Genomic DNA, 57457 nt, shown 5'->3' on the forward strand with positions numbered 1-57457 from the left:
GCGTCTGCACGGCCATTGACCTGAACACGACGGACCCGCGAGATTGTACGGACAAACCAGCCGTACGCGGCCTGCGGCTCCTCGGTGGCGCCCCGGCCGTGGCCCGAGGAGGTCATGTCCGCCATGCCCGCGAATCCCGTGCGCCCCACCCGCCCGCTGGTCCTCAGCATCGCCGCCGTCCTCGCCGCAGGCACTCTCAGCGCCTGCGGCGGGGGCGCCGGCAGCGACCCGAACACGATCAAGATCGCGTTCCCCAAGGACACCGACAACAAGGTCACCGTCAGGGACAACTACGTCAAAGACATGGCCAAGGAGTTCGAGAAGAAGAACAAGGGCAAGAAGGTCAAGATCATCCCGATCCAGGCCTCCGCGCAGGACTACGTCACCAAGCTCCAGCAGATGATGCGCTCCCCGAAGACCGCACCGGACCTGGTCTACGAGGACACCTTCCTCATCAACTCCGACATCAAGAGCGGCTATCTGCGCCCGCTGGACGACTACATCGGCAAGTGGGGCGACTGGAAGCAGTTCGACGCCACGGCCAAGACGGCCGCCAAGGCCCAGGACGGAAAGATCTACGGCGTCCCCGACGGAACGGACACCCGGGCGCTGTGGTTCAACAAGAAGATCTTCAAGAAGGCCGGGCTGCCCGAGGACTGGAAGCCCAAGACCTGGGACGACGTGCTCGAAGCCGCCCGTACGGTCAAGAAGAAGGTTCCGGACAAGATCCCGCTCAACGTCTTCACGGGCAAGGCGGTCGGCGAGGCCGCAGCCATGCAGGGCTTCGAGATGCTGCTGTACGGCACCGGCAAGGACCCGCTCTACGACCCCGGTTCGAAGAAGTGGGTCAAGGGCAGCCAGGGCTTCAAGGACAGCCTTGACTTCGTCAAGACCGTCTACGGCGAGAAGCTGGGCCCCGAGGTCGACCAGGCGCTGAGTCCCACCATGCAGACGAAGGTGGTCACCGATCTGCTGCCCAAGGAGAAGCTCGCCATCGCGCTCGACGGCTCCTGGCTCGGACAGCAGTGGATAAAGACGGGCGGCAGCCCCTGGCCCGAGTGGGACGAGACCATGGGCATGGCCCCGATGCCGACCCAGAACGGGGAGGCGCCCGGCGAGGTGAGCATGTCCGGCGGCTGGACCTGGTCGATCCCCCAGAAGTCCAAGAACCCGGAACTGGCCTGGAAGATGATCCAGCACATGCAGAGCCAGAAGAACGCGGTCGAATGGTGCGTACGCGGAGCGCAGATCGCCGTGCGCCAGGACGTCGCCGCCGACCCGAAGTACCTGAACTCGATGCCGGGCATCAAGTTCTTCACCAAGCGGGTCGAGCACACCCAGTACCGCCCCACGCTGCCCGTCTACCCCCAGGTCTCCACCGCCATCACCGAGGCCATGGAGGGTGTCACGACCGGGGACTCGTCGGTCGGCGAGGCCGCCAAGTCCTATGACGCCCAACTCGAGTCGATCACGGACGGAGCGGTCGTCAAGAAGTGAGCGCCACCGACCTCGCCGCCGTCGGCAAGGAGGTCCCGGGGCGGGGCGGATCGCCCCGGGACCAGCGGCCCGTACGGCGGCAGAACCCGTGGCGCTGGCTGCCCCTCGCGCCCGCGACCGTCCTGCTGCTGCTCTTCCTCGCCGGGCCCATCGCCTACTGCACGTACATCGCCTTCACCGACATGCAGTTGACGGGGCAGGCCTCGGCCTCCTTCGTGGGCTTCGACAACTTCAAGAAGGCCTTCGCGGACGAGAACTTCCGCAACTCCGTACTGCTCACCCTGGTCTTCACGCTCATCTCGTCCATCCTCGGGCAGAACACCCTCGGGCTGACGCTGGCCTCCCTGATGGCGCGCTCGACCAAGGCCATCCGGTCGATCACCGGCGCCGTCGTGATCAGCGCGTGGGTGCTGCCGGAGATCGTGGCGGGCTTTCTGCTCTACACCTTCTTCAGCAAGGAAGGCACGCTCAACGAGATCCTCGCCTGGCTCCATCTGCCCGTCCAGAACTGGCTGTTCACGCTGCCGATCATCGCGGTCTCCTTCGCCAACGTCTGGCGCGGCACGGCGTTCTCGATGCTGGTCTACTCGGCGGCCCTCTCGGAGATCCCCAAGGAGGTCACCGAGTCGGCCGAAGTCGACGGTGCCGGCTCCTGGCAGCGGCTGTGGCACATCACCCTGCCCATGATCCGCCGCTCGATCGGCACCAACCTGATGCTCAACACCCTTCAGACGCTCTCGGTGTTCGGGCTGATCTGGGCCATGACGCGAGGGGGCCCCGGCAACCGCAGCCAGACGCTGCCGATCTTCATGTACGACCAGGCGTTCAACAAGTCCCTCATCGGCTACGGCACCGCGGTGGCACTGCTTCTGCTGGTGGTCGGCGCGCTGTTCTCGGTCGTCTATCTGCGCCTCATGCGCGAGGAGGTCTGAGACCCGCATGGCAGCCATCTCAGGAACCCCCGGCACCACCACCGCAGCCACGAAGGCATCCGGCGGCGGGGTGCCCCGGCGGCGGCCCCTGCGCCCCGGATCGTCCCTCAGCCGCGCCACGCGGCAGCGGCTCGCCGCCGACCTCGGACTTCTCGCCGTGGTGGCGGCGTTCGTGCTCCCGCTGGTGTGGCTGATCTTCGCCTCTGTCGACCCCGACGCGTCGATGAAGGTCGCCCCGCCCAGCTCCTTCACGCTGGGCAACTTCTCGCGCGTACTCACCGACGAGATCACCTTCACGCCGATGATCAACAGCCTTGTGCTGTGCGGCAGCGCCACGTTGATGACGGTGACCGCCGCCGCGTTGGCCGCGTATCCGCTCAGCCGCTACAAGGCCCGCTTCTCACGCCCGTACCTGCTCACCATCCTCTTCAGCACGTGCCTGCCGATCACGGCCGTCATGGTGCCGGTCTACGGACTCTTCGTGCAGGTCAACCTCATCGACACCATGCACGGCACCTCCTTCTTCCTCGCCACGTCCCAACTGCCCTTCGCCGTGTGGCTGATGAAGAACTTCATGGACGGCGTGCCGGTGGCCCTGGAAGAGGCGGCCTGGACGGACGGCGCCAGCTGGTTCCAGGCCCTGACCAAGGTGATCCTGCCGCTGATGGGACCGGGTTTCGCGGTCGTGACGGTCTACAGCTTCATCCAGATGTGGGGGAACTTCTTCGTCCCGTTCATGCTGCTGATCAGCCCCGAGCAACTCCCGGCGTCGGTCAGCATCTTCACGTTCTTCGGCAACCTCGGCTCGATCGCCTTCGGTGAGCTCGCGGCGTTCTCGATCCTCTACTCCACGCCCGTCCTGCTGCTCTACATCCTCATCGCGAAGCGGCTGGGCGGCGGCTTCACGCTGGGCGGCGCGGTCAAGGGCTGACGGCGCCGCCCACGGGCGCGAGGGCGACGGCTGGCGACGGCGGGGCTCAGTAGACCGATTCCGCCTCGTCCATGCGGTCCTGCGGCACGCGCTTCAGCTCGCTCACCGCGTTCGCCAGCGGAGCCATGACGATCTCGGTGCCGCGCAGCGCCGTCATCTGGCCGAAGTCCCCGCGGTGCGCGGCCTCCACGGCGTGCCAGCCGAACCGTGTGGCGAGCACGCGGTCGTACGCGGTGGGCGTGCCGCCGCGCTGTACATGGCCGAGGATGACCGGCTTGGCCTCCTTGCCCAGGCGGTACTCCAGCTCGCTCGCGAGCCGGTTGCCGATGCCGACGAAGCGCTCGTGGCCGTACTGGTCGATGACGCCCTTCTCGTACGGCATCGAGCCCTCGGCGGGGTGCGCGCCCTCGGCGACGCAGATCAGCGCGAACTTCTTCTCGCGCGCGAAGCGTTCCTCGACCATCTTCACGAGGTCGTCGACCTCGAAGGGCCGCTCCGGGATGCAGATGCCGTGCGCGCCGGCGGCCATGCCGGCCTCCAGCGCGATCCACCCCGCGTGCCGTCCCATGACCTCGACGACCATCACGCGCTGGTGCGACTCGGCGGTGGTCTTCAGCCGGTCCATGGCCTCGGTCGCGACGCCCACGGCCGTGTCGAAGCCGAAGGTGCGGTCCGTTGCGGAGATGTCGTTGTCGATGGTCTTGGGCACCCCCACGACCGGGAGTCCCGCGTCCGCGAGCATCCGCGAGGCGGTCAGCGTGCCCTCGCCGCCGATGGGGATCAGGGCGTCCAGGCCGAGGCGGTCGATCAGCTCCTCGGAGTTGTCACAGGCCTCGCGCAGTCGGTCCCGCTCCAGCCGGGCGGACCCCAGGATGGTGCCTCCGCGGGCGAGGATGCCGGCGACGTCGTTGGTGTCGAGCGCGCGGTAGCGCCCGTCGAGGAGCCCCGTGAACCCGTCCTCGAAGCCGATCACTTCGTCGTTGCGGTCGTGCACGGCCCGATGGACGACGGACCGGATCACGGCGTTCAGACCGGGGCAGTCGCCGCCTGCCGTGAGGACTCCGATGCGCATGGGGGTTCGCTCTCCTGGTCGTCGGTCGGCCCGCTTCGGGCGGGCGCTCGTTGCTGCTCGGTCAATGGTGCTCGGTCAACATTGCTCGGTCCTTGCGAGGAGCCGTATTGGTCTTGTACTGAAGCCGTACTGAGCCATGCCGAGTGTTTCATGTGTTGAACGCACGGCGCACCGGCCGTCCGCCCACCGGACCGCTTCCCCCCGCTCTCCTGCCCGCTCGCCCGGGCCCACTCACCCCGGCTCCGCGGGTACGGTCAGGGTCGTGGGACGTCCCCGCACGCGGATGTCAGGCGGATTCCGCCCGCACACCGGCCGTTCGACGGCCGCGAGCGCGGCCCGGACCGCCCGTCCGCCGGCCCGCCCGACGAGGAGAGGAAGAACACTCTTGACCCGCAGCGTGTACGTGACCGGAACCGGCCGCGGCGACGGCCGCCAGGTCGTCGAGCTGGGAGTCATGGAGCTCCTGACCCGCCGGGTCGACCGGGTCGGGGTGTTCCGTCCGCTGGTCCACGACGGCCCGGACCGGCTGTACGAGCTGCTGCGCAGCCGCTACCGCCTCACGCAGCCCACGCAGGACGCGTTCGGCATGAGCTACGAGGAGGCGGCGGCGCTTCAGGCGGACCACGGCGAGGACGAACTGGTCTCCCGGCTCGTGGAACGCTTCCACGCCGCCACGGACGGCTATGACGCCGTGCTCGTCCTCGGCACGGACTACTCGGCCACCCAGCTCCCCGCCGAGCTCACGCTCAACGCCCGCCTGGCCAACGAGTTCGGGGCCTCGGTGCTGCCCGTCGTTTCCGGCAAGGGGCAGGGCGCCGACTCCGTCGCGTCCGAGGTGCGCAACGCCCACCACGCGTACGCCTCGCTCGGCTGCGACGTCGTCGCGATGATCGCGAACCGCGTGCGGCTCCCGGAGCGCGACGAGGCCGCACGCCTGCTGGACCGGGCCGGACTCCCCGAGGCGGTGTACGTACTGCCCGAGGAGCCCGCGCTCTCCGCGCCGACCGTGGCCCAGATCCGGGACAAGCTCGGTGCCGAGCTGCTGCTCGGCGAGCCCGCCGCCCTCGCCCGCGACGTACGGGACTTCGTCTTCGGCGGCGCCCACCTCCCCGTCTTCCTGCCCGCCCTGACCGAGGGCTGCATGGTGGTCACGCCCGGGGACCGCGCGGACCTGGTCGTGGGGGCCCTGGCCTCGCACGCCGCGGGCTCCCCTGCCATCGCGGGCGTCGTCCTCACGCTCGGCGAGCGGCCCGGCCCGGAGACGATGGCGCTCGCGGCGCGGCTCGCGCCCGGCACGCCCGTACTGGGCGTCTCCGGCGCCTCGTTCCCCACGGCGGCGGAGCTGCTGGCGCTGGAGGGCAGGCTCACGGCCGCCACTCCGCGCAAGGCGGAGGTCGCGCTCGGCCTCTTCGAACACCACGTGGACACAGGGCAGTTGACGGAGCGGTTCGCGGTCGAACGGGGCGAACGCACCACGCCGATGATGTTCGAGCACCAGCTCGTCGAGCGCTCCCGCGGCCGCCGCCGGCACATCGTGCTGCCGGAGGGCACCGAGGAGCGGGTGCTGCGCGCCGCGGAGGTGCTGCTGCGCCGCAACATCTGCGATCTGACGCTGCTCGGCGAGCACACGGCCGTACGCAAGCGGACGGCGGAGCTCGGCATCGACCTCACGCTTCTCGCCGAGGACGAACTGCCCGCCACCGCACAGGCGTCCGCGCGGACCGTGGACCCGCAGGCATCGCCGCTGCGCGAGCGGTTCGCCGAGACGTACGCGAAGCTGCGGTCCCACAAGGGCGTCACCTTCGAACTCGCCCACGACATCGTCGCGGACGTCTCCTACTTCGGGACGCTGATGGTGAGCGAGGGCATCGCCGACGGCATGGTCTCCGGCGCCGCGCACTCCACGGCGGCGACCGTGCGCCCCGCCTTCGAGGTCATCAGGACGAGCCCGGACGCCTCGATCGTCTCGTCCGTCTTCTTCATGTGCCTGGCCGACCGCGTCCTCGTCTACGGCGACTGCGCGGTCAACCCCGACCCGGACGCGGCTCAACTCGCCGACATCGCCGTCCAGTCGGCGGCGACGGCCGCGCGCTTCGGCGTCGAGCCGCGCATCGCGATGCTGTCGTACTCGACGGGGGCCTCGGGCTCGGGCGCGGACGTCGACAAGGTGCGCGAGGCCACGGCGCTCGTACGCGAGCGCAGGCCGGACCTGCTGGTCGAGGGCCCGATCCAGTACGACGCCGCCGTGGAGCCCTCGGTCGCGGCGACGAAGCTCCCGGAGTCACAGGTCGCGGGCCGGGCGACCGTGCTGATCTTCCCGGACCTCAACACCGGCAACAACACCTACAAGGCGGTGCAGCGCTCGGCGGGGGCCGTCGCCGTGGGACCCGTGCTCCAGGGCCTGCGCAAGCCGGTGAACGACCTGTCACGGGGCGCGCTCGTCTCCGACATCATCAACACGGTCGCGATCACGGCCATCCAGGCCCAGGGCGAGGGCACGGAGAACTCCGCTCCGGAGTGAACCGGCCGTCGGGTGCGGCGAGTCGGGCCCGCACGCGGCGAACCGGCACCGGCCCGGCGGGAGTCGGCCACGGGCACCGACCGCGTGGCGGGCGCGAGCGCGCTGCCGGCTCCGTGCGAAGTCCACCGAGTCCGGCGGATATTCACGCACAAGTGAACGGAGCTCAGGCAGCAGTTCACGGTGCCTGCCCATCCGCTTCTCGGCTTCTATGCGGAGCTCGGAGGCACGAATCCGGACCTCCGTCAGATAGATGATCTGTGCCGTGAGGACCGGCCCTACGGACAAGTCACACGCATCCACTTCGCGCCCGACCAGATGATGCACGGAGAGGGCGAGGGGTGGACGATGCACTTCGTCCCCTTCCACGGTGGCGGCGTCCTGCCGGACTGGCTGGCGGAGCCGAAGGAGCGTCCGCGGGTGTGCGTGACGCTCGGTACGACCGTGCCGCACGTGGCCGGCGTCGACAGCCTCGGGAGCGTGCTCGCCGCGGCGGCCGACGTGGACGCCGAGTTCGTGCTGGCGCTGGGCGACGACCCCGACCTCGACTCGCTCGGCACGCTTCCCGGCAATGTGCGGACCGTCGGCTGGACCCCTCTGGGGACCATGCTCACCACCTGCGACGGCATCGTCCACCACGGCGGCGCGGGCACCACCCTCGCCTCCGCGCATGCCGCGGTGCCCCAACTGGCCATGCCGCACGGTGCCGACAACTGGATCAACGCCGCCATGGTCGAACGCTGCGGCATCGGCATGAGCAAGGAGCCCGAGGAGGTCGACAAGGGGACCCTGGAGGCCCTCGTGCACGACGCGGAGCTGCGCGCTTCGACCTCACGGTTCGCCGAGTTCCTTCAGCGGCAGCCCGGCCCCGACGAGTTCGTCCGGCGGCTGGCGGACCTCGCCGGGCTACGTGTTTGAGCCATTCGGGCCCGGTTGCCCGCTTCCGCTTGACCTCAAGCGCAGTTCAAGTTCGAGGCTTCACAACGAGTGAAGACCTGTAAACACCACCAAGGAGCTCGTCTTGTCCGACAACGGCACCATTCTCGTCATCGGCGGCACCGGCAACCAAGGCGGCGCCGTCGCAAGGGAGTTGCTCTCCCGTGGGCACACCGTGCACGCACTGGTACGCGACCCCGCGAAGGACGAGGCGAAGGCGCTGCGTGAACGCGGAGCCGTACTCGTGAAGGGCGACATGGACGACGCGGACTCGCTGCGCAAGGCGATGGTGGGCGTCCACGGCGTATTCAGCGTGCAGGCACTGGCCTACGAGCCGGAGACCCTCGCTGCCGAGGTGCGGCAGGGCAAGGCGGTCGCCGACGCCGCGAAGCAGAGCGGCGTGGCACACCTGGTCTACAGCTCCGTGGGCGGCGCCGAGCGGGGAACCGGCATCGACCACTTCGAGAGCAAGGCCGAGATCGAGCGCCACATTCAGCAGCTCGGCATCCCTGCCACGATCCTGCGTCCGGTGTTCTTCATGAACAACCTGCTGCACTACGCCGACGCGGAGGGCGAGCGGCTCATGTCTCTCCCGGTGAAGCCCGAGAAGCCGATGCAGCTCATCGCCAGTGACGACATCGGCGTGTTCGCCGCCGACGCCTTCGAGTCGCCCGACGAGTACATCGGCAAGCAGATCGAACTCGCCGGCGACGAGATCACCTTCCCCAAGGTCGCCGAGATCTACGAGGAGGTGACGGGGACACCCACCCGCTTCGAGGCGCTGCCCATCGAGGAGCGCATGTTCGAGTGGTTCGCCGAGGAGGGCTACGAGGCGGACATCCCGGCCCTCCGCGCACAGCACCCGGGGCTGCTGACCTTCGAGGCCTTCCTCCGGCAGCGCCTGACCGCCGCCCGTTCCTGACGCACCACGAGGAGGAGAGGTCATGCGCGCAGCAGCACTGGAAGAGTTCGGCCCGCCGGAGGTCCTGCACCTGACCGAACTGGCCACTCCGGTACCGGAGCCAGGGCAGGTGCGGATCCGGGTGAAGGCTGCCGGGGTCCAGCCGTTCGACTGCAAGGTCCGAGGCGGCTGGACACCGTTCGGCACTCCGGAGTTCCCCGTCGTCCCCGGCAACGAGTTCGCCGGCACGATCGACGAACTCGGAGACGGGGTCGGCGAGTTCGCGGTGGGTGACGAGGTCCTCGGATTCACCGTGCTGGGCAGCTACGCCGAGTACCTCGTGGTCCCGGCCGACCAGATCGTCACCAAGCCCGCGGACATGCCGTGGGAGATCGCGGCAGGGTTCCCCGGGAACGGGCAGGGCGCCCACATGGCGCTCGGCGAACTCGGCGTCGGGCCCGGCGACACCGTGCTCATCAACGCCGCGGCGGGCGGGCTCGGCACCCTCTCCGTGCAGCTCGCCAAGGCCTGGGGCGCCGAGACGGTCATCGGCACCGCGAGCGAGGCCAACCACGAGTACCTGCGTTCGCTCGGCGCCGTTCCGGTCGCGTACGGCGACGGTCTCGTGGAACGCCTCCGCGCCGCCGCGCCGCAAGGTGTGGACGCCGCTCTCGACGCGGCGGGCCCGGACGGGCTGCGCGCGGCGGTCGAGGTCACCAAGAACCGGGACCGCGTCATCACGATGATCGCGTTCGAGGCCGCGAAGGAGCTGGGCCTGCGCGACTGGGCGGGCACGCGCTCGGCAGCGAGGCTGGCCGAACTCGTGCGCCTCCACTCGGAGGGCCTCTTGAACGTCCACATCCGTGCGACGTATCCGCTGGAACGCGCCGCGGACGCCCACCGCGACGTCGGCAGCGGGCACGGCCGCGGGAAGGTCGTGATCACGGTCGGCTGAGGCCGCTCGATACCCGGTCATACGTACGGAGTCAGCCGCGGCGCCGGTGTTCACCGTGAACCCTCTTCGACGAGGGCAGCGGTACACCGGCGCCGCGGCGCGCTCGGGAGCCCCGCGCCCCGGCACAAGGCCGCCCCGTCACCGGGCGGCATACGGCGGCGCTATCGTCGTGCGCGAGCCGCCGCCCGACCGCTGAAGAAAGCAGAGCCGCCCGTGACCGCCACCCGCGTCCTCGTCCTCAACTCCGGTTCGTCCTCGGTCAAGTACCAGCTGCTGGAGATGGCGGACGGATCGCGGCTGGCGGCCGGGATCGTGGAGCGCATCGGCGAGAAGCAGTCGCGCCTCACGTACTCACCGCCGGCTTCAGAGGGTGAACGCCGGGAGCGCGTCGAGGAGTTCGCGGACCACGACGCCGCGCTGCGCGCCGTCTCGCAGGAGCTGGAGGCGGACGGCCTCGGCCTCGACTCCCCGAAGCTGGCGGCGATCGGGCACCGCGTGGTGCACGGCGGCCAGACCTTCACGCGGCCCACCCTCGTCGACGACGACGTGCTCGAGGAGATCGAGCGGCTGATCCCGCTGGCACCGCTGCACAACCCGGCCAATCTGACGGGCATCACCACCGCGCGGGCCCTCAATCCGCAACTGCCGCAGGTCGCCGTCTTCGACACGACCTTCCACACGACCATCCCGGAGCACGCCGCCCGGTACGCCATCGACACCGCCACGGCCGACGAACACCGCGTACGCCGCTATGGATTCCACGGCACCTCGCACGCGTACGTCTCCCGCAAGACCGCCGAGCTGCTCGGCAGGGACCCGTCCGAGGTCAACGTCATCGTGCTGCACCTGGGCAACGGGGCCTCCGCCTCCGCCGTGCGAGGGGGCCGCTGCGTGGACACCTCGATGGGCATGACCCCGCTTGAGGGCCTGGTCATGGGTACCCGTTCCGGCGACGTGGACCCCGCCGTGGTCTTCCATCTGCTGCGGGTCGGGGGCATGTCGGCGGACGGCATCGACGAGCTGCTGAACAAGCGGAGCGGTCTGATCGGCCTGTGCGGCGACAACGACATGCGGGAGATCAGCCGCCGCGTGGAGGAAGGGGATGAGGCAGCCGGTCTCGCCTTCGACATCTACGTCCACCGCCTCAAGAAGTACATCGGCGCCTACTGCGCTGTGCTCGGCCGCGTCGACGCCGTGGCCTTCACCGCCGGAGTCGGCGAGAATTCCGCACCGGTACGCCGCGCGGCGCTGGCCGGCCTGGAGGGGCTGGGCCTGTCCGTCGACGACGCCAGGAACGAGGCGGAGCCGGAAGGACCGGCCGCGAAGCAGGCCAGGTTCGTCTCGCCAGAGGGGGCACGCGTCGCGGTGGCCGTCGTACCGACCGATGAGGAGCTGGAGATCGCACAGCAGACCTATGCGCTGGTCAGCCAGGCGGGTTCCACGGCTCGTCACTGACTCCGTGATCCATTTCACCCCCGATACGTTCCGCGTTTGAACAAACCGTTAGGATCGCCCTCATGCGCCGTTCCAAAATCGTCTGCACCCTGGGCCCAGCCGTCGACTCCTACGACCAGCTGAAGACGCTGATCGAGGCCGGCATGAACGTGGCCCGCTTCAACATGAGTCACGGCAGCCAGCCCGAACACCAGGAGCGGTACGAGCGCGTCCGCAAGGCCGCCGAGGAGACCGGCCGGGCCGTGGGCGTGCTCGCCGACCTCCAGGGCCCCAAGATCCGCCTGGAGACCTTCGCCGAAGGGCCCGTGGAGCTGGTGCGCGGCGAGGAGTTCACCATCACCACCGAGGACGTCGCGGGCGACAAGACGATCTGCGGCACGACGTACAAGGGTCTGCCCGGCGACGTCACCAAGGGCGACTCGGTCCTGATCAACGACGGGAACGTCGCCCTCCAGGTCACCGAGGTCGACGGGCCCCGGGTGCGCACCATCGTGATCGAGGGCGGCGTCATCTCCGACCACAAGGGCATCAATCTGCCCGGCGCGGCGGTCAACGTCCCGGCACTGTCCGAGAAGGACGTCGAGGACCTGCGCTTCGCGCTGCGCATGGGCTGCGACATGGTCGCGCTGTCCTTCGTACGGGACGCCTCCGACGTACGCGACGTGCACCGCGTCATGGACGAGGCCGGGCGGCGCGTACCGCTGATCGCCAAGGTCGAGAAGCCGCAGGCCGTGGCGAACATGGAAGACGTCGTCATGGCCTTCGACGGCGTGATGGTGGCCCGCGGCGACCTCGCGGTCGAATACCCGCTGGAGCGGGTGCCGATGGTGCAGAAGCGGCTCATCGAGATGTGCCGGCGCAACGCCAAGCCGGTGATCGTCGCGACGCAGATGATGGAGTCGATGATCACCAACTCCCGTCCTACGCGCGCCGAGGCGTCCGACGTGGCCAACGCGATCCTCGACGGCGCGGACGCGGTGATGCTCTCGGCGGAGTCCTCCGTCGGGCAGTACCCGGTCGAGACGGTCAAGACGATGTCGAAGATCGTGGAGGCGGCCGAGGAGGAGCTGCTCAGCCGCGGCCTTCAGCCGCTGGTGCCGGGCAAGAAGCCCCGTACACAAGGCGGTTCGGTGGCGCGCGCTGCGGCCGAGATGGCGGACTTCCTGGACGGCAAGGCGCTCGTGGCCTTCACCAAGTCCGGCGACACGGCCCGCCGGCTCTCCCGCTACCGCGCCTGCCAGCCGATCCTCGCCTTCACCACCGAGCCCGAGACGCGCAACCAACTCACCCTGAGCTGGGGCGTGGAGACCTATGTGGTGCCGCACGTGCAGCACACCGACGAGATGGTCGAGCTGGTCGACGCGGAGCTGCTGAAGCTCCAGCGCTACGACGAGGGCGACACGATGCTCATCACGGCGGGCTCGCCACCCGGCGTTCCGGGCACCACGAACATGGTGCGGGTGCACCACCTGGGCGGCACCCGGATCTGACCGGCGCCTCTCCCCCGCGCAGGCGGCAAATCACCAAGTAACAGGGCCCGCGACCTACTTGAGGTCGCGGGCCCTGCTCTGTGCGCGGCTCCCGGCTGAAGTCCGTGGTGGCTCACTCGATGGTGTTGTGCAGCCCCGGAACGGTCAGATTCCCTCCGAACTGACCGGCCTGGGTTACTTCCACGTTCGTGAAGTACGCCTCGGGGATGTTCAGCGGCGGTGGGTGCTCGGGGTCGAACACGATCGGGATCAGCCCGAACAGGTTGCCCTTGAGCTTCTCCGTGTACATGGTGACCTGGCCGCCCTTGACCGTGGACGTGGAGCCCTTGGCGGCCCGTACGTGGTACTGGGTGCCGTCGGGACCGTCCACGATCTGGTGCAGGTCGCCGATGTCGACGCTGCTGGCGGTGAACTTGAGGGCCTGCTTCGTCCTGCCGTCCTGGGTACGGACGTTGACGACGCCCTTGTAGTCCAGGCCGTGCAGGCCGAGCGAACTGGCCTTCAGCGTCCACGGGTCGTTGGGCAGGGTGTTCGGAGTCTGCTCGTCCTTGCCGGCGGACTTCTTCTCCTCGACGCAGGGGAAGCCCTTGCCGTCCTTGCCGACGGTGGCCTTGTCGCCCTCTTCCTCGGGCACCAGGTCCTTCGCGCCCTTGCCGAGCCGGTCGGCACGGCTGCCGAGCTTGTCGGTGGTGTCCTTGAGGCCGTCGCCGACCTTGCCGAGGGCGTCGCCGGCCGGCTTGTCCGCGTCGGAGGAAGACTTCGACGAGGTGGAGCCGGAGTCCGAAGAGGCCTTCTCCTCTTCCTCCTTCTGCTCCTCGGCTGCCTTCTCCTCCTTCTCCTTGGGGCTGAGGATGTCGCCGATCGCGTCACCCACACCGCCCAGGAGGCCGCCGTCGTCCTCGTCCTCGTCGTCACCCGGGTCGGACGGCGACGGGCTGGGCTCCGGGTCCTGTGAACCGCCGCCGCTGCCACCGGTGTCGCCGCCGCTGCCGCCGCCGTCACCCGACGGAGACGGCTCAGGCTCGGGCTTGGAGGAACCGGAACCGGGCTTGGAGGCGTCGGAGTCGTCCTTGCCGGCCTCCTCGCGCTGCTTCTCCTTCTCGGCCTTCTCCTTCTCGGCCTGCTCCTTGGCCTTCTCCTCCGCGCTCTCGTCCTTGTCGGGCTGAGACACGCAGGAGCCGCCCTTGAAGGGGTTCTTGGGCAACGGCTTGGCGCTGGCCAGCTGGGGCGTCAGCCCCATCCCCATCAGGACCGCGGACGGCATGGCCGCGATGGCTATCGCTTTGCCCGCGGGGACATGCAGGCGGTTCAGCAGCGGTTTCCTCGGAGCCGCGTGGCGCGGTCCGATTCTTCCGCGGCCGGTGTCGGGCGCATCATCGTGCGCCGACGGCACCGCCTCCTCATGAACCTCGTCACCCGGCACGGTGCCTCCCGTTCCCGTGGTTCGCATCGGCTCCGGTCGACGAAGCCGTTCCAAAGACTGAAAGGTCGTCCTGCGCCGTGCCCCTCAGACGGCCGGTGTCCGAGTCGTCGTTCGCGCCGGCAGCGGGCGATGAGGAGTACGTGGGGCTCGAAAGCGACGTGCGTGCGGACGCGTCGGGCGCGTCCTCGGGCTCGTCATCATCGGCCTCTCGCTTGGCGAGAGGCTTTCCCGGCCCCCAGGAGACGCCGAGCGCCCCGCCGAGCAGACCGAGCAGAAACCCGATCATGAAGGCGCCGACGTTCGAGACGACCAGGGAAACAAGGGACAGCAGAATCGCCGCGATACCGGCGAAGACCCGAGACTGTGGCTGGAACCACATCGTCAGCCCGAGCACCACGAGCAGGACGCCGATGATCAGCGAGCCCGCGCCCGCGGTCGTCGACATCCGGATCGTCAGCGAACCCAACGTCAGGTTCTGATACGGGATGTACATGATCGGGATGCCGGCGAGCAGCGTCAGCATTCCGCCCCAGAACGGGCGCTGTCCACGCCAGTCCCGGAACGAACTGCGCTTCTGGCCGAATCCGGTCGTCAGCCTTTGTCGCGTCTCGGCGCTCATGTCGTACAGCTCCTCGGGACTGGCACAAAGCTTGCGTTGGTGGAGCAGACCGGACGGGCGCGGGGCGGCACAGAGCAGCCGCGCCACACCCGTCCGATCAGTGAGTGCCTGTCAGTAGCACTCGTTCTTGCCTTTCTTCACGGCCATCTTCAGGCCGCTGAGCTTGAAAGTACCGGCGGTGGTCGCCCAGGCACGCTGCTTGACATCCGTGAATGTCGCGCTGTCGGCCTGCTGAGCGAACGAACCCGGTGAGTACTTGTCGCCCTTGTTCGGGCCGGGGCCCTTCGAGGTGCTGTCCGCGGCGACGCCGATGTCGATGTTGTTGAACGTCGCGTTCGCGCCGATGTCATCAGCATCGATGTAGAGCTTCTTCGCCTCGACCGGGGCCGATGCGTCGGCACCCGCGCCCAGCTTCATCGTCACGTCGCCGAACGCCGGCACCGGCACGACGACGGACTGGCAAAGGTTCCGGATCTTCGCCTCGTTGAAGCCGACCACCGCGACGGGCTTCTTGCCGGCCTTGGTCGAGTCGACGGCTCCGTACTGGACGAAGCCCTTGCCGTCCAGACGGTCGGCGCTGACCTTGAACTGCTGGCCGGAGACGCTGAACGACGCCGCCAGCGCACCCTGCGAAAGTGCCACACCGATCGCTGCGGTGGCAGCGACGCTCGGCACCATGACGACGGCGAACCGCTTCCATCTGGTCCCGCCACGAGCCAGGGACTCCATGACTTTCCTCCTTCTCGGACGTACATCTCCGGCCTGGTCGAACCGCTCCTGAACGGCCCGCTCCCTGACCTGGGATGGGAGAAGTGCTACGTCCTCGGGAAGGAGAGCGCCGTCATCGACAGACGTACGTAGACGTCACGTCCGAGCTGTCGGCGATCACCCCCGAGCGACAACCACTGGCCACGCTCACGCGCAACCTGCTTTGTTCGGACAGGCCCTGCCAGTTCGGCAGAGACCCCCCTGTCCGTAAGACCGGCGATGTTGCTGGGTGGGGCTGAAGTTCGCGTGCCGGTCCTGCTCGGTGGGGATCCAATACCCGCGTGGCGCCGAATGGTTGCCGGGCTGCGGGCAATGGACCGAGCTTGGCCGATCGTGGTGCATCCGAAGCCTGCGCACAAGGGGGTGCGTTACCAGTGAGTAACGGCCAGATAACTGGACGGCGGCCGATCAGCATAGGGCAGATACACAGGGTCGCCACCCCTGGGGCGGCGAGCCTGGAACCAACCGGACATCCAAGAAGAAAGCGCGCGAGGCCATTTACTACGAGTAACAGCGGCTGCGATTACCAAGTTTTGGTAAAAGGCAGCCGCTGATGTCGCTAAAACCACCTGTCGTGACCGAGCGTGCGCGACAGCGAGCGTCGGTCAGAACAGCACGCGAGCCAGGGCGCTACGCGCCGTGACTACCCGTGGATCCTCCGCGCCAATCACCTCGAAGAGTTCCAGAAGCCGGAGACGCGCAGTCTCCCGATCCTCTCCCGCGGTCCTTCTCACCGTCTCCACAAGACGGCCGAAGGCGTCCTCGACATGGCCGCCCGCCATGTCCAGGTCCGCCGCCGGGAGTTGGGAATCCACGTCGCCCGGATTGTCGGCGGCGTCCTTGCGGACCTGCTGCGCGTCCAGATCCTGCACACGGCCGAGCAGTTCGGCCATCGCGAGGCCGACGCGGGCCTCGGTGTTGCCGGGGTCGTCCGACAGGACGTTCTTGTACGCCTGCACCGCACCGTTCAAGTCGCCCGTGTCCAGGGCCTGCTGGGCCGCCGCGAGGGCCGGGTCCTCCGGCGGTTCGGGCTGCCGCTGTGCCTCGTCGGCGCCCTCCTCGGCGACGGCGCCCTGGAGGCCCGTGATGCCGAACCGCTCCTCGGAGACCTGGATCAACTGGTCCAGCGTCTGGCGGATCTGCGCCTCGGGCGCGGCTCCTTGGAAGAGCGGCAGCGCCTGCCCGGCCACGACGGCGAAGACCGCCGGGATCCCCTGGACGCCGAACTGCTGCATCAGCATCTGGTTCTTGTCGGCGTCGATCTTCGCGAGGAGTACGCGCCCCCCGTACTCCCGCGTCAGTCGTTCGAGCACGGGCGAAAGCTGCTTGCAGGGTTCGCACCACTCGGCCCAGAAGTCGATGACGACGGGAACCTCGGCGGAGCGCTGGAGGACCTCCGCCTCGAAGCTCGCCTCGTCGACGTCGATCACCAGGCTCACGGGGGCGCCGGCCCCGCCCTCCTCGGCGGAGCGCGCCCGGGCCTGCTCTGCTTTCTGCTTGGCCTCACCGGCCGCCTTCACCGCGGAGAGGTCGACCACTCCGCTCATGGACATGTTGCGTGGCTGCATGAGTCCAGTCTCCCCCCTTTCCCGCCGTGGTGTGTGCCGCGCCGGTCCCCGCCCGGCTGTGGTCCCGGACGCCGTGGTCGGCGGCGGCCGGAATCATGGCTCGTGGTGTGATCGTGGTCGCGATCACGGTCGTGGTCGTCGCACCGGGAGAGTGCCCCGTTTCCGATACGGATCGTAGCGTAACTTGTACGGGCCCCCTTCGCGCAAGCCCCCACAGTAGGCCGGATCCGTTTGTCCGCTTCGGCAGACCGCCCGGTATGGTCTGGCGCCATGCCCTCATCCGACCCCTCGCCCCGCCGCGCCGGAAGGCCGCGCAGCGCCGAGGCCGACGCCGCGATCATGGACGCGACCCGTGAGGCGCTGGTCGAGGTGGGCTGGAGCAAGCTCACCGTGGGGCACGTCGCCGCGCGTGCGGGCGTCGCCAAGACCACCCTCTACCGGCGCTGGTCCAACAAGGGCGAACTCGTCGTCCACGCGGTCGCCGCCCTCTTCGACGAGCTCGAACTCCCGGACTGCGGAAGCCTTCAGGCGGACGTCGAGTGCGTGGTCCTGGCCTTCGCCGACCTCCTCCAGCAGCCCGGCACGAACGCGTCCCTGATGGCCGTCGTCGCGGAGTCCACCCACGATCCCGCGCTGCGCGAGCACATCCGTGAGGCGATCGTGGAACGCCAGAAGCGGCTGGTCCTCCAGGGCCGCGAACGCGCCCAGGCACGCGGCGAGTTGCCGCCGGACGCGGCGGACCCGCACGAGGACGCGCAGCTCGTCGACCTCATCTTCGACGTCATCGCCGGTGCGGTGGTGCATCGCACGCTGGTCAGCGCGGAACCGGTGGACGCGGAGTGGGCGCACCGGTTCACGACTCTGATGCTCCACGGCCTGTCGGCCGCGTCCACCGGCTAACGGCCGCCGCGCCGCGCGCCCCCGTCACACCCGTTTGCAACCACCAGATTCAGGCCACTTCGGCACCGCCGAACTCGTACGTCGTACGGACCCGCCGCCGCGGCGGAAGAGCGGGCGCGCGGCGGACCGGGCACGGCCCGCAGCCCGCAACCCCCCGCACGCCCACCCGGCGGCACCGGAACCACACACGCGCGGACCCGCGCGCCAGCGCGGAACCCGGCACCCGCACGACGGCGAAGTACCACCGAGGCGAAGCGCCCCCGGCGAGACGCACCGACGCGCAACAACCGCCACCTGCGGGCCACTTCGGCACCGCCGGAGCTCCTACGTCGTGCTCACCCGCCGCCGCGGCGGACAAGGGTGCTGGGCCAGACAACAAGCGCCCCGCAGCCCGCAAAGCCGCGGCCCCCACGCCAAACGACCGGCAGCGGCGGACAACACAAGCGCCAACCCCGCGCGGCAGCGCGAAACCGCCCCTCACGCCGCCCTCACGCCGATCCCCTGACCCCGCGGCGCAGGAGGAACGTCGCGGCGCCCGCCGCCAAGGCCAGGGCGCCGGAGAGGACCGAGGTGGCGGGGAGGGCGAAGGCCATGGCCAGGCAGCCCGCGAGGCCCGCGGCCGGGAGGAGGCGGCGACGGCGGCGGCCCTCCGAAGTAAGCGTCCACGCCGAGGCGTTGGCGATCGCGTAGTAGACGAGCACGCCGAAGGAGGAGAAGCCGATCGCGCCCCGTACGTCCGCCGTCGCGGCGACGACGGCCACCACCGCGCCGACCGCGAGAGCGGCGCGGTGCGGCACCCTGAAGCGCGGGTGCACCGCCGCCAGGGCGTGCGGGAGATGGCGGTCGCGGGCCATGGCCAGGACCGTCCGGGAGACGCCGAGGATCAGCGTCAGGAGCGCGCCGAGCGCGGCCACGACGGCTCCCACCCGTACGACCTGCTCCAGCCCCGGCGTCCCTGCCGACTGCACGGCCCGGGTCAACGGAGCGGCCGCGTCGGCCAGTTCCCCGCTGCCCAGCACGGACAGCGCCGCCACCGCGACCGCCGCGTAGACGAAGAGCGCGATGCCGAGGGCGAGCGGTACGGCGCGCGGGATGACACGCTCGGGGTCGCGGACCTCCTCGCCGAGCGTGGCGATGCGCGCGTACCCCGCGAAGGCGAAGAACATCAGGCCCGCCGCCTGCAACACCCCGGAGAAGCCGAGGTCGCCGCCCGGCGTGAGCCGCCCCGCGTGCGTCTCGCCGGAGACGAACACGGCGATCACCACCGCCGCCAGCACCGCCAGTACGAGCGCGACGACCGCGCGCGTGACCCAAGCGGACTTGCGCACCCCGGCGTTGTTCACGGAGGTCATCGCCACCACCGAGGCGACGGCCACCGCGTGCGACTGCTCGGGCCATGCGTAGGAGCCCACCGTCAGGGCCATCGCCGCACACGACGCGGTCTTGCCCGTCACGAAGGCCCACCCGGCGAGGTGACCCCAGAAGTCGCCGAGCCGCTCACGCCCGTATACGTACGTGCCGCCGGAGGCGGGATAGCGGGCGGCCAGCCGCGCGGAGGCCGTCGCGTTGCAGTACGCGACGGCCGCCGCGAGCGCGAGCCCGGGAAGCAGCCCCGAGCCCGCCGCGCGCGCCGCCGGTGCGAGCGCGGCGAAGATCCCGGCGCCCAGCATCGAGCCGAGGCCGACGACGACGGCGTCGAAGACTCCGAGCTGCCGGCGCAGCCGCGCCTCGGGTGGCGGCCCGGCCGCGTCCGGTGGTGTGTCCACGTCCGGCTCCTTCCACGGCAGGGCCGCAAATCCTACGGAGACCGGTCGGCGGCACACTTCCGCGCGCCCGCCGCTCCGGGCGGACACCAGGCAGGCACCCAAGAGACAGCCGGGACAGAAGACCGAGGCAGAAGACCGAGGCAGAAGACCGGGTCAGAAGACCGGCGGCTCCGTGTAGACGCCCCACTCGTCCCGCAACGCGTCGCAGATCTCGCCCAGCGTGGCCTCCGCGCGCACCGCCTCCAGCATCGGCTCGATCATGTTCGCGTCGCCGCGGGCGGCCTCCATCATCGCGGCGAGGGCCGCGGACACGGCCGCCTCGTCCCGCTCCTTGCGGCGCGCGCCCAGCGCCCGTACCTGCTCGTGCTCGACCTCGTGGCTGACCCGCAGGATCTCCAGGTCGCCGGTGACGGACGGGGTGTGGCAGTTGACGCCGACGACCTTCTTCTCGTCCTTCTCCAGCGCCCGCTGGTAGGCGAAGGCGGCCTCGGCGATCTCGCCGGTGAACCAGCCGTCCTCGATGCCGCGCAGGATGCCCGAAGTCATCGGCCCGATGGGGTGGTTCCCGCCGGGGACGGCCCGGCGGCCGCGCTCCCTGATCTGCTCGAAGATCTTCTCCGCGTCGGCCTCGATGCGGTCGGTGAGCGCCTCGATGTACCACGAACCGCCCAGCGGATCCGCGACGTTGGTGACGCCGGTCTCCTCCATGAGCACCTGCTGCGTGCGCAGCGCGATCTCCGCGGCCTGCTCGCTGGGCAGGGCGAGGGTCTCGTCGAGGGCGTTGGTGTGCAGGGAGTTGGTGCCGCCGAGCACGGCCGCGAGCGCTTCGACCGCCGTACGTACGACGTTGTTGTACGGCTGCTGCGCGGTGAGCGAGACGCCCGCCGTCTGCGTGTGGAACCGCAGCCACTGCGCCTTCTCGCTCGTCGCCCCATACTCGTCGCGCATCCAGCGGGCCCAGATCCTGCGCGCGGCACGGAACTTGGCGATCTCCTCGAAGAAGTCGACGTGCGCGTCGAAGAAGAAGGACAGGCCCGGCGCGAAGGTGTCGACGTCCAGCCCCCGGCTCAGGCCGAGTTCGACGTAGCCGAAGCCGTCGGCGAGCGTGAACGCCAGCTCCTGCGCGGCCGTCGAGCCCGCCTCCCTGATGTGGTAGCCGGAGACCGAAAGCGGCTTGTACGCGGGGATGTTGCGGGAGCAGTGCTCCATCAGGTCGCCGATGAGCCGCAGATGGGGCTCGGGCTGGAAGAGCCACTCCTTCTGGGCGATGTACTCCTTGAAGATGTCTGTCTGGAGCGTGCCGTTGAGGACGCCGGTGTCCACGCCCTGCCGCTCGGCCGCCACGAGGTACATGCAGAAGACGGGCACCGCGGGGCCGGAGATCGTCATCGAGGTGGTGACGTCGCCGAGCGGGATGCCGGAGAAGAGCACGTCCATGTCGGCGGCGGAGTCGATGGCGACGCCGCAGTGGCCGACCTCGCCGAGCGAGCGGGGGTCGTCGGAGTCCCGGCCCATCAGCGTCGGCATGTCGAACGCGACGGACAGCCCGCCGCCGCCCGAGTCCAGGATCATCTTGTAGCGCTCGTTGGTCTGCTGAGCGTTGCCGAAGCCCGCGAACTGGCGGATCGTCCACGTCCGGCCGCGGTATCCGGTCGGATAGAGGCCACGCGTGAACGGATACTCGCCTGGCCAGCCGATCCGCTCGAAGCCCTCCACCGTGTCGCCCGAGCGCGGGCCGTAGACGGGCGCCACGGGGTCGCCGCTCAGCGTGGTGAAGTCGGCGTCGCGCTTGTGGGCGGCGTCGTACCGGGCCTGCCAGCGACGGCGGCCCTCGTCAATCGCGTGTGCGTCCATACCCCCGAATTTACTTGGACGTCCTACTAATTGTCGACCGATCGTTCGGTGAAGCCTGTGAGCAGAGCGACGTACGAGCGTGCGGAGGTACGGGTGCCCGGCCCCTGTTACGCCTCGGCGGGGGCGGCCCGCCCCTCGTCGACCAGGGGCGCGACCTCGCGCACGACCTTGCGCTCGACGAAGAAGGCGGCGGTCGGAATCGTCCCGGAGACCAGGACCCACAGCAGCTTGCCGAACGGCCAGCGGGCCTTCTGGCCCAGGTCGAAGGCGACGACCAGGTAGACCATGTAGAGGAGGCCGTGGATCTGGGAGACCACGAAGGTCAGATCCTTGCCCATGTGGAATCCGTACTTGAACGTCATGCAGGTGCACAGCACCAGCAGCATCACGGCGGTGACGTAGGCCATCACCCGGTACCGGGTCAGTACGGACTTCTTCATGGACACGAGCGTAACGGGCCGTTCCGCACGCCTTCCGGCCGCCCCCGCCCCGCCGGGGCACGGCGGGTGCCCCGGTCCTACTCCTCGGAGAAGTCCTCGGCGGAGATGCGCAGCGGACGCAGCATCGCGAAGATCTCGCCGCACTCCTCCGCGTCGTAGGCGCTCATCCCGAAGTCCACCGCCATCAGCTCCCGCGTGGCCGCCTCGCACACCTCGCGGCCCTTGCCGGTGATGGAGGCGAGCGTGCCGCGGCCGTCGTCCGGGTTGGGGCGCTTGTCGACCAGTCCCGCCCGCTGGAGCCGGTCGACGGTGTTGGTGACCGACGTCGGGTGGACCATGAGGCGCTCGCCGATCTTCGACATCGGCAGCTCGCCAGCCCGCGAGAAGGTGAGCAGCACCAGTGCCTCGTACCGGGCGAAGGTCAGGCCGTACGGCTTGACCACGGCGTCGACCTTCGCCAGCAGGATCTGCTGCGCTCTCATGATCGAGGTGATCGCGGCCATGGACGGCACGGACCCCCACCGCTGCTTCCAGAGCTCGTCGGCGCGGGCGATGGGATCGAACGTGAGACTGAGCGGCTTCGGCACGCGGTAAACCCTAGTGGGCGCTCAGTTGCCGCCCATAGGCGTCTCAGGGACCGGGCCTCCGGCACCCTCGCGGGCGCTCGCACCCACGGCGGTCTCCGCCCGCGCTCCGCGCACCGCGGCCACGGCGGCGAGCACGCACACGGTGCCCGCGGCGCCGGCCGCCACGATCGCCCAGTGCGGCGGCATGAACTCCGCGGCGACGCCCCCGGCCGCCATCCCCATGCCCTGCACGGTCATGAGCCCCGCAGTCATCACCGTCATGGCGCGTGCGCGCAGCTCCTCGGGGACGGCGTCGAAGAACCAGCGGTCGAGGCCGAGCGTGTACGCGATGCCCGTGCCCGCGACGAGCAGCACCGGCAGCGCGAGCGCCAGGCCGGGGCGCCATGCGAAGAGCAGGAACGGCAGCAGCATGCAGCTCGCGAGGGGCAGCACGAGACGCTCGCGGGTGGCCGGCTTCAGCAGGGCGCCCGCCGCCAGTTCGGCCGCGACGCCGCCCACCGGCATGGCCGCGAGCAGCAGTCCCACGCCGACGGACCCGGCGCCGATCTGCGCGGAGTACGGCGCGGCCAGCCCCTCCGGTACGACGACGAAGGCGGGCGGCAGCCAGTTCAGGGCGAGCAGCGCCCGTACGCGCCGGTCGGCGAAGAGGGCGCGGGTGCCGCCGCGCACCCGCTCCACCGACGTCGGCGGACGCAGCGCGGTGCCGAGGCGCAGCAGTACGGCGGAGGCGAGGAACCCGGCGACCGTGAGCAGCAGGGCGCCGCGCGGCGGCAGTATCAGCAGGAGCAGGCCCGTCGCCGCGAACCCCGCTATCTGCGCTCCCTGCGCGGAGATCCTGATCAGCGAGCGCCCCAGCACGAAGGAGTCGCCCTCCAGGATCTCGCCGAGCCCGGCCGCCCGTACGCCCCCGAACAGCGGCTGCACGAAGGCCGTCACCGCGCGCAGCGCGAGCAGCGCGGCCGGCGGCATGCCCGGCACCGCCGTGGCCGCGACGCTCGCGGCGCAGACCAGGTCGCAGCCGACGAGCACCGGCCGCCCCGCATACCGCTCGGCGACGGGCGAGAGCAGCGCGCCGCCCAGCGCCTGCGGCAGGAAGCCGAGGCCGAAGGTGAGGGCGGACAGCAGGGGCGAGGAGGTCTGCGCGTACACGAGCACGGGCAGCGCGACGTGCGAGACGACACCGCCCAGCAGCGACAGCACGTGCGCGGCGAAGACGAACCGGAACTCCCGCACCCGGAAGACCGCGCGGTATCCCTGCTGAGAGGTCATGACGGAAGCCTGTCGCCGCCGGTGCGGGCTCTCTAGTCTTTCGGCACTGAGCGAATCACGACCGCGAGACGGGGATGACGAGCGGTACCGGAGCGGGGAGGGGGAGGGGGAACGGCCATGCCACTGCATCTGCGGTTCGGCGCCGACGATCTGCTGCGCTGCCGCTTCGCCCTGTCTCCGCTGTTCGAGACCCAGGTCGCGGTGCGGACGCTGCGACGCACGGAGCGGCACAGCGTCCACCTGCCGTGGCTGCGCAGAATCCACAGTGCGGCGGCTGATCTCGACCTGGCGCCGCTGTGGCTGCTGATGCCGGAACCGGGGTACACGCCGGACTTCCTCGGGCCGCCGCCCTCGGCCTCCCCTCTGACCAAGCGGCCCGGAGGCGCCCCCGGCGGTCCGGCCGACGCCATCGCCGACGAGCTGGAACAGGTCCGCAGAACCGATCCGGCGCTGGCCCGGACCGAGATCCTCCGTTCGCTCGAGTCCACGCCCGGCGCCGTCGAGTCCCCCCGCGGCAGGGCCATGCTCGACGCCCCGGCACGGGCCGTCCAGGAGCTGGCGGACCTGACCGAACGCGCCTGGCAGGCGCTGCTCGCCCCGGACTGGCCCCGGCTGCGGGACCTTCTGGAGGCCGACATCGCCCACCGCTCACGGCAGTTGGCCGAGGCGGGCCTGGAGCGGCTGTTCGCGGATCTGCATCCGGGGCTGTCCTGGAGCGACGGGACGCTGTCCGTACGGACCAAGAACCGGGTGCCGGCGGTGCAGGAGCTGAGCGGGCGCGGAGTGCTGCTCATGCCCAGCGTGTTCGTCTGGCCCGACGTGGCCGGCGGCTTCGCGTCGCCGTGGCAGCCCGCCCTCGCCTACCCCGCGCGCGGTGTCGGCAATCTGTGGCAGCGGCCGACGCCCGACTCGGCGAGGGCTCTGGCGCGGCTTCTGGGCGCCAACAGGGCGGCCGTACTGGGCGAGTTGGAGGACCCCGCCTCGACGACCTCGCTGGCCGCGCGGCTCGGGCTCGCGCCGTCCTCGGTGTCGGCCCATCTGTCGGTGCTAAGGGACGCGGGCCTGCTGACCTCGCGCCGCGTGCGTCACCAAGTGCTCTACGAGCGCACGCCGTTGGGCATCGCGCTGCTCGCCGGAGCGGTGGACCTCCCCCGCCGCGCCATCGGATCCTGACCGGACGGGCGGACCGTGCAGGGCGGTTGGGCCTCTCGGCTCAGCCCGGACCGGACAGCTGCCGCTCCACCGACTCGACCTTCGAGGTGAGCCCGTCCGTCACTCCCTGCCTGATGTCGGCCTTGAGGACGAGCGAGACGCGGGGCGCCCGCGCCTCCACGGCGGCGACGGCCTGGCGCACGACCTCCATGCACTCGTCCCAATCGCCTTCCAGGGACGTGAACATGGCGTCGGTGCGGTTCGGCAGGCCCGATTCGCGGACGATCCGCACCGCGTCCGCGACGTACTCGCCGACGTCCTCGCCCACGCCCAGCGGTGTCACCGAGAAGGCGACGATCACTGCCGCTCCGCGTTCACGCGCCGGGCGTCCTGCTCCTTGCGGGCCCGGGCGGCGATCACGCCGGCCTCCTCCTCGCGGCGCAGCGCCCTGTCCGCGAAGAAGCCGCCCGTGGGCAGCACGGCCAGCACGAAGATCAGCGCGGCACGGCCGAGCGGCCAGCGCACGCGGTTCCACGCGTCGGCCCAGAAGAGCAGGTACATGAGGAAGAGCACGCCGTGTACGGCGCCCATCACGGGCACCGCGTTGAACTCGCTGGTCCGCTTCAGTACGGAGCAGCCCAGCAGCACCAGGAAGGAGATCGCCTCGGGAGTCGAGACCAGGCGGAGGCGGCGCAGAGCAGAGACCGACTTCGGCGGCAGGCCGGTCGGGGTTTCCAGGATGGACACGGGAGAACCTCGATCGTTTGTGAAGTGACGCACAAGCGCTGCCCATTGTGACAGCCTTGCCCGGGCTCGCCCAGCCCAGGGTAGGTTTCCCGTGTGCCTCAGTTCCGACTTCACAGTGCGAAAGTGCTCGCTGTCTCGATGAGCGGCGACGCCGTAAAGGCGAAGAACGGCTCCATGGTCGCCTACGACGGCGAGATGGCGTTCAAGAAGATGTCAGGCGGCGGCGAGGGCCTGCGCGGAATGGTGACCCGGCGGCTGACCGGCGAGCAGATGACGGTGATGGAGGTGAAGGGGCACGGCACGTGCTACTTCGCCGACCGCGCCAGCGACATCAACCTCGTACAGCTCGGCGGCGAGACGCTGCACGTCGAGGCCAGCAACCTGCTGTGCACGGACGCGGGCCTGCGCACGGGCACGACGTTCACCGGGCTGCGCGGCGCCTCGCAGGGCAACGGCCTCTTCACGACCACCGTCGAGGGCACCGGGCAGGCAGCGCTGATGTCCGACGGGCCGGCGGTGGTGCTGCGCGTCGCACCCGGGATGCCGCTCCAGGTCGACCCCGGCGCGTACATCGCGCACCAGGGCAGCCTCCAGCAGCACTTCCAGTCCGGAGTCAGCTTCCGCACGTTCATGGGGGAAGGGTCCGGCGAGTCCTTCCAGATCCGCTTCGAGGGCGACGGACTCGTCTACGTGCAGCCCAGCGAGCGCAACACGATCGGGGGCGAGGTGTGATGCCGTTCCGGGAGATCAACGCCAAGATGATCGAGGCCCAAGTCCAGCCCGGACAGCGGCTGTTCAGCCAGCGCGGCGCGATGATCGCCTACAAGGGCGAGGTGCGCTTCACGCCCAACATGCAGGGCGGCCAGGGCGGCGTGATGTCCATGATCGGTCGGCGCGTGGCCAACGAGGCGACACCGCTGATGACGGTCGAGGGCGCCGGCACGGTGATGTTCGGGCACGGCGGCCACCACGTCGAGGTGATCGAACTGGACGGCGACACCCTGTGCGTCGAGGCCGACCGGCTGCTCGCCTTCGACGGGACGCTGGAGCAGGGCACGCTCTTCCTGGGCTCGGACGGCGGCGTGATGGGCATGGTCCGCGGCCAGGTCACCGGCCAGGGCCTGTTCACCACGACGCTGAAGGGCAAGGGCGCGGTCGCGGTGATGGCGCACGGAGGCATCATCCAGCTCCCGATAACTCCCGACCGGCCCGTGCACGTCGACCCGCAGGCGTACGTGGCACACCACGGCGACGTGCGGAACAAGCTGTCCACCGCGCTCGGCTGGCGCGACATGGTGGGACGCGGCTCGGGCGAGGCCTTCCAGCTCGAACTGTCGGGAAACGGCGCCGTGTTCGTACAGGCAAGTGAGGAGAAGCTGTGACCGCCCCGCAGATCCTGGACGTCACGAGCCTTCCGTCCAACGACAACGTCAACTCCTACACCTTCTGCGTGGAGCTCAACGGCCAGTGGTTCCTTCAGAAGGGGAAGATGATCGCCTACTACGGGCAGATCGACTTCAACGGCGTCGGCCACGGCCACCTCGACCGCCTCGTCGCCACCAGCTTCCACTCGCCGCTGCACGCCGCGGACTGGGTCGTCGCCGAGGGCAGCGGCAAGATGCTGCTCGCCGACCGCGCCTTCGACGTCAACTCCTACGACCTGGAGGACGGCAACCTCACGGTGCGCTCCGGGAACCTCCTGGCCTTCGAGCCGACGCTGTCCCTCAAGCAGTCGATCATCCCCGGCTTCCTGACGCTCATCGGCAGCGGCAAGTTCGTGGCCGCGTCCAACGGCGCGGTGCACTTCGTCGAGCCGCCCGTGCGCGTCGACCCGCAGGCCCTGGTCGGCTGGGCGGACTGCCCCTCGCCGTGCCACCACTACGACCACGGCTACCTCAAGGGCGTGCTGGGCGGCATCCGCGCCATGACGGGCATCGGCGGCGCCTCAGGCGAGGAGCACCAATTCGAGTTCGTCGGCGCGGGCACCGTGCTCATCCAGTCCAGCGAGACGCTCATGGCGGAGCAGGCGACCGGAGCCGTGCCGCACGAGCCGGGCGTGCCCGGCAGCGGGGCGCCTCAGGGCGGACACCACGGCGGCCAGCAGAGCCCGCAGCTCCCCGGCCAGCTCGGAAGCCTCCAGCGCAGGTTCGGCCTCTGAGCGCGGGACGGGGGCACATCTGTACGGGCGCTATGTAAAGTCTCGAGCATGGACACCGACAACGGCACCAACGGCACCCGTTGGCTCACCGCTGACGAGCAGAGAGCTTGGCGCATCCACCTGGACGTGAACAGGCTGCTCATGTACCAGCTGGAGCGCGATCTCCAGCAGTTCGGCCTGACCATGAACGACTACGAGATCCTGGTCAACCTCTCCGAGTCCGGGGAACACCGGATGCGGATGAGCGACCTCGCGGCCTCGACGCTCCAGTCCAAGAGCCGTCTCTCGCACCAGATCACGCGCATGGAGAAGGCGGGCCTGGTCCGCCGGGAGAACTGCGAGTCCGACAAGCGCGGGCTCTTCGCCGTGCTGACCGAGGAGGGCTGGGAGACGATGCGCGGCGTCGCGCCCCACCATGTCGACTCGGTGCGCCGCCACTTCATCGACCGCATGTCGCCCGAGGACCTCGACCACCTGCACGAGACGCTTCTGCCGGTGGCCGAGAAGCTCCGCGCCGAACGCGGCCGCTTCTAGCGCCGTGTCCGGCGGCACCGGACCTGCCACCGCGCCCGTCCGGTCCTCCGCGCTCCCGCGGTTCTCCCCTCTCCCATATCTCTCCCAGCTCCGCAACCCCGATTCCGCTTCTCCGGCCCCGGTTCTATCCGCCTGAGCCCGGCTCGTCCGAGTCCGGCTCCCCGCGCGGCTTCTGCGTCCGCTTCTCCGCCGCTTCCTCTTCCTCCTGCTGACCCGGCCGTCCGCGGCCCCGCGCCGCGGGCAGCCGCAGGACGAAGCGGGAGCCGCCCCCGACCGTCAAGGTCCCGCCGTGCCGCGTCGCCACGTCCCGGGCGATGGCCAGGCCGAGCCCCGCACCGCCCTCGTCGCGGCTGCGGGCGTCGTCGAGCCGTACGAAACGCTCGAAGATCCGCTCCCGCTCGGCCTCCGGCACGCCGGGCCCGTCGTCGTCGACCTCCAGCTCGACCCAGCGGCCGTCCGCCTCCCGGATCTCCCGCACGGACACTCCGACCTCCGAGTCCGCGTGCCGCTGCGCGTTCTGGAGCAGATTGATCACCACCCGGGCCAACTGCGCCCGGGACCCGGTCACTTCGCCGTCCGCCATCTCCCCGAGACGTACGGGGTGCGGACCCCGCTGCGGCTGGGCCAGCTCCTCCCGTACGAGCGCGCCCAGCGCCACGCGGGCCTCGCCGGGCCGCTCACCGGCGTCCAGGCGGGCGAGCAGCAGCAGGTCCGTGGCGAGCTGCTGGAGCCGCACGGTGTCCTGGACCGCGCCCTCCACGTCCAGCAGATCGGGGTGCGCGGCGCCGACCTCCAGCTGGGTGCGCAGGGAGGCGATGGGGCTGCGCAGCTCGTGCGAGACGTCGGCGACGAAGCGCCGCTGACGTTCGACGGAGGACTCCAGCGCGGCCAGGGTGTCGTTCGTCGTACGGGCCAGGCGGGCCACCTCGTCGCGTGCGTCCGGCTCGGGCACGCGCCGCGACAGATCGGCGCTGGCCATGATTCCGGCCATCTCGCTGCGGATGCTCTCCACCGGGAGCAGCGCACGCCGGGTCACCAGCCACGTCACGCCGGCGACGACGAGCAGCAGCGCGGGCAGGCCGATGAGCATGGCCTGCGTGACGGACGAGACGGCCTCCTGCTGGTCCTTGAGCGACGCTCCCGCGTAGACCGTGACCGGGGTGCCGTCGCGGGTCTTGCTCTGGACGCCGACGACCGTGAAGTCCTGCCCGCCCAGCGTGACGGTCTTCGACTCGCTGTCCCGGTCGATCTCGGCGTTGGATCCGTCCTCGGCCGTGTTCCCGGTGTCCCGCGGGGCGGCGGTGGGTCCGCCGTCGTCATCGGAGTCGTCGTCGCCGCTGCCCCGGCCCGAGCCGTCGTCCCCGGAGCCCTCGTCGCCTCCCCCGTCCTCGCCGCCCGCGTCGCCGTCCTCGTCCGTTTCACCGGGATCGTCGCCCGCCCCGCCCCCGGAGTCGTCCCGGTCCTCCTCCACGCGGTTGAAGTCGGCGACCGGTCCCTTTCCGCGCAGGATCCCGCCCGCGCCGAGCACCTCGCCGCGCGGGCCGACGACCTGCGCGGGCTCGTCCTCGTCGGCGTCGAGCCCGTCCAGCGCGCGTACGCCGCGGGAGTCCACGTCGGAGACCTCCGCCGCGAGGCCGCGGGCCGAAGACTCGGCCTGTAGCCGTGCGTTGCCGGCCAGGCCGTCCCGCAGCACCGCCACCACCGCGATCCCCGCGGCCACCAGCGCGACGGCCACCACGAGAGCCGCTCCCACCGCGGCGCGCGCCCGCACCGACCCCCTACGCACCGGCGTCCACCAGCCTGTATCCGGCGCCCCGCACGGTGGCGATCCACCCCGAACCGAGCTTGCGGCGCAGCGCGCTGACGTACACCTCGACGATGTTGACGTCGCCCTCGTATGCGAAGTCCCAGACGTGTTCGAGGATTTCGGCCTTGGAGACGACGTCGCCGGCCCGCACCGCCAGGTGCTCCAGCACCGCGAACTCCTTCGCCGTCACCTCGACGTCACGCTCGCCCACGTTCACCCGGCGGGTCCCCGGATCCACGCAGAGGGCGCCCAGCCGCAGCACGGTGCGGGCGCCGCGCGTACGCCGCCGCAGCAGGGCCCGGACCCTGGCGAGCAGCACGACGTACGAGAACGGCTTGGTCAGATAGTCGTCGGCACCGGTGTCCAGCCCCTCGGCCTCGTCGTACTCGCCGTCCTTCGCGGTCAGCATCAGCACGGGCGTCTCGTCGCCGGAGGCGCGCAGGGCGCCGCACACGCGGTAGCCGTTCATGCCGGGCAGCATGATGTCGAGCACGATCAGGTCGTACGCGCCCTCGCTAGCCCGGTGCAGGCCCTCCTTGCCGTCGTGGACGACGTCGACGGCGAATCCCTCGGCGCTCAGCCCACGGGCGAGCGAGAGGGCGAGCCGTCGTTCGTCCTCCACGATCAGCAGGCGCATGGGACCACTCTCCCGCATCCCACCTGAAGTGATCTTCAGGTGGCTTCAGGCTGCCTTCAGCATCCTCCCGCCACGGTGGACCGCACTGAGAGAGATACGGCAACCACTCGGGAGGAACCATGAAGCGCAAGCTCGTCATCGCCACGGTCACCGCCGCAGCCCTGCTCGGCGGAGGCGGAGCCGTCGCCTTCGCGGACGAGGACGGCCAGGCCCGGCAGTCCTCGGTGCAGGACGACGACAGCCGCGGTGACGACGGCAGCCGCGACGACGACGGCCGGAACGACGACAGCCGGGAGAACGACCGCGGGGACGACGCCCGCGAGGCCGCCGACGCCGGGACGACTGCCGCCGAGGCCGCGGCGGCGGCCCAGAAGGCGGCTCCCGGCACCGTCACCAGCATCGACCTGTCCGGCGGCAAGCAGGCCGCCGTGTGGGAGGTCGACCTCACCGAGGGCAGCACCTCGCACGAGGTCAGGCTCGACGCCGGCACGAACAAGGTGCTCGGCGACAAGACGGAACCGGAGGACGAGGACGTCCCCCGTTCAGGACTCTCGGCGGCGGAGGTGGCCGACAAGGCAGCCGCGCGCGGCACCGTGACGGCGGTCGAATTCGACGGCGCCGTGTGGGAGGTCGAGACGACGGACAAGAACGGCAAGGAGGCGGAGTTCTCGGTCGACGCGTCCTCCGGCAAGGTGTCGGCGTCCGCCTCGGACGACGACGGCGACGACCGGGGCAAGGACGACGCCGATGACGACGGCCGGGACGACGACCGGGGCGGCGACCGCCACGGTGACGACGACGGCCGCGACGACGACTGATCCTCCGCTGCGCGCTGAGCGCGCACCATCGAGGGCGGCGGAACCGGTCTCCGGTCCCGCCGTCCTCGGCGTTCACACGCTCCGCGCGAGAGCGCGCGGGGCGCCTACTGCTCCGTCACGCCCGCGACCAGTTCGTCCGCCGCCGCGTACGGATCCAGGGAACCCCCGACGACCTTCTCCGCCAGCGCGTCCAGCCGCTTGCCGCCGCGCAGTTCGCCCATACGTTCCCGCAGCGCCGTCACCGCGATGGTCTCGATCTCGCGGGCCGCGCGCCGCGCTCGCCGCTCCGCGAGCACCCCGTGCTCCTCCATCCACGCGCGGTGCTTCTCCAGCGCCTCGACGACCTCTTCGACGCCCTCGCTCCGCGCCGCGACGGTCTTGACGATCGGCGGACGCCAGTCCCCCGGTGCCCGCGCCTCGCCGAGCCCGAGCATGTGGTTGAGCTCGCGGACGGTCGCGTCGGCCCCGTCCCGGTCGGCCTTGTTGACGACGTACACGTCCCCGATCTCGAGGATTCCCGCCTTCGCGGCCTGGATCCCGTCACCCATCCCCGGGGCGAGCAGCACCACGCTCGTATCGGCCTGCGCGGCGATCTCGACCTCGCTCTGGCCCACCCCGACGGTCTCGACGAGCACCACGTCGCATCCCGCCGCGTCCAGCACGCGGATCGCCTGCGGCGCGGCCCACGCCAGCCCTCCGAGGTGGCCGCGCGTGGCCATGGAGCGGATGTAGACGCCGGGATCGGAGGCGTGTTCGCCCATCCGCACCCGGTCGCCCAGCAGCGCACCGCCGGAGAAGGGCGAGGACGGGTCGACGGCGAGGATTCCGACGCGCTTGCCCGCGCGCCGGTACGCCGTGACGAGCGCCGAGGTGGAGGTCGACTTGCCGACCCCCGGCGAACCGGTCAGACCGACCACGTACGCGTTGCCGCAGCGCGGTGCGAGCGCCGCCATCACCTCGCGCAGCTGCGGCGACGCCCCCTCCACGAGAGAGATGAGCCGGGCGACGGCCCGCGGCCTGCCCTCCCTCGCCTGCTCGACCAGCTCGGAGACGTCCACCGCCATGCCTGCTGCGCTCCCCTGTCCTCGGTCCTTCGCCGCTCCACGACCGCCGCCGCGGGAACGGCGTCCCGGCCGGCGGCCCCTGCTCTCCGGTCCCGAACCTCCGCCGGGACCGGCGAACCCGTCTCGTACGGGCGGCGCTTACCTGCCCGCGTTCCCCGGAACCCGCAGCAGCAGCGCGTCGCCCTGCCCGCCGCCGCCGCAGAGCGCGGCCGCGCCGGTGCCGCCGCCCCTGCGCCGCAGCTCCAGGGCGAGGTGGAGGACGATACGCGCACCGGACATCCCGATCGGGTGCCCGAGGGCGATGGCGCCGCCGTTGACGTTCACCTTTTCGTGGCCGACGCCCAGATCCTTCGTTGACTGCACGGCGACGGCGGCGAACGCCTCGTTGATCTCGATGAGGTCGAGGTCCGCGGCCTTCAGGCCCGTGCCGTCCTTGGCCAGCGCGTGCTCGATGGCGTTGGAGGGCTGCGACTGGAGGGAGTTGTCCGGGCCGGCGACGTTGCCGTGCGCACCGATCTCGGCGAGCCACTCGACGCCGAGTTCCTCGGCCTTGGCCCGGCTCATCACGACGACGGCCGCCGCACCGTCGGAGATCTGGGAGGCCGAACCGGCCGTGATCGTCCCGTCCTTGGAGAACGCGGGCTTGAGCTTGCCCAGCGACTCGGCTGTGGTCTCGCCGCGGATGCCCTCGTCCTGGCTGAAGACGACGGGGTCGCCCTTGCGCTGCGGGATCTCGACCGGCGTGATCTCCGCCTCGAAGAGCCCGTTCTTCTGCGCCGCGGCGGCCCGCTGGTGCGAGCGTGCGGCGACCTCGTCCTGCTCGGGACGCGCGATGCCCAGCCTGGTGTTGTGCTTCTCCGTCGAGGCGCCCATCGCGATGTTCTCGAAGGAGTCGGTCAGCCCGTCGTAGGCCATCGCGTCGAGCATTTCGACGGCCCCGTACTTGTATCCCTCGCGGGACTTGGGCAGCAGGTGCGGAGCGTTCGTCATCGACTCCTGCCCGCCGGCGACGACGATGTCGAACTCGCCCGCGCGCACCAGCTGGTCGGCGAGCGCGATCGCGTCCAGCCCGGAGAGGCAGACCTTGTTGACTGTCAGGGCCGGCACGTTCATCGGGATGCCCGCCTTGACGGCCGCCTGGCGCGCGGGGATCTGGCCGGCGCCGGCCTGGAGCACCTGCCCCATGATCACGTACTCGACCTGGTCGCCCCCGATCCCGGCCCGCTCGAGCGCCGCCTTGATCGCGAAGCCGCCGAGGTCCGCCCCGGAGAAGGACTTGAGCGAGCCGAGCAGCCGTCCCATGGGCGTACGGGCGCCGGAGACGATCACCGAGGGGCTGCCGGCAGCTGTGCGAGCTGACGTACCAGTCATCAGGTTCAGATCCCTTCCTGAGGGTCCCCCGGGCCACGGGGCTCAAGGGTGGATGCGGCACCCCCGGCCCTGCGGCTCAGGGGGAGTTAACGAGGGTTAAGGGGACTGCCCGCCAATGTACTGAGCAGTACGGTCCGGGTCACCGGTCGGAGGGTGTGACCGTGCGCACGTTGCGTAACCGAGCGTCAAGACGCTGCACTGGGGCAATGCTGACGCGTATCGACCACATCGGGATCGCCTGTTTCGACCTGGACAAGACCGTCGACTTCTACCGTGCCACGTACGGCTTCGAGGTCTTCCACACCGAGGTCAACGAGGAGCAGGGGGTCCGCGAGGCCATGCTCCGCATCAACGGCACGGACGACGGCGGCGCCTCCTACATCCAGCTGCTGGAACCGGTGGACGAGGACTCCACGGTGGCGAAGTGGCTGGCCAGGCACGGTGAGGGGGTCCATCACATCGCCTTCGGAACCGGCGACGTGGACGCCGACTCCGAGGAGATCCGCGGTCGCGGCGTACGGGTCCTCTACGACGAGCCCCGCAGGGGCTCGATGGACTCGCGGATCACCTTCCTCCACCCCAAGGACTGCCACGGAGTCCTCACCGAGTTGGTCACCGCGGCCTCCTCGCACACCTCTGGGGAATCATCGGCAACAGCGAGCCACTGACGGCTGCTTCTCGGCCCGGTAGAGTGGCCACTCGGCCGGGGCGGGCCTCCGCACCATCCCGAGGAGGGTCCGGGCTGGGGGTCCGGCCCGGAGTTCTGCCGAGGATCTGACACCATCACCGGGGGTCAGTTCACCACCACGACCAGGGGACGGATGGGACCGCGCAGTGCGGGGCTACGACCGCTACGAGGCTGACGACCAGCTCTCGCAGTTCGAGGCCGAGATGGAGCGGCTGAAGAAGGACCGTGAGAAGGCCGTCGACCACGCCGACGACCTCGGCTATCAGGTCGAAGTGCTGCGCGCCAAGCTGCACGAGGCGCGCCGCGCCCTCGCCACGCGCCCGGCCAGTTACGACAACCTGTCCCAGCAGGCAGAGTCCCTGCTGCGCAACGCCCAGCTCCAGGCCGACCAGATGCGGGCCGACGCCGAGCGCGAGCTGCGCGACGCCCGCATGGAGACGCAGCGGCTCCTCCAGGAGCGGGCCGAGCAGCAGTCGCGGCTGGAGTCGGAGCTGCACGCCGAGGCCGTCCGCCGACGCCAGCAGCTCGACCAGGAGCTCTCGGAGCGCCGCTCCACCGTCGAGTCCCACGTCAACGAGAACGTCGCCTGGGCCGAGCAGCTGCGCGCCCGTACGGAACAGCAGGCGCAGCGCCTCATGGAGGAGACGCGCGCCGAGTCCGAGCGCTCCCTCCAGCAGGCGCGCGAAGAAGCCGAGCGGCACGCCGACGACACCCGCAACAGGATCAACGCCGAGGCCGAGAAGGCCCGTTCGGAGGCCGACGCGATCCTGCGCCGGGCCCGCGCCGAGGCGGAGCGGATGCTCAACTCCGCTTCCACGCAGGCGCAGGAGGCCACCGAGCACGCGGAGCAGCTGCGCACCTCCTCCACTTCCGAGTCCGAGTCCTCGCGGCGCGAGGCCGCCGACCTGGTACGCAGGGCCGGCGAGCGGATGCAGGAGGCCGAGGCCGCGCTGCGCGAGGCCCGCAGCGAGGCCGAGCAGAAGCTGGCGAAGGCCACCGAGGCCGCCGAGAAGCTGCTCGCCGACGCCGAGTCGGACAACGAACAGCGGCTGCGCACCGCCAAGAACGAAGTGGCCCGCATGGTCGGCGAGGCCACCAAGGAGTCCGACGCCATCAAGGCGGAGGCCCAGCAGCTGCGCGAGGAGGCGAAGGCCGAGGCCGAGCAGCTGATCGAGGAGGCCAAGGCCGAGGCGCGCTCCCGCTCCGCCGAGGAGTCCGCGAACCAGCTCGCCGAGGCGGCCCGTACTGCCGAGGACGCGCTCGACAAGGCCTCCGCGGAGGCCAGGGCCACCACGCGCAAGGCCGGCGAGGAGGCCGAGCGCATCCGCCGCGAGGCCGAGGAGGAGGCCGAGCGTCTCCGTGCCGAGGCCCAGCAGCTGGTCGAGGAGCTCGAAGGCGCCGCCAAGGACGACACGAAGGAGTACCGCGAGAAGGCCGTCGAGTTCCAGGAGGAGGCCCGGCGGCTGCGCGGAGAGGCCGAGCACCTGCGCGCGGAGGCGGTCGAGGAGGGCGAGCGCATCCGGAGCGAGGCGCGCCGCGACGCCGTCCAGCAGATCGAGGAGGCGGCCACCCGCGCCGAGGAGCTCCTCGTCAAGGCGAACGCGGACGCCGAGGACACCCGCACCGAGGCCGCCACCGAGAGCGAGCGCGTACGGACCGAGGCCATCGAGCGCGCCACGACGCTGCGCCGGCAGGCCGAGGAGACGCTGGAGCGCGCCAACTCCGAGGCCGAGGAGCTGCGTTCGACCGCCGAGCAGCAGGCGGGCCAGACGCGCGCGGACGCCGACGAGGCCGGCAGGCGCATCCGCGAGGAGGCCGAGCAGGCCGCGAAGGACCGCAAGGCGGAGGCCGCCGCCGAGCTGGAGCGGCTGCACAACGACGCCCAGGCGAAGCTCTCGGAGGCCGAGCGCGAACTCCGCGAGGCGCACAGCGAGTCGGAGCGGCTGCGCGAGGAGGCCCGCAGCGAGACCGAGCGGCTGCGCGCCGAGTCCGCGGAGCGGCTGCGGACCCTCCAGCAGCAGGCCGAGGAGGAGGCCGAAAGGCTCCGCAGCGAGGCGCACTCGGACGCCTCCCAGGCCCGCGCCGAGGGCGAGGCCCTCGCCGTGCAGCTGCGCAGCGACGCGGCGTCGGAGGCGGAGCGGCTGCGCAACGAGGCCCAGGACACCGCGGACCGGATCAGGTCGGAGGCCAACGCCGCGGCCGAGCGTACGAACGCGGAGGCCGCCGAGGCGCTCGAAGCCGCCCGCGAGGAGGCCGACCGGCGGCGCCGCGAGGCGGAGGAGCTGCTCTCCGGCGCCCGCGAGGAGGCGCACCGGGAGCGTACGGACGCACGCCGGCAGAGCGACGAGCTCCTGGCCACCGCCCGTCAGCGGGTCGAGGACGCGCAGAGCGAGGCGGCCCGGCTCGTGGAGGAGGCGGAGCGCCGCGCGGCCGACATGGTCAGCGCCGCGGAGGAGACCGCCCAGCAGGTGCGCGACTCGGTGACCGGGCTCCACGAGCGCGCCGAGGAGGAGATCGCGCGCCGGAGGTCCGCTGCCGAGAAGGCGGCGGCGGAGCTGCGCCAGGAGGCCCAGGAGGAGTCCGAGGCCGCCAAGTCCATGGCGGAGACGACGGTTTCGGAGGCGCTGGACGAGGCGGAGCGCACTCGTGCGGAGTCCGAGCGCATCCTCGACGAGGCCCGCGAGGAGGCCGCACGCCGGCGCAACGACGCCGCCGAGCAGGCCGACCGGCTGCTCGCGGAGGCCCGCGAGGAGGCCCGCCGCACCCAGACCGCCGCCGAGGAGCAGGCCGACAGCATGGTGGGCGCGGCCCGCCGGGAGTCGGACCGGCTGGTGACCGAGGCCCGCGAGGACAGCCGGCAGGTGGTGGAGAAGGCCCGCAACGACTCCAACACCATGCTGGAGGAGGCCCGCAGCGACGCCGCCGCCATCAGGGAGCGCACGCAGGAGCAACGCGTGCGCGTGGAGCGGGAGATCGAGAAGCTGCACGAGCGGGCGCGCAGGGAGTCCTCCGAGGCCATGCAGGCCGCCGGAGAGCGCTGCGACAAGCTCGTGAAGGCGGCGCAGGAGCAGCTGCGTGACGCCGAGGAGAAAGCCGCACGTCTCGTGCGGGAGGCCGACAACGAGGCGGGCAACGTCCGCGTCTCGGCGGTCAAGAAGGCCGAAGGCCTGCTCAAGGACGCAGAGCAGCGCAAGGTCGAACTCGTGCGTGAGGCCGAGCAGATCCGTGACGAGGCCAGGGCCGAGGCGGAGGCGACCGTCGAGGCCGGGCAGCGCGAACTGGAGGTGCTGGAGCGCCGCCAGGAGGACATCAACGCCGAGATCTCACGCGTGCAGGATGTACTGGAAGCACTGGAATCCTTCGAGACTCCCGGGTCCGGGAGCGGCGCCGAGAGCGGAGGCGGTAAGAAGGGCGGCACCGACACCGGGTCAACCAATGGCGTGACTGCGGGAGTTGGTGCAGGTACGACTCGGTCCGCTGGCAAGGAGTCCGGAAGTTAGCCACTCGAACGAGCGCACATTCTCCAGATCAAACCCGCAATGGCTCGATGACACGCCGTCTTGGCCCCTAGGATTCCCCTATCACTCCCCGTCTGATAACCCGTCTGACTCGACAGGAACCCCATGAGCGACACTTCCTCCCCCTTCGGCTTCGAGCTCGTGCGGCGTGGCTACGACCGCGGGCAGGTGGACGACCGCATCACGAAGCTCGTCGCCGACCGTGACAGCGCACTGTCCCGCATCACCTCGCTGGAAAAGCGGATCGAGGAGCTTCACCTCGAGACGCAGAATGCCCAGGCCCAGGTCAACGACGCCGAGCCGTCCTACGCGGGGCTCGGCGCGCGGGTCGAGAAGATCCTCCGCCTCGCCGAGGAGGAGGCCAAGGACCTGCGCGACGAGGCCCGCCGGGCCGCGGAGCAGCACCGCGAGCTCGCGGAGGGCGCCGCGCAGCAGGTGCGTAACGACGCGGAGGCGTTCGCCGCCGAGCGCAAGGCCAAGGCCGAGGACGAGGGCGCGAGCATCGTCGAGAAGGCCAAGGAAGAGGCCACCGTCCTGCGCACGGAGGCGGAGAAGGACGCCCAGTCCAAGCGCGAGGAGGCGGACTCCCTCTTCGAGGACACCCGTGCCAAGGCCGCCCAGGCCGCCGCGGACTTCGAGACGAACCTCGCCAAGCGCCGCGAGCAGTCCGAGCGTGACCTCGCCTCCCGTCAGGCGAAGGCGGAGAAGCGCCTCGCGGAGATCGAGCACCGCGCGGAGCAGCTGCGGCTGGAGGCCGAGAAGCTGCGCACGGACGCGGAGCGCCGCGCCCGTCAGACGGTGGAGACGGCTCAGCGCCAGGCCGAGGACATCGTGGCCGACGCCAACGCCAAGGCGGACCGCGTCCGCAGCGAGTCGGAGCGCGAGCTGGCGGCCCTCACCAACCGCCGCGACAGCATCAACGCGCAGCTGACGAACGTGCGCGAGATGCTGGCGACCCTCACGGGTGCCGCGGTCGCCGCCGCGGGCCAGGGCGGCGAGGAAGGGGAGGCCGTGGCCGACGAGGAGTCGGCGGCGCGCAGCGTCCCCGCACAGCAGTCCCGCTGACGCGCCGGCGCCGGAGAGGCGCCGCGCACCTCAGCGCGTACGGTACGGGCCCGGCACACCTGGTGCCGGGCCCGTCGTGTGTCCGGGAGCGGCGCTGGACGGGGCGCAGGCGCGGGCCGTACCGGCGGATCAGGTGTGTCCGAAACGCGTGGACTCATCGGGAACCGGGCGCGGTGCCTTGCGCACACATGTGAGTCACGACGCACATCCACTGGCATCGGGGCGTGCGCCCGCATAGCGTCGGTCCATGATTGAGCTCCGCGGCCTGACCAAGCGATACGGGGACAAGACCGCCGTCGACCATCTCACCTTCAGCGTGCGGCCCGGCATCGTCACCGGCTTCCTCGGCCCCAACGGAGCGGGCAAGTCAACGACGATGCGGATGATGCTCGGCCTGGACAGTCCCACCAGCGGGGACGTACGCATCGACGGCAAGCGCTACGACCAGCTCCGCGACCCCCTCAACCACATCGGGGCGCTGCTGGAGGCCAAGGCGGTGCACGGTGGACGCAGCGCCTACAACCACCTGCTGTGCATGGCGCAGTCCAACAACATCCCGAAGAAGCGGATCAACACGGTGCTGGACCTGGTGGGGCTCAGCGACGTCGCGAAGAAGCGGCCGAAGGGCTTCTCACTCGGCATGGGCCAGCGGCTGGGCATCGCCGCCGCGCTGCTCGGCGACCCCAAGATCCTCATGTTCGACGAGCCGGTCAACGGCCTCGACCCCGAGGGCATCCACTGGATCCGCAACCTGATGAAGCACCTGGCCTCCGAGGGCCGCACCGTCTTCGTCTCGTCCCATCTCATGAGCGAGATGGCGCTGACCGCGGAACATCTGGTGGTCATCGGGCGCGGCAAGCTGCTCGCGGATACGTCGATGGCGGACTTCATCGCAGAGAACTCCCGGACGTACGTACGTGTGCGCACGCCGCAGCCAGACCGGATGCGGGACGTGCTGGGCAGCGTCGGCGTCATGCCGGTCTTCGAGAAGGACGGCTCGATGCAGGTCGAGGGCATCGAGCCCGCCCGCATCGGCGAACTCGCGGCCTGGTACCAGGTCGTGCTGCACGAACTGAGTCCGCAGAAGGCCTCGTTGGAGGAGGCGTTCATGCGGCTGACGGCGGAGTCCGTCGAGTACCACGCGCACGATCAGGCGGCGCAGCCGCCGGGACAGCCGGGGCGGCAGCCGGGGCGACCACCGGGACAGCCGCAGGCTCAGCAGGGCCAGCAGGGTCGCCCGGGCCAGCCGTCCCAGCCGGGACAACCGGGGCAACCGGGGCAACCCGGACGCCCGGCCGGACAGCAACAGGGACAACCGGGACCGCAGGCCGGACAGCAACCGGGTTGGCAGCCCGGGCAACAACAGGGACCGCCGCCGGACCAGGCGGCCAACCCCCAGCGGAGGAGGCGGTAGACATGCCACACACCACGCGCGTTCTCCACTCGGAGTGGACCAAGATCCGCTCGGTGCGCTCCACCCTGTGGACGCTGGCCACGGCTCTCGTCGTGACGGTCGGACTCTCCGCCCTCATCTGCGCCTTCACCGCCTCGCAGTTCGACAAGCTGGGCAAGCAGCAGCAGCTCACCTTCGACGCCACCCAGACGAGTTTCTCGGGCTCCGGCCTCGGGCAGCTGGCGATGATCGCGTTCGGCGTGCTGGTGGTCTCCAGCGAGTACAGCACGGGCATGGTCCGCAGCTCGCTGGCCGCCGTTCCGCAGCGCACCGTCTTCCTCGCGTCCAAGATCCTCGTGGCCGGAACGCTCGTGCTGGTGGTCGGCATGGCCACCAGCTTCCTCGCCTTCTTCGTCGGGCAGGCGCTGCTGGGCGACCACAGCGTCTCCATCCAGGACGAGGGCGTGCTGCGCGCCGTGGTGGGCGGCGGTGTCTACATGACGCTCATCGCGCTCTTCTCGATGGGGCTGAGCTTCGTACTCCGCAGTCCGCTGCTGGCGTTCGCGATCCTGATGCCCTTCTTCTTCCTCATCTCGAACATCCTCGGCACGGTCAGCGCCACGAAGAAGTACGCGCAGTATCTGCCGGACCAGGCGGGCAAGACGATCACCGCCGTGGTCCCGGAGTCGCTGAACCGCCCGTACGGGCCGTACGAGGGTCTCGCGATCATGGGCGCCTGGACGCTGGCGGCGCTGATCGCGGGCTGGATCGTCCTCAAGCGCCGCGACGCGTAGCCCTCGCCGGGCGGGCAGCAGGCCGGCAAACACCCGCCCGGCACAGTGCAGTTGCGGGCGACCACCGGCCGACGAACCCCTGCGTGCCACGCACGCTGGGACGTTCACGCCTGGCGTCCACGTCACGCCCGCCCGCGAAACGGGGCCCGTGGGCCGTTGTAGCAGCCAATGGATGGAACCGAACCCGGGGCTTGTAGCCTCCTAGGCCATGTCCGGGGGCGTGCCAGCCCCGAACTTCGTCCAGGGACAAACGGATGATAGAGGCGTACGGCCTGACAAAGCGCTACGGCGCCAAGACGGCCGTCTACAACCTGTCCTTCCAGGTGCGGCCGGGGACGGTCACCGGCTTTCTGGGGCCCAACGGCTCCGGCAAGTCCACGACGATGCGGATGATCCTGGGCCTGGACACTCCGACGGCGGGTCAGGTCACCATCGGCGGGCACGCGTTCCGCAACCTGCCCAACGCGCCGCGCCAGGTCGGAGCGCTGCTGGACGCCAAGGCGGTGCACGGCGGGCGCTCCGCGCGGAATCATCTGCTGTCCCTCGCGCAGCTGTCGGGCATCCCGGCCCGCCGCGTGGACGAGGTGCTGGGAGTCGTCGGGCTCCAGCAGGTGGCCAAGAAGCGCTCGCAGGGCTTCTCTCTCGGCATGGGCCAGCGGCTCGGAATCGCCGCGGCGCTGCTCGGCGACCCGCAGGTGCTGCTCTTCGACGAGCCGGTCAACGGCCTGGACCCGGAGGGCATTCTCTGGGTCCGCAACCTGATGAAGCAGCTGGCGAGCGAGGGCCGGACCGTCTTCGTCTCGTCCCATCTCATGAGCGAGATGGCGCTGACGGCCGAGCACTTGATCGTCATCGGGCGCGGCCAGCTGATGGCGGACACCTCGGTGAAGGAGTTCATCGCGCAGAACTCCGTCGGCTTCGCGCGCGTACGTACGCCGGACGGCGACCCCGGACAGCAGGAGAAGCTGACGTCCGCCGTGCACGAGGCCGGGGGCCAGGTGCAGCCGGAGGACGACGGGGCGCTGCGCATCAGCGGACTGCCGCTTCCGCAGATCAGCGAGTTGGCACACAACGCGGACGTACGGCTGTGGGAGCTGTCGCCGCATCAGGCGTCCCTGGAGGAGGCCTACATGCGGCTCACGCAGGGCGCGGTGGACTACCGCTCCACGGGGGACCAGCGCGCGGGCCTCCAACACCAGCAGCAGCCCCAGCAGTTGGCGGCGGCGCAGCTCGGAGTGCCGATGGGGCCGGGCGCACCGGCGGGACCCGGCATGCCGGGCGCGATGCCTCCGCAGGGCGCGCCGGGCGGCGGCTGGGGGCCTCCGCCGGGTGCGGCGCCTCCGATGCAGCAGGGCAACCCGTACGGCGGCGCGCCGGGTTACGGGCCGCTTCCGGGGGCGGACGGCGGTGCGCCGGACCCGTACGCGCACGTGGCCGCTCAGCAGCCGCAAGCGGGCCCACAGCCGCAGGCAGGTCCACAGCCGCAGGCCACTCCGCCGCCGGTGCCCGCGCCGCCCTCGGCGCCGGCCGGCCCCGCAGCCCCCTCCGACGCTTCCCGGCACGACAGCGAGGACGACCGCCGATGACCACGCCGAACCAGCCGCCCCAGCAACAGCACCAGCCCCAGCAGCAACCCCCGCACCAGGCGCCGCCGCACCAGGCCCCGCAGCCCGGACAACAGCCGTACCAGGGCCGGGAGTTCCAGCCGCCGCCCGGCCCCGCGCAGCAAGCGGGCGGCCAGGCCGCAGCCGCCACGGCGACCGCGACGGCCCCGCCGCCGCACGGAGTCCCGGGAGCCCCGCACGGGGCCCACCAGGGCGGCACCCAGGCGGGCCCCGTGCCGGGCGCTCCCGCGCCGGGCGGCGGCTACGCCTCGCCCATCCCCGTCACCCGCACCCACCTCGGCCACGCGATCGTCTCGGAGTGGACGAAGATCCGCTCGGTCCGCTCGACGGTGTGGACGCTCGGCGTCATGTTCGTCCTCGTCGTCGGCATCGGGTTCCTCACCGCACTCGGTCTCAGCGGCACCGACTTCGTCGGGATGCCCCTGCTCGCACCGGGGCTCTTCGGGCTCATGCTCGGGCAGATCTGCATCATCACGCTGGGCGTGCTCGTCGTCACCTCCGAGTACGGCACCGGCATGATCCGCACCACGATGACCGCGTGCCCCAAGCGCGGCCGCGTGCTGGTCGCGAAGTCGTTGATCTTCTTCGGGCTCGCGTTCGTCATGACGACGGTGGCCTGCTCGGTCACCGCTCTCATCAACTCCGTGATGCTCAGCGGCCAGAAGGTCCCCGCCTTCGCCGCGAAGGCGGAGTCCCTCAAGGACTCCGTCGAGAACGGCGAGGTCGTCGCGAGCAGCAGCCAGTGGCTCGGCGCCACGGTCGGCGCCGGACTGTACGTCGCGCTGCTGGGCCTGCTGGCGCTGGCTGTCGGCGCCCTGCTGCGGCACTCGGCCGGGGCCATCACGACGATGCTCGGGCTGGTGCTCCTGCCGCTCGTGCTGGCCCTGTTCATGGTGGGCGAGACGCTGTCGAAGGTGCGCGAGGTGCTCATGGAGTACTCGCCCCTCAACGGCCTCGCGTCGCTCTACCGCATCCCCATGTCGGAGGATCAGAGCGCGACGGGATGGCCGCTGCTGGGCATCCTCGCGATCGCGACGGCGGTCACGCTGACCCTCGCGTACGCGATGCTCAACCGCCGCGACGTGTGACGCCGCCGGCGGCGCCGGCGCACCGTGCCTCCGCGCACCGCGCCGGTGCCGCCCGGTTGCGCCCGAGCCGCCGATCCCGCCGTCGCGCCGCACGTCCGCATCCCCGCGTACGTACGCGCATCGCACACCCACCCGCCGCTCCCCCGGACCCGTCTGCCGGACCGTCACGCGTAAAGACGGCGCAGAGGGGCACTGGTCCCGCGCTATCGCATGGACGCGCGTGGACGGAGGACGGCGATGGGTGTGCGCACCTGGCTCACGAGCTGGCCCGTGTACCGGCAGCTCACCGGGGACGACCCGCTGGGGCGCGGGGCCGCCGCGTCCTCCGCGTACACGCGCGGGCTGCGGCCGCGCACCGAGGACGCGGACGAGGTCGTGAAGTCGGTCTGCCCGTACTGCGCCGTGGGCTGCGGGCAGAACGTCTACGTCAAGGACGGCGAGGTCGTCCAGATCGAGGGCGACCCCGACTCCCCCGTCAGCCGCGGCCGCCTCTGCCCCAAGGGCGCGGCGACGCTCCAGCTCACCACCGGCGACGCCCGCCGCCACGAGGTCCTCTACAGGCGCCCGTACGGCCGGGACTGGGAGCGGCTGGACCTGGAGACCGCCATGGACATGGTGGCGGAACGGGTGATCCGTACGCGCCGGGAGACCTGGCAGTGGGAGCACGAAGGACTGCGCGTCAACCGCACCCTCGGCATCGCGACGCTGGGCGGAGCGGCCCTCGACAACGAAGAGAACTACCTGATCAAGAAGCTCTTCACCGCTCTGGGCGTCGTGCAGGTCGAGAACCAGGCCCGGGTCTGCCACAGTTCGACGGTCGCCGGGCTCGGCACGTCCTTCGGGCGCGGCGGCGCCACCACCTTCCTCCAGGACTTGCAGAACTCCGACTGCATCGTCATCGAGGGCTCCAACTTCGCCGAGGCGCACCCCGTCGGCTTCCAGTGGGTGATGGAGGCCAAGGCGCGCGGCGCCAAGGTCATCCACGTCGATCCGCGCTTCACGCGTACGAGCGCCCTGGCCGATCTGTACGTGCCCATCCGCGCCGGAACCGACATCGCGTTCCTCGGCGGCATCGTCAACCACGTGCTCAGCACCGGCTCCGACTTCCGCGAGTACGTGCTGGAGTACACCAACGCCGCGACCATCGTCGGCGACGGGTTCCAGGACACCGAGGACCTCGACGGCCTCTTCTCCGGCCTCAACCCCGAGACCCGCCGCTACGACATGCAGACCTGGCAGTACGAGGGCGGCGGCACCGTGCAGGCCGCCTCCGGTGAGCGTGACGCGCTGTACGACGCGCGTGTCCAGGGCGCCGGGCCACCGGCGGGCTACGGGACGGCCGAGACCTACGGCTCCGGAGGGCCGGCGCTGGCGGGCGAGTCCGAGTCGCGGCAGGACCGCACGCTCCAGGATCCGCGCTGCGTCTACCAGATCCTCAAGCGCCACTTCTCGCGCTACACCCCGGAGATGGTGGAGGAGACCTGCGGCATCCCCCGGGAGACGTTCCTGGAGGTGTGCCGCGCGCTCGTGGAGAACTCCGGTCCCGACCGCACCAGCGAGTTCTGCTACGCGGTCGGCTGGACGCAGCACACCGTCGGCGCCCAGTACATCCGTACGGCCTGCATCCTCCAGCTGCTGCTGGGCAACATCGGCCGTCCCGGCGGCGGCATCCAGGCCCTGCGCGGCCACGCCAGCATCCAGGGCTCCAGCGACATCCCCACCCTCTTCAATCTGCTGCCCGGCTACATCCCGATGCCGCACGCGCACGAGGACGAGGACCTGGAGAAGTTCGTCGAGGCGGTGCGGTCGGACAAGGGCTTCTGGGGCAACATGCGCTCCTACGTCGTCAGCCTGATGAAGGCGTACTGGGGCGATGCGGCCACGGCCGCCAACGACTACTGCTTCGGCCACCTGCCCCGGCTCACCGGCTCGCACAGCACGTACGACACCGTGCTCAACCAGCTCGACGGCGTGTGCAAGGGCTACTTCCTCATGGGCGAGAACCCCGCCGTCGGCTCGGCCAACTCCCGCATGCAGCGCCTGGGAATGGCCGCCCTCGAATGGCAGGTCGTCCGCGACTTCTCGCTCGTCGAGTCGGCCACGTGGTGGAAGGACGGCCCCGAGATCGAGAGCGGGGAGCTGCGCACCGAGGACATCGGCACCGAGGTCTTCTTCTTCCCCGCCGCCTCCCACACGGAGAAGTCGGGGTCGTTCACCAACACGAACCGGTACGTGCAGTGGCACCACGCGGCCAGGGAGCCCGACGGCGAGGCCCGCAGCGACCTGTGGTTCGTCTACCACCTCGGCAGGCGCATCCGGGAACGTCTCAAGGGCTCCACCGACTCGATGGACCGTCCGCTGCTCGACCTCGCCTGGGACTACCCGGCCGACGGCCCGCTGAACGAGCCGAGGGCCGAGGCGGTGCTCGCCGAGATCAACGGCCATGACGCGGACGGCCGTCCCCTCTCCCGCTACCAGCAGCTGAAGGACGACGGCTCGACCTCCTGCGGCTGCTGGATCTACTGCGGCGTCTACGCGGACGGCGTCAACCAGGCGGCCCGCAGGAAGCCCCACACCGAACAGGACTGGATCGCCGCCGAGTGGGCGTGGGCCTGGCCCGCCAACCGCCGCATCCTCTACAACCGCGCCTCGGCCGACCCGGACGGCGCCCCGTGGAGCGACCGCAAGGCGCTGGTGTGGTGGGACGAGAAGGAGCGCCGCTGGACCGGGCACGACACCCCGGACTTCGTCGCGGACCGGCCGCCCTCCTTCCGCCCCGAGCCGGACGCGACGGGCCCCGACGCGCTCAGCGGCGTCGATCCGTTCATCATGCAGGCCGACGGGAAGGGCTGGCTCTACGCACCGGCCGGGCTCCTCGACGGTCCGCTCCCCACGCACTACGAGCCGCAGGACTCGCCTGTCGCCAACCCCCTCTACGGGCAGCAGCGCAGCCCGGTGCGGCAGATCTTCCGCGACGAGCACAACCGCTACCACCCCAGCGGTACGGAGGCGGGCTCGGACATCTACCCGTACGTGGTGACGACGTACCGGCTCACCGAGCACTTCACCGCGGGCGGCATGACGCGCTGGTCTCCCTATCTGGCGGAGTTGCAGCCGGAGTTCTTCTGCGAGGTCTCACCCCAACTGGCCGCGGAGCGGGGCCTGGAGCACGCGGGCTGGGCGACGATCGTCACCGCACGCGGAGCGATCGAGGCGCGGGTGCTGGTCACGGAGCGGATGTCTCCGCTGCGTGCGGGCGGCCGCACCGTCCACCAGATCGGGCTGCCGTACCACTGGGGCCGCAACGGCTACTCGACGGGCGACTCCGCGAACGAGCTGACCTCCATCGCGCTCGACCCGAACGTGCACATCCAGGAGGTCAAGGCGCTGACCGCGGACATCCGCCCAGGCCGCCGGCCCCGCGGCCCGGATCTGCTGCGGCTGCTGGAGGAGTACCGCGAGCGCGGCGGCGTCGGCGAAGAGACGGGAATGGAGGTACGAGGATGAAGGGCTCCAGCGGACCCGGCTCCCTCATCGGCCGCAATCTGCTCGCCGGCCCCGAGGAGGACGTGGCCGGCGACGCCGGACACGGCGCTCCCGGGGCGCCTGGCCAACACCCGCCCCGCATGGGCTTCTTCACCGACACCTCGGTCTGCATCGGGTGCAAGGCGTGCGAGGTGGCGTGCAAGGAGTGGAACGCCATCCCGGAGGACGGCCTCGACCTCACCGGGATGAGCTACGACAACTCCCAGGGCCTGGGCGCCTCGACGTGGCGGCACGTGGCCTTCATCGAGCAGAGCAAGCCCATGGGCCGGGCGCATGCGGACGTCGGCCACGGCGCCGTCGACGTCCTCGCGCTCGCCGCACAGGGCTCGGGCACGGACCCCGGGGACGCCGCGATCACGCCGACGACTCCGGGCCCGGGTGCCGGGGACCAGACGATGGGTGCGGGCACCGCGGACGTTGCCGGCGCTGCGGCCTGGACCGGCACGCCGGAGGGCGACCGTGACAACGACGGCGACCGCGAAGGCCGCGGCGAGTTCCGCTGGCTGATGTCCTCCGACGTCTGCAAGCACTGCACGCATGCCGCCTGCCTGGACGTGTGCCCCACCGGGTCGCTCTTCCGCACCGAGTTCGGCACCGTCGTCGTGCAGGAGGACATCTGCAACGGCTGCGGCTACTGCGTACCGGCCTGCCCGTACGGCGTCATCGAGCAACGCCCGCACGACGGGCGGGCGTTCAAGTGCACGATGTGCTACGACCGGCTCGGCGCGGGCCAGGAACCGGCGTGCGCGAAGGCGTGCCCCACGGAGTCCATCCAGTTCGGGCCGCTGGACGAGTTGCGAGTGCGGGCGCAGGAGCGCGTCGACCAGCTGCGCGAGGCCGGGGTGAGCGACGCGCGCCTGTACGGACACGACCCCCAGGACGGCGTCGGCGGCGACGGCGCCTTCTTCCTGCTGCTCGACGAGCCCGAGGTGTACGGACTGCCTCCGGACCCGGTCGTCACCACGCGCGACCTGCCCGGCATGTGGGGGCACGCCGGAGCGGCGGCGCTCACGCTGCTCGGCGGGCTCGCGGCGATCTTCGCGGCGCACGGCCGCGGCAGCGCGCCGGTGAGGAGGTTCGGGCGATGAGCGGCGGAACGGGAAGCGGCATGGGCGGCGGAACGGGCGGCGCCCGCGGTGACGGTCACAAGAACGGCCACAAGGACGGGCACAAGGACGGGCACGGCCGCGGCTACAGGCCCGGCCAGATCTACGGAAACCCCGCCGAGGAGCGGGAGTTCGGGAGCGTCGCGGACGTCACGAAGCAAGGGCTGCGGGGCGTGCGTCCGGGACGCGCCGCACTCGTCGGCGGCCAGGACCTGACGGACGGCGACGGCTCGCGGGCGGAGGCCCCCGGCAGGGGCAGGCACCGCGGACGCAGGCGGCGCGGCCGCAAGGGCGAGCAGACGGTGGTGCCGGAGGCCGAGTTCACCTCGTACTACGGCAGGCCCGTGCTCAACCAGCCCGCATGGCAGCCGCTGAACATCGCCGGCTACTTCTTCCTGGGCGGACTCGCCGGTGCCGGCTCGGTGCTCGCCGCGGGTGCCGAGCTGACGGGACGTCCCGTCATGGCCCGCGCGCTGAAGACCTCCTCGGCCGTCGCGGTCGCCGGTTCGGCCGCCGCCCTCATCCACGACCTCGGACGCCCCGGGCGCTTCGTCAACATGCTCCGGGTCTTCAAGCCGACGTCGCCGATGAGCGTGGGGTCGTGGCTGCTCTCCGCGTACGGCCCGGCCGCGGGGGTGGCGGCCCTGTGCGACCTCCGCGGGACGCTGCCGCGCGTGGGCCGTGCGGCGACGGCCGGCGCGGCGCTGCTCGGTCCGTCGGTCGCGACGTACACGGCGGTGCTCGCGGCGGACACGGCGGTGCCGGGCTGGCACGACGGCTACCGCGAACTGCCCTTCGTCTTCGTCGGCTCGGCGGCAACCGCCGCCTCCGGCATGGCACTTGCGATGTCGCCGACCGCCGAGAACGGCCCGGCGCGCAGCGCCGCGCTCGCCGGGACGGCGCTGGAGAACGCGGCGCTGAAGGCCATGGAGCGCAGGCTGGGCCTCGTCGCCGAGGTCTACCGCGACGGCCCCGGCGGACGCTGGATGCGCGCCGCCGGGGCGCTGTCGGCCGCGGGCGCGGCGGGTGCGGCGCTGCTCGCGGGGCGCAGCCGCGTGGCCGCCGCCGCCAGCGGCCTGACGCTCCTCGCGGCCTCGGCGTGCACACGCCTGGGCGTCTTCCACGCGGGCCTGGAATCCTCCCGGGACCCGAAATACACCGTCCTCCCCCAACGAGCACGCCTGCGCCGCCACCAGGCCGCCGGCCCTGACGGCACGCCCTGACGGCGCCTCCTCGGCTCAACCGGGGGCGGATCAAGGCCAGTTGACGCGGCCGCGGGCGACCGCGCACCGTGGCGGCGGCCCCCGGCCTAGGCCCAGCCCGGAGGGCGCGGCGGTAGCCGGCGCCCGGCGCCGCACCTTCGCGCGCTAATCCCCGGGCACGGCGGCCAGCTCCTCCCGCACCTCGTCCGCCCGGAGCTCCCGCAGCTCCTCCCCCACCAGGAGCCAGCGGGTGATCCCGACCGATTCGAGGAAGCGAAGATCGTGGGCAGCGATGAGCAGCGCGCCCTCGTATGAGGCGAGCGCGCTCGTCAGCTGGCGTACGCCCGGCACGTCCAGGTTGTTCGTCGGCTCGTCCAGCATCAGCAGCTGCGGTGCCGGCTCGGCGAGCAGCATCGCGGCGAGGGTCGCCCGCAGGCGCTCTCCGCCGGAGAGCGTGCCCGCGGGCTGCGCGGCGCGCGCTCCCTTGAACAGGAACCGGGCGAGCTGCGCGCGGATGTGGTTGTCGCTCGCTCCGGGTGCCGTGCGGGCGACGTTCGCGGCGACGCTCAACTCCTCGTCCAGCACGTCCAGGCGCTGCGGCAGGAACCGCAGCGGTACGGACACCTCCGCCTCGCCGGAGCGCGGTTCGAGCTGACCCGCGAGCGTGCGCAGCAACGTGGTCTTGCCCGCGCCGTTGCGCCCGACGAGCGCGATGCGTTCGGGGCCCCGCACGTCGAGTCCGGCCTCGCGCAGCCGTCCGTACCGCGGACGCAGCTCGCGCACGCGAAGGACGGTGCGTCCCGCGGGCACCGCGGTGCGCGGCAGGTCCACGCGGATCTCCGCGTCCTCGCGGACGGCTTCCGCGGCCTCCTCGCGCCTCTCGCGCGCCTCGTCCAGCCGGTCCTCGTGCAGTCCGCGGAGCTTGCCCGCGGACTCCTGTGCCGACCGCTTGCGCTCACCCGCGACGATCTTCGGCGCCCGCCGCTGGGCGTCCATCTTCCGGCTGTTGCGCTGCCGTCGCGCCAGCTTGATCTGCGTCTCCTCCAGCTCGCGCTTCTGCCGGCGCACGTCCGCCTCGGCGGCGCGCAGCATCCGCCCGGCCGCCTCCTGCTGCGTCGCCAGCGCCTCCTCGTACGCGGACCAGCCGCCCCCGTACCAGCTCACCGCGCCGGAGCGCAGCTCCGCGATGCGGTCCACGCGCTCCAGCAGCTCACGGTCGTGGCTGACCACGACGAGGACTCCGGAGCGCCAGGAGTCCACGGCCTCGTAGAGGCGCCGGCGCGCGAACAGGTCGAGGTTGTTGGTCGGTTCGTCCAGCAGCAGCACGCCGGGACGCTCCAGCAGCAGCGCCGCCAGCCGCAGCAGTACGGTCTCGCCGCCGGACAGCTCGCCGACGGTGCGGTCCAGTCCGACGTCCGCGAGACCGAGGGAGCCGAGCGTCACCAGGGCCCGCTCCTCGACGTCCCAGTCGTCGCCGACGGTCTCGAAGTGCTCCTCGCCGACGTCCCCCGCCTCGATGGCGCGCAGCGCACGCCGCCGCTCGGCGATGCCCAGCGCCTCGTCGACGCGGAGAGACGTGTCGAGCGTGATGTTCTGCGGGAGAAGAGCGAGGCCGCCGCCGACGCTCACCGAACCCCCCGAGGGCCGCAGCCGCCCGGACAGCAGATGCAGCAGGGTCGACTTGCCGGAGCCGTTGGCGCCGACGAGGCCCGTGCGGCCCCGTCCGATGGTGAGCGAGAGCCGGTCGAACACGGCGGTGCCGTCCGGCCAGTGGAAGGAGAGCCCGGAGCAAGTCACGGACGGTCCGGACGTGTTGGGACTCTGGTCGGTGTTGATCACGTTGATTCTCGCAGTCGCGTGCGCGGTGGAAAGGGACTCCCGTGTGCGAGCACCACGCGGCGGCAGAACCGTGAAGGACGTTGGAAGGAACGTGCGGGCCCTGGCCCGGAGGGGGTGAGGGACGGTTCGTGCACCGAGGTCGCATCCACGCGGGGTCACGGGCGGCGGGTGGCCGGCTCGACATGACCGTCGTACGGGCAGTGCCGTGACGCGTGGTGATCGCGGACCTCAGATGCGCAACGTCCACCTCTATCGGAGACAACAGGACTCTTGAACTGTACCGCGCCGGCCCGCGGCCCGCGCCGGGCCCATTGAACGCTGCCGGTCCGCGCCCCGCGCCGGGCGCACGAGGGCCCGGTGCGGGGGCAGTTCAGTTCGTCAGGTCAGGTCGTCAGTACAGGTCGCCGGCGGCTCAGTACCGGGGCGCGTTGCGCGAGCGCTGGACCCGCGCCCCGCGCCGGTCGCGAGCGTTCCAGCAGGCCTTGTGCCAGTGGCGCCGGTCGTCCACGTCGCCCAGCCGGGGCCAGGCCACCACGTGGGGCACGCCGGCCGGGATCTCCTGGTCGCAGCCGGGGCAGCGGTACCGCTTGCCTGCCGTGCCGCCGACCTGCCGTACGGCCCACTCCTCGCCGCGCCACTCGTCGGTGCGCTCGAGCCCGTACCGCGTCCCGCGCTCCTCCTCGCTGGGGCTGCCGGCGGACGGTTTGGCTGCACCGCTGCGGGGGCGGTTACGACGCGGCGACACGGAACACCTCGGGAGCTCGGACTGCGGTTGTCCCCACAGTAGCCACAGACACCCCGTGAGCCCGCAGCCCTGGCGCGCGGGAGGACTGATCGAGTCCGCAGCCTGTTGCCAGTTGCCGTTCATCGGAACAATCAGTGCCCATCAAGCCGTGCCTTTGGCACGTGTCAGCCGTTATTGCCTGGAGGGGACGGCAAGCCCAAGAGGACGGAGCAGCATGCGAGTTGGAGCATTCGTCTTGGCCGCGCAGTTCCCCGGGCAAGGTCAGAGAGAGGCGCTGCACCGCGCGGTCCGTACGGCGGAGGTGGCGGAGGAGTCGGGGCTCGATTCCGTCTGGCTCGCCGAGCACCATTTCGTTCCCTACGGCGTCTGCCCGTCCGCGGTGACGCTCGCCGCGATGCTCCTGGGGCGCACGCGGCGCATCGGCGTGGGCACGGCGGTATCCGTGCTGCCCAACGCCCATCCGGTCGCCCTGGGCGAGCAGTCCGCGCTGCTGCACCTCACCTCCGGCGGCCGCTTCACGCTCGGAGTCGGACGCGGCGGGCCCTGGGTCGATCTGGAGGTGCTCGGCGGCGGCCTCGACGCGTACGAGCACGGCTTCCCGGAGGCGCTGGATCTGCTGCTGCGCTGGCTACGGGAGCCCCGCGTCGGAGCGGAGGGCGAGCGCTACCGGTTCCGCGAGGTCGACGTGGTCCCCCGCTGCGAGGCGCCCTTGGTGCCGGCCCAGGAGGGTGCGGGCGTACAGGCGCAGGGCGGCACTGGCCTGCCGGCGCAGGACGAGCCGGGCGAGCCGCCGTCGAGCCGTCCCGCCGTGATCGTGGCCTGCACCTCGCCGGGCACCGTCCGGCTCGCGGCGCGGCGCTGTCTGCCGATGCTGCTCGGCATGCACTGCGACGACGAGGAGAAGGCGGAGATCGTCACGATGTGGCACCGCGAGGCGCGGGAGGCCGGGCACGGTCAGCCGGAGATCGACCATGCGGCCTCGCTCCACGTCTCGGCGGGCGTCGCCCAGGTCGGCGACGACACCGCGGAGGCGGCGGAGTCGCTGAAGAAGGCGATGCCGGGTTGGTTCCGCCAGGGACTCGGAGCGCATCGCACCGTGGACGACCGCAAGCGCACGATGCGCGACCCGGTCGCATATACCGAACTGCTGTGCCGCCTGCACCCGGTGGGGACACCGCGACTGTGCGCGGACCGGCTCGCCGCGACGCGCGAGCGCACCGGGATCGGCCGCTTCGCGCTGCTCGTCGAGGGCACGGGCGACCTCGTGGCGACGGAACGCAACGTGCAGCGGCTGAGCGACGAGGTTCTCCCGCTTCTCCCCCCCCCGGAGCGATGAGCAGGTGAATCCACGCTCAACCCCGTGAATTCTCGTGGGAGTTCACGCGCGGGGCACCGCTCTACCGGACGCTGCGCACACAGCACGCTGCCGCTGCCCACGGGAGCAGCGGCAGCGCGGCACGAGTGCCAGCCGCCCCGATTCAGCAGTCGCGAAGCGTAGGCGACTGGTTGAGCAGCTGACCGCGGACGGACGTGAAGCGCGCCAGCCTCTCGTCGACCGCGTCGTCGAGCGGGAAGACGGCGACCCGGTGACAGTTCTGGAAGGCCAGCCGCACTCCGAAGTGACGTTCCAGCGCGCCGCGTATCGCATCGCTGGCCAGCGCCCGCAGCAGCTGGCCGCGTGCCTGCTCGTCCGGCGGCGGCGTCTGGTTGTCGGCGAATTCGCCGCCGTCCACCTTGAGCCGGGCCACCAGGGTGCTGACCATCTCCCATGCGTAAGGGAGGGACGTACGGACGCAGTCGACGAAGTCACGCTCGTCGACTTCGTCCCGTTCTGCTTGTGCCAGCAGGGCCGGTGAGACGTCGAGCGACATGGGATCTCCTCTCGCGACCCCCGGAGTTCCAGGGATCTACCTGATGGATTGGAAGGGACCCGCTCGGCGCCGGGTGTTCACACGACTCCGTACAGCGACACCCCCCAACGTTAACGTTAAGGGGCGGACAGTGACCGCACCATGCGAATGGGCATACATCCGGCCACAGTCGAAGAGGGCCATCGGGGGCGAATCGCATCGCGGAAGCGTGTCCAGTAGCGTGACCGCTCATGCGTCTCGTCATCGCCCGGTGCTCCGTCGACTACGCCGGCAGGCTCACCGCTCATCTCCCCCTGGCCCCACGGCTGATCCTGGTCAAGGCCGACGGCTCCGTCTCCGTGCACGCGGACGACCGCGCGTACAAGCCGCTCAACTGGATGTCCCCGCCGTGCTCGGTGAAGGAGTCCGAGGAGGGGGACGGCTCCGTCTGGACCGTGGAGAACAAGTCGGGCGAGAAATTGATCATCACCATGGACGAGATCCTCCACGACAGCTCACACGAGCTCGGCACGGATCCCGGGCTGATCAAGGACGGCGTCGAGGCACACCTCCAGGAGCTGCTCGCGGACCGCATGGAGACCCTGGGCGAGGGCTGGACGCTGATCCGCCGCGAGTATCCGACGGCCATCGGCCCCGTCGACATCCTCGGCCGCGACGACACGGGCGCCACGGTGGCCATCGAGATCAAGCGCCGCGGCGAGATCGACGGCGTCGAGCAGCTGACCCGCTATCTCGATCTCCTCAACCGCGATCCTCATCTCGCCCCGGTCAAGGGCGTGTTCGCCGCGCAGGAGATCAAGCCGCAGGCCCGGGTGCTCGCCTCCGACCGCGGCATCGGCTGCGTCACGCTCGACTACGACTCGCTGCGCGGCATCGAGGACGACAAGCTCAGGCTGTTCTGAGAGCACGGCGCACCGGGAGCGCGGCCGGACCGCGGAGGCGGCGGAGCACGGTGCTCCGCCGCCGGCTGACCCGTTCCTATGAAAAGCACACGTCCGTACGGGTCGTGTCCCTGTCACACACCTCCCGCTTCGGCGGACGGCGCCGCCGGTCCCGATAGCGTCCGAGGCTGCCTGCGCCGGGGGAAGCCTCCGGCCCTCAGACCCGGGAGAGTGCAGTGCGTATCCTGCTCGTGGCCAGTGCCTTCAACAGCCTCACCCAGCGCGTGTACGCCGAACTCACCGATCTCGGCCATGAGTTGGAGGCGGTGTGCGGAGCGGGCGACGACGGCGTACGGGAGGCGGCCGTCCAGCACCGCCCCGAGCTGGTCATCGCGCCGATGCTGAAGACGGCCATCCCCGAGGACGTGTGGTCGCGGCACGTCTGCCTCGTCGTCCACCCCGGGCCTCCCGGGGACCGCGGCCCCTCCTCGCTGGACTGGGCGATCGCCGCCGGAACCCGGCGCTGGGCGGTGACCGTGCTTCAGGCGGAGGCCGGCATGGACGCAGGCGACATCTGGGCGTCGGTTCCCTTCACGCTGCCCGAGACCGGCAAGAGCGACGTGTACCGCAACGAGGCGTCCGACGCCGCGAGCGCCGCCGTGAGGCTCGCCGTCGCACGCTTCGCCTCGGGCAGCTGGAAACCGCGGCGGCAGGACGAGGCCGGCACCGATGTGGTGTGGCGCCCGTACTTCCGCCAGGAGCGGCGCCGCATCGACTGGGCCGCGGACTCCACGCGCACCGTCCTCCGGAAGCTCCGCGCGGCGGACTCGCAGCCGGGCGTCTTCGACGAACTCCTCGGCGCCCAGTGGTTCCTGCACGGCGGGCACCCCGAGCACGCGCTGCGCCCGTGCGGCGCACCCGGCGAGATCGTGGCGAAGCGCGCGGGCGCCGTGTGCCGTGCGACCCGCGACGGCGCCGTGTGGATCCCGGAGTTGAGGCCGCGCCGTACACCCGGCGGACCTCCCATGTTCAGGATGCCGGCAGTGGACGCGCTGGGCGCCCGGCTGCCGGAGTCGGTTCCGGAGGTGCCCGCACCGCTGGAACCGCCGGGCGCCGGGGGCCGCCAAGGCTGGACGGACATCCGCTACGAACAGCGCGGAGCGGCGGGCTTCCTCTGGTTCTCCTTCCCCGGCGGCGCGATGAGTACCGGGCAGTGCCGCCGGTTGCTGGCGGCGTACCGGCACGCGCTCGAAAGGCCCACACGGGTGCTCGTCTTCGGCAGCCCCCGCGACTTCTTCTCCAACGGCATCCACCTCGGCGTCATCGAAGCCGCACACGATCCCGGAGCGGAGTCCTGGGCCAACATCAACGCGATGGACGACCTGGTCGAGGCGGTGCTGCGCACCACGGACCGGCTGGTGGTCGCCGCCCTCGGAGGCAACGCCGCGGCGGGCGGCGTGATGCTCGCCCTCGCGGCGGACGAGGTGTGGTGCAGACGGGGCGCCGTGCTGAACCCGCACTACCGGCTCATGGGCCTGTACGGGTCGGAGTACTGGACGTACTCGCTCCCCCGCCGCGTCGGGCCCGCGACGGCCGAGCGCCTGATGCGCGAGGCGCGTCCCATGAGCGCGTCGGCCGCGGCGGAAGCGGGGCTGGTGGACCGTCTGGTGGCCGCCGCAGCGGGGGACTTCGCGGATGAGACGTCACGGATGGCGGCGGAGCTCGCCGACGACGCGGGGCTGACGGATCGCGTCGCGGCCAAGGCGGCAGCGCGCGCCCGCGAGGAGTCGGTCAAGCCGCTCGCGGAGTACCGCCGGGACGAACTGACAAGGATGCACGGCCAGTTCTTCGGGCAGCACGAGCCGTATCACGCGCTGCGCAGGGCGTTCGTACGGAAGGAACGGGCGAGCGGCCCGGTCGGCTGAGC

At 71.1% G+C, this 57457-nt stretch carries 49 protein-coding genes; 29 read left to right on the forward strand and 20 right to left on the reverse strand.

The window, feature by feature from the left end; genetic code table 11:
- Positions 1–114 precede the first annotated feature (114 nt).
- The 3 genes from QQM67_RS26905 (at position 115) to QQM67_RS26915 (ending at position 3360) form a co-directional block, all read left to right on the forward strand.
- The gene (locus QQM67_RS26905) at positions 115–1497 is read left to right on the forward strand and encodes an extracellular solute-binding protein (protein ID WP_314177320.1); all 1383 of its coding nucleotides are present in this window, start codon (positions 115–117) and stop codon (positions 1495–1497) included.
- A gap of 98 nt (positions 1498–1595) precedes the next feature.
- Complete coding sequence (locus tag QQM67_RS26910) at positions 1596–2429, forward strand: carbohydrate ABC transporter permease (RefSeq protein WP_314177509.1); 834 nt, start codon at positions 1596–1598, stop codon at positions 2427–2429.
- A gap of 7 nt (positions 2430–2436) precedes the next feature.
- A complete protein-coding gene (locus QQM67_RS26915) occupies positions 2437–3360 on the forward strand; it encodes a carbohydrate ABC transporter permease (RefSeq protein WP_314177322.1) in 924 nt (307 codons plus the stop codon).
- A 46-nt stretch (positions 3361–3406) separates the two neighbouring features.
- On the opposite strand, the gene QQM67_RS26920 is transcribed toward QQM67_RS26915, so the two are convergent.
- Entirely contained in the window at positions 3407–4432 is a 1026-nt protein-coding gene (locus tag QQM67_RS26920) for an ATP-dependent 6-phosphofructokinase (RefSeq protein ID WP_314177324.1), read from the reverse strand.
- Between the two features lie 385 nt (positions 4433–4817).
- On the opposite strand from QQM67_RS26920, the gene pta reads away from it, so the two are divergent.
- Positions 4818–6953: a phosphate acetyltransferase gene (pta, locus tag QQM67_RS26925; RefSeq protein ID WP_314177326.1), complete on the forward strand. Its 2136-nt coding sequence runs from the start codon at positions 4818–4820 to the stop codon at positions 6951–6953.
- Here pta and QQM67_RS26930 read toward each other — a convergent pair.
- Positions 6858–7253 (reverse strand): BTAD domain-containing putative transcriptional regulator, encoded by a 396-nt coding sequence (locus tag QQM67_RS26930; protein WP_314177328.1) that lies wholly within the window; start codon positions 7251–7253, stop codon positions 6858–6860. The two genes, pta and QQM67_RS26930, sit on opposite strands and share 96 nt — an antisense overlap.
- On the opposite strand from QQM67_RS26930, the gene QQM67_RS26935 reads away from it, so the two are divergent.
- From QQM67_RS26935 to pyk, 5 genes are all read left to right on the forward strand, one after another.
- The gene (locus tag QQM67_RS26935) at positions 7134–7868 is read left to right on the forward strand and encodes a nucleotide disphospho-sugar-binding domain-containing protein (RefSeq protein ID WP_314177330.1); all 735 of its coding nucleotides are present in this window, start codon (positions 7134–7136) and stop codon (positions 7866–7868) included. The genes QQM67_RS26930 and QQM67_RS26935 overlap by 120 nt on opposite strands.
- Before the next feature lie 103 nt (positions 7869–7971).
- Entirely contained in the window at positions 7972–8808 is an 837-nt protein-coding gene (locus QQM67_RS26940; protein WP_314177332.1) for an NmrA/HSCARG family protein, read from the forward strand.
- Between the two features lie 22 nt (positions 8809–8830).
- The gene (locus tag QQM67_RS26945; RefSeq protein ID WP_314177335.1) at positions 8831–9742 is read left to right on the forward strand and encodes an NADP-dependent oxidoreductase; all 912 of its coding nucleotides are present in this window, start codon (positions 8831–8833) and stop codon (positions 9740–9742) included.
- 213 nt (positions 9743–9955) lie between these two features.
- Complete coding sequence (locus QQM67_RS26950; protein WP_314177337.1) at positions 9956–11197, forward strand: acetate kinase; 1242 nt, start codon at positions 9956–9958, stop codon at positions 11195–11197.
- Positions 11198–11259: 62 nt separating this feature from the next.
- The gene (gene pyk / locus QQM67_RS26955; protein WP_314177339.1) at positions 11260–12687 is read left to right on the forward strand and encodes a pyruvate kinase; all 1428 of its coding nucleotides are present in this window, start codon (positions 11260–11262) and stop codon (positions 12685–12687) included.
- Positions 12688–12799: 112 nt separating this feature from the next.
- Here pyk and QQM67_RS26960 read toward each other — a convergent pair whose 3' ends face one another.
- From QQM67_RS26960 to QQM67_RS26975, 4 genes are all read right to left on the reverse strand, one after another.
- Positions 12800–13951 carry a hypothetical protein gene (locus QQM67_RS26960; RefSeq protein WP_314177341.1) on the reverse strand — a complete coding sequence of 384 codons (1152 nt, stop codon included), beginning with the start codon at positions 13949–13951 and terminating at the stop codon, positions 12800–12802.
- 148 nt (positions 13952–14099) lie between these two features.
- A complete protein-coding gene (locus QQM67_RS26965; RefSeq protein ID WP_314177343.1) occupies positions 14100–14729 on the reverse strand; it encodes a DUF6114 domain-containing protein in 630 nt (209 codons plus the stop codon).
- Positions 14730–14840: 111 nt separating this feature from the next.
- The gene (locus QQM67_RS26970) at positions 14841–15458 is read right to left on the reverse strand and encodes a DUF6230 family protein (protein WP_314177346.1); all 618 of its coding nucleotides are present in this window, start codon (positions 15456–15458) and stop codon (positions 14841–14843) included.
- Positions 15459–16102: 644 nt separating this feature from the next.
- Positions 16103–17065, reverse strand: coding sequence for a tetratricopeptide repeat protein (locus QQM67_RS26975; RefSeq protein WP_314177349.1), 963 nt, complete (start codon positions 17063–17065; stop codon positions 16103–16105).
- 270 nt (positions 17066–17335) lie between these two features.
- On the opposite strand from QQM67_RS26975, the gene QQM67_RS26980 reads away from it, so the two are divergent.
- Positions 17336–17965, forward strand: a complete 630-nt coding sequence (locus QQM67_RS26980; RefSeq protein WP_314177351.1) for a TetR/AcrR family transcriptional regulator — start codon at positions 17336–17338, stop codon at positions 17963–17965.
- Positions 17966–18453: 488 nt separating this feature from the next.
- Here QQM67_RS26980 and QQM67_RS26985 read toward each other — a convergent pair whose 3' ends face one another.
- From QQM67_RS26985 to QQM67_RS27005, 5 genes are all read right to left on the reverse strand, one after another.
- Positions 18454–19731: an APC family permease gene (locus tag QQM67_RS26985; RefSeq protein ID WP_314177353.1), complete on the reverse strand. Its 1278-nt coding sequence runs from the start codon at positions 19729–19731 to the stop codon at positions 18454–18456.
- Positions 19732–19884: 153 nt separating this feature from the next.
- The gene (locus tag QQM67_RS26990; RefSeq protein WP_314177355.1) at positions 19885–21585 is read right to left on the reverse strand and encodes an acyl-CoA mutase large subunit family protein; all 1701 of its coding nucleotides are present in this window, start codon (positions 21583–21585) and stop codon (positions 19885–19887) included.
- A gap of 107 nt (positions 21586–21692) precedes the next feature.
- Positions 21693–22025, reverse strand: a complete 333-nt coding sequence (locus tag QQM67_RS26995) for a DUF3817 domain-containing protein (protein ID WP_314177357.1) — start codon at positions 22023–22025, stop codon at positions 21693–21695.
- 77 nt (positions 22026–22102) lie between these two features.
- A complete protein-coding gene (locus QQM67_RS27000) occupies positions 22103–22612 on the reverse strand; it encodes a MarR family winged helix-turn-helix transcriptional regulator (protein ID WP_314177359.1) in 510 nt (169 codons plus the stop codon).
- Between the two features lie 21 nt (positions 22613–22633).
- On the reverse strand, positions 22634–23881 hold the full coding sequence (locus QQM67_RS27005) for an MFS transporter (protein ID WP_314177360.1): 1248 nt from the start codon (positions 23879–23881) through the stop codon (positions 22634–22636).
- A gap of 117 nt (positions 23882–23998) precedes the next feature.
- Here QQM67_RS27005 and QQM67_RS27010 point away from each other — a divergent pair, with 117 nt between their 5' ends.
- Positions 23999–25054: an ArsR/SmtB family transcription factor gene (locus tag QQM67_RS27010; RefSeq protein WP_314177361.1), complete on the forward strand. Its 1056-nt coding sequence runs from the start codon at positions 23999–24001 to the stop codon at positions 25052–25054.
- Between the two features lie 40 nt (positions 25055–25094).
- Here QQM67_RS27010 and QQM67_RS27015 read toward each other — a convergent pair whose 3' ends face one another.
- Both QQM67_RS27015 and QQM67_RS27020 read right to left on the reverse strand, forming a co-directional pair.
- A complete protein-coding gene (locus QQM67_RS27015) occupies positions 25095–25394 on the reverse strand; it encodes an MTH1187 family thiamine-binding protein (RefSeq protein ID WP_314177362.1) in 300 nt (99 codons plus the stop codon).
- Positions 25391–25780, reverse strand: coding sequence for a DUF3817 domain-containing protein (locus QQM67_RS27020; protein WP_399067696.1), 390 nt, complete (start codon positions 25778–25780; stop codon positions 25391–25393). Before QQM67_RS27020 ends, QQM67_RS27015 begins: the two co-directional genes overlap by 4 nt.
- 93 nt (positions 25781–25873) lie before the next feature.
- Here QQM67_RS27020 and QQM67_RS27025 point away from each other — a divergent pair, with 93 nt between their 5' ends.
- From QQM67_RS27025 to QQM67_RS27040, 4 genes are read left to right on the forward strand one after another with little or no spacing between them, the layout of a single operon-like run.
- Positions 25874–26512, forward strand: a complete 639-nt coding sequence (locus QQM67_RS27025; RefSeq protein WP_314177363.1) for an AIM24 family protein — start codon at positions 25874–25876, stop codon at positions 26510–26512.
- Positions 26512–27162 (forward strand): AIM24 family protein, encoded by a 651-nt coding sequence (locus QQM67_RS27030; protein WP_314177364.1) that lies wholly within the window; start codon positions 26512–26514, stop codon positions 27160–27162. The genes QQM67_RS27025 and QQM67_RS27030 overlap by 1 nt, the downstream gene beginning before the upstream one ends.
- Positions 27159–27938 carry an AIM24 family protein gene (locus QQM67_RS27035; RefSeq protein ID WP_314177365.1) on the forward strand — a complete coding sequence of 260 codons (780 nt, stop codon included), beginning with the start codon at positions 27159–27161 and terminating at the stop codon, positions 27936–27938. The genes QQM67_RS27030 and QQM67_RS27035 overlap by 4 nt, the downstream gene beginning before the upstream one ends.
- Positions 27939–27986: 48 nt before the next feature.
- Positions 27987–28472 carry a MarR family winged helix-turn-helix transcriptional regulator gene (locus QQM67_RS27040; RefSeq protein WP_314177366.1) on the forward strand — a complete coding sequence of 162 codons (486 nt, stop codon included), beginning with the start codon at positions 27987–27989 and terminating at the stop codon, positions 28470–28472.
- Between the two features lie 124 nt (positions 28473–28596).
- On the opposite strand, the gene QQM67_RS27045 is transcribed toward QQM67_RS27040, so the two are convergent.
- Together QQM67_RS27045 and QQM67_RS27050 are read right to left on the reverse strand one after the other, a co-directional pair.
- Positions 28597–30084 (reverse strand): ATP-binding protein, encoded by a 1488-nt coding sequence (locus QQM67_RS27045; protein ID WP_449657456.1) that lies wholly within the window; start codon positions 30082–30084, stop codon positions 28597–28599.
- A gap of 166 nt (positions 30085–30250) precedes the next feature.
- Positions 30251–30916: a response regulator transcription factor gene (locus QQM67_RS27050; protein ID WP_314177369.1), complete on the reverse strand. Its 666-nt coding sequence runs from the start codon at positions 30914–30916 to the stop codon at positions 30251–30253.
- A 119-nt stretch (positions 30917–31035) separates the two neighbouring features.
- Here QQM67_RS27050 and QQM67_RS27055 point away from each other — a divergent pair, with 119 nt between their 5' ends.
- Positions 31036–31734: a PepSY domain-containing protein gene (locus QQM67_RS27055; protein ID WP_314177371.1), complete on the forward strand. Its 699-nt coding sequence runs from the start codon at positions 31036–31038 to the stop codon at positions 31732–31734.
- 104 nt (positions 31735–31838) lie between these two features.
- Here the strand turns inward: QQM67_RS27055 and meaB are convergent, their stop codons facing one another.
- Both meaB and QQM67_RS27065 read right to left on the reverse strand, forming a co-directional pair.
- Complete coding sequence (gene meaB, locus QQM67_RS27060; RefSeq protein ID WP_314177373.1) at positions 31839–32798, reverse strand: methylmalonyl Co-A mutase-associated GTPase MeaB; 960 nt, start codon at positions 32796–32798, stop codon at positions 31839–31841.
- 138 nt (positions 32799–32936) lie between these two features.
- On the reverse strand, positions 32937–34127 hold the full coding sequence (locus QQM67_RS27065; RefSeq protein WP_314177512.1) for an acetyl-CoA C-acetyltransferase: 1191 nt from the start codon (positions 34125–34127) through the stop codon (positions 32937–32939).
- Positions 34128–34375: 248 nt separating this feature from the next.
- Here QQM67_RS27065 and mce point away from each other — a divergent pair, with 248 nt between their 5' ends.
- From mce to nrfD, 10 genes are all read left to right on the forward strand, one after another.
- Entirely contained in the window at positions 34376–34837 is a 462-nt protein-coding gene (gene mce, locus QQM67_RS27070; protein ID WP_314177376.1) for a methylmalonyl-CoA epimerase, read from the forward strand.
- A gap of 166 nt (positions 34838–35003) precedes the next feature.
- Positions 35004–38357 (forward strand): polarized growth protein Scy, encoded by a 3354-nt coding sequence (gene scy, locus QQM67_RS27075; protein ID WP_314177378.1) that lies wholly within the window; start codon positions 35004–35006, stop codon positions 38355–38357.
- A gap of 123 nt (positions 38358–38480) precedes the next feature.
- Positions 38481–39440: a coiled-coil domain-containing protein gene (locus QQM67_RS27080; protein WP_314177380.1), complete on the forward strand. Its 960-nt coding sequence runs from the start codon at positions 38481–38483 to the stop codon at positions 39438–39440.
- 247 nt (positions 39441–39687) lie between these two features.
- A complete protein-coding gene (locus QQM67_RS27085; RefSeq protein ID WP_314177382.1) occupies positions 39688–40854 on the forward strand; it encodes an ABC transporter ATP-binding protein in 1167 nt (388 codons plus the stop codon).
- 2 nt (positions 40855–40856) lie between these two features.
- Positions 40857–41627 (forward strand): ABC transporter permease subunit, encoded by a 771-nt coding sequence (locus QQM67_RS27090; protein WP_314177384.1) that lies wholly within the window; start codon positions 40857–40859, stop codon positions 41625–41627.
- A 254-nt stretch (positions 41628–41881) separates the two neighbouring features.
- The gene (locus QQM67_RS27095; protein WP_314177386.1) at positions 41882–43213 is read left to right on the forward strand and encodes an ABC transporter ATP-binding protein; all 1332 of its coding nucleotides are present in this window, start codon (positions 41882–41884) and stop codon (positions 43211–43213) included.
- Entirely contained in the window at positions 43210–44340 is a 1131-nt protein-coding gene (locus QQM67_RS27100; RefSeq protein WP_314177388.1) for an ABC transporter permease, read from the forward strand. The genes QQM67_RS27095 and QQM67_RS27100 overlap by 4 nt, the downstream gene beginning before the upstream one ends.
- A 237-nt stretch (positions 44341–44577) precedes the next feature.
- Complete coding sequence (fdh, locus tag QQM67_RS27105) at positions 44578–47847, forward strand: formate dehydrogenase (protein ID WP_314177390.1); 3270 nt, start codon at positions 44578–44580, stop codon at positions 47845–47847.
- Positions 47844–48974, forward strand: a complete 1131-nt coding sequence (locus QQM67_RS27110) for a 4Fe-4S dicluster domain-containing protein (RefSeq protein ID WP_314177393.1) — start codon at positions 47844–47846, stop codon at positions 48972–48974. The genes fdh and QQM67_RS27110 overlap by 4 nt, the downstream gene beginning before the upstream one ends.
- A gap of 182 nt (positions 48975–49156) precedes the next feature.
- Positions 49157–50215 (forward strand): NrfD/PsrC family molybdoenzyme membrane anchor subunit, encoded by a 1059-nt coding sequence (gene nrfD, locus QQM67_RS27115; protein WP_399067740.1) that lies wholly within the window; start codon positions 49157–49159, stop codon positions 50213–50215.
- Between the two features lie 144 nt (positions 50216–50359).
- On the opposite strand, the gene QQM67_RS27120 is transcribed toward nrfD, so the two are convergent.
- Together QQM67_RS27120 and QQM67_RS27125 are read right to left on the reverse strand one after the other, a co-directional pair.
- On the reverse strand, positions 50360–52033 hold the full coding sequence (locus tag QQM67_RS27120; RefSeq protein WP_399067702.1) for an ATP-binding cassette domain-containing protein: 1674 nt from the start codon (positions 52031–52033) through the stop codon (positions 50360–50362).
- Positions 52034–52445: 412 nt separating this feature from the next.
- Positions 52446–52778, reverse strand: coding sequence for an ATP/GTP-binding protein (locus QQM67_RS27125; RefSeq protein ID WP_314177395.1), 333 nt, complete (start codon positions 52776–52778; stop codon positions 52446–52448).
- A gap of 214 nt (positions 52779–52992) precedes the next feature.
- On the opposite strand from QQM67_RS27125, the gene QQM67_RS27130 reads away from it, so the two are divergent.
- Complete coding sequence (locus QQM67_RS27130; RefSeq protein WP_314177398.1) at positions 52993–54114, forward strand: LLM class flavin-dependent oxidoreductase; 1122 nt, start codon at positions 52993–52995, stop codon at positions 54112–54114.
- Positions 54115–54256: 142 nt separating this feature from the next.
- Here the strand turns inward: QQM67_RS27130 and QQM67_RS27135 are convergent, their stop codons facing one another.
- The gene (locus QQM67_RS27135; RefSeq protein WP_314177400.1) at positions 54257–54649 is read right to left on the reverse strand and encodes an SCO5389 family protein; all 393 of its coding nucleotides are present in this window, start codon (positions 54647–54649) and stop codon (positions 54257–54259) included.
- Positions 54650–54879: 230 nt separating this feature from the next.
- Here QQM67_RS27135 and nucS point away from each other — a divergent pair, with 230 nt between their 5' ends.
- Positions 54880–55551: an endonuclease NucS gene (nucS, locus tag QQM67_RS27140; protein ID WP_314177402.1), complete on the forward strand. Its 672-nt coding sequence runs from the start codon at positions 54880–54882 to the stop codon at positions 55549–55551.
- Positions 55552–55766: 215 nt separating this feature from the next.
- Positions 55767–57455, forward strand: a complete 1689-nt coding sequence (locus QQM67_RS27145; protein ID WP_314177404.1) for a hydrogenase maturation protein — start codon at positions 55767–55769, stop codon at positions 57453–57455.
- Positions 57456–57457 lie beyond the last annotated feature (2 nt).

Source organism: Streptomyces winkii (assembly GCF_032248595.1).
In the GTDB taxonomy this organism is placed as follows: domain Bacteria; phylum Actinomycetota; class Actinomycetes; order Streptomycetales; family Streptomycetaceae; genus Streptomyces; species Streptomyces winkii.

Coding starts and splice junctions, on each gene's coding strand:
- QQM67_RS26970 (WP_314177346.1), bottom strand. CDS start 15,458: ATGGAGTCCCTGGCTCGTGGCGGGACCAGATGGAAGCGGTTCGCCGTC.
- QQM67_RS26990 (WP_314177355.1), bottom strand. CDS start 21,585: ATGGACGCACACGCGATTGACGAGGGCCGCCGTCGCTGGCAGGCCCGG.
- QQM67_RS26920 (WP_314177324.1), bottom strand. CDS start 4,432: ATGCGCATCGGAGTCCTCACGGCAGGCGGCGACTGCCCCGGTCTGAAC.
- QQM67_RS27135 (WP_314177400.1), bottom strand. CDS start 54,649: ATGTCGCTCGACGTCTCACCGGCCCTGCTGGCACAAGCAGAACGGGAC.
- QQM67_RS27100 (WP_314177388.1), top strand. CDS start 43,210: ATGACCACGCCGAACCAGCCGCCCCAGCAACAGCACCAGCCCCAGCAG.
- QQM67_RS26980 (WP_314177351.1), top strand. CDS start 17,336: ATGCCCTCATCCGACCCCTCGCCCCGCCGCGCCGGAAGGCCGCGCAGC.
- meaB (WP_314177373.1), bottom strand. CDS start 32,798: ATGGCGGTGGACGTCTCCGAGCTGGTCGAGCAGGCGAGGGAGGGCAGG.
- mce (WP_314177376.1), top strand. CDS start 34,376: ATGCTGACGCGTATCGACCACATCGGGATCGCCTGTTTCGACCTGGAC.
- QQM67_RS27095 (WP_314177386.1), top strand. CDS start 41,882: ATGATAGAGGCGTACGGCCTGACAAAGCGCTACGGCGCCAAGACGGCC.
- QQM67_RS27085 (WP_314177382.1), top strand. CDS start 39,688: ATGATTGAGCTCCGCGGCCTGACCAAGCGATACGGGGACAAGACCGCC.
- QQM67_RS27110 (WP_314177393.1), top strand. CDS start 47,844: ATGAAGGGCTCCAGCGGACCCGGCTCCCTCATCGGCCGCAATCTGCTC.
- QQM67_RS27130 (WP_314177398.1), top strand. CDS start 52,993: ATGCGAGTTGGAGCATTCGTCTTGGCCGCGCAGTTCCCCGGGCAAGGT.
- QQM67_RS27005 (WP_314177360.1), bottom strand. CDS start 23,881: ATGACCTCTCAGCAGGGATACCGCGCGGTCTTCCGGGTGCGGGAGTTC.
- nucS (WP_314177402.1), top strand. CDS start 54,880: ATGCGTCTCGTCATCGCCCGGTGCTCCGTCGACTACGCCGGCAGGCTC.
- QQM67_RS26965 (WP_314177343.1), bottom strand. CDS start 14,729: ATGAGCGCCGAGACGCGACAAAGGCTGACGACCGGATTCGGCCAGAAG.
- QQM67_RS26975 (WP_314177349.1), bottom strand. CDS start 17,065: ATGCAGCCACGCAACATGTCCATGAGCGGAGTGGTCGACCTCTCCGCG.
- QQM67_RS26915 (WP_314177322.1), top strand. CDS start 2,437: ATGGCAGCCATCTCAGGAACCCCCGGCACCACCACCGCAGCCACGAAG.
- QQM67_RS26995 (WP_314177357.1), bottom strand. CDS start 22,025: ATGAAGAAGTCCGTACTGACCCGGTACCGGGTGATGGCCTACGTCACC.
- QQM67_RS26905 (WP_314177320.1), top strand. CDS start 115: ATGTCCGCCATGCCCGCGAATCCCGTGCGCCCCACCCGCCCGCTGGTC.
- QQM67_RS27030 (WP_314177364.1), top strand. CDS start 26,512: ATGCCGTTCCGGGAGATCAACGCCAAGATGATCGAGGCCCAAGTCCAG.
- QQM67_RS27090 (WP_314177384.1), top strand. CDS start 40,857: ATGCCACACACCACGCGCGTTCTCCACTCGGAGTGGACCAAGATCCGC.
- fdh (WP_314177390.1), top strand. CDS start 44,578: ATGGGTGTGCGCACCTGGCTCACGAGCTGGCCCGTGTACCGGCAGCTC.
- pyk (WP_314177339.1), top strand. CDS start 11,260: ATGCGCCGTTCCAAAATCGTCTGCACCCTGGGCCCAGCCGTCGACTCC.
- QQM67_RS27010 (WP_314177361.1), top strand. CDS start 23,999: ATGCCACTGCATCTGCGGTTCGGCGCCGACGATCTGCTGCGCTGCCGC.
- QQM67_RS26945 (WP_314177335.1), top strand. CDS start 8,831: ATGCGCGCAGCAGCACTGGAAGAGTTCGGCCCGCCGGAGGTCCTGCAC.
- QQM67_RS27055 (WP_314177371.1), top strand. CDS start 31,036: ATGAAGCGCAAGCTCGTCATCGCCACGGTCACCGCCGCAGCCCTGCTC.
- QQM67_RS26960 (WP_314177341.1), bottom strand. CDS start 13,951: ATGCCGTCCGCGGTCCTGATGGGGATGGGGCTGACGCCCCAGCTGGCC.
- QQM67_RS27040 (WP_314177366.1), top strand. CDS start 27,987: ATGGACACCGACAACGGCACCAACGGCACCCGTTGGCTCACCGCTGAC.
- QQM67_RS27080 (WP_314177380.1), top strand. CDS start 38,481: ATGAGCGACACTTCCTCCCCCTTCGGCTTCGAGCTCGTGCGGCGTGGC.
- QQM67_RS27050 (WP_314177369.1), bottom strand. CDS start 30,916: ATGCGCCTGCTGATCGTGGAGGACGAACGACGGCTCGCCCTCTCGCTC.